This window comes from Pantoea sp. MT58 (assembly GCF_014495885.1).
Classification (GTDB): Bacteria; Pseudomonadota; Gammaproteobacteria; order Enterobacterales; family Enterobacteriaceae; genus Pantoea; species Pantoea eucalypti.
The window spans coordinates 170956-228626 of the sequence record NZ_CP061084.1 but is presented as its reverse complement, the minus strand read 5'-3'; the positions used below and the strand labels follow the sequence as shown (position 1 = coordinate 228626).

Sequence of the window (57671 nt, the reverse complement as noted above, 5' to 3'; positions counted from 1 at the left end):
TTTACGACCTGATGTATGTGAAGCAGCTCGACGGCGATCTCAACGTCAATCTCTTTACTCACTCGGCGCTTACCGCTATGCGCTGGCTGCCACAGGGCGAATTCGAACTGACGCTGCATCAGGAAGAGCAGGATTGCACCTTCACCCGTCGCACCGAAGGACTGGTGATGGCGACCGGTTATCACTACCAGCCACCGATGTTTTTAGAGGGTATCCACGCCCGCCTGCGCTGGGATGACAAAGGCCGCTATGACGTTCAGCGCAACTACAGCATCGATCATCACAATCAGATCTTCGTGCAGAACGCCGAACTGCATACCCACGGTTTTGTCACGCCGGATCTCGGCATGGCCTGCTACCGCAACTCAGTCCTGCTGCGTGAACTGACCGGACGCGAGGTGTATCCCATCGAGCGTCAGATCGCCTTCCAGACTTTCCCGGCTAAATCGGAGCATTGAGATGAGTTCACCAATACTGTTCAGGGCCGATCGTCCCGCAGGCCAGTTTACCCTGAGACCGATGCTTGAGAGCGATGCGTCACTCATCCACAGCTGGGTCACCCGTGATTACGCGCGCTTCTGGGGCATGCAGCAGCAGAGTCTGGAACAGGTCGCGGCGTTTTATCAGACGCTGACCGCATCCGATCCTCATGCCGCGCTGATTGGCTGCTGCAATGACAAGCCCATCTGCCTGATTGAGTGTTATCGCGCCCGCGACGACGAGGTCGGCACGTTTTATCCGGCCGCGCCTGATGATTACGGCATGCACATTCTGATTGCTCCGGCCAGCCAGCCAATCAAAGCCTTTAGCTGGCAGGTCTTCACGCTGGTGATGGACTACATGTTCAGCCGCCCTGAGGTAAACCGTGTCGTGGTAGAGCCGGACGTGCGCAATGAAAAAATCCACGTGCTGAATAAACGCGCCGGATTCCGCTATCAGCACACCATCGACATGGGCCATAAAACCGCCTGGCTGGCCTTTTGCCAGCGTGACGATTATCAACACGCGTTACTGCAGGAGTCGCAGACTATGAATACCTCCGCTTCACTGACCGACGGCACACATCTGACGGGCGACAACTGGACACAGGCCAACCGCATGCTGATCCGCAAAGCGATTGCCGAGTTCACGCATGAAAAAATCATCACGCCGCAGGCATCGCAGGATGGCAGCTATCAACTGGCGGTGCCGGGCGGTGAAGCAACGTACCATTTCCAGGCGGCGCGGCTGGCGCTGGATCACTGGGAAATCGACGCGAAGTCACTACGCAAGCAGGAGAATGGTCGCGATCTGCCGCTGGATGCGCTGAAGTTTATTGTGGAATTCAATGGCGAGATTGGCATTCCGCAGGCGTTGCTGGCGACCTATATGGAGGAGATCAGCAGCACACTGTGCAGCAGCGTGTATAAACTTCAGAAGAATAATCCCGACAGCCAAGCGCTGGTCACAGCCGATTTCCAGACCGTGGAAGCGGCAATGACCGAAGGCCATCCCTGCTTCGTCGCTAACAACGGACGTATCGGTTTCGATGCGCAGGATTATCTGGCCTATGCGCCGGAAGCCGCCGCGCCCGTACACCTTATCTGGGTCGCTGTTCACCGCCGCAATGCCCATTTCTCCAGCCTTAGCGGGCTGAGCTATGAACAGCTGATGCGTGATGAGCTGGGCGACACCACCGTGGAACACTTCAATACGCAGCTGGTGAATAAAGGGCTGGCGGTTGAGGACTATATCCTGATGCCTGTGCATCCGTGGCAGTGGCAGAACAAACTGCTGACCGTGTTTGCGGCGGACATCGCTAATCACGATATTGTTTATCTTGGCAGCGGCGACGATGCTTATCAGGCGCAGCAGTCCATCCGCACCTTCTTTAATCGCAGCCAGCCTTCTAAGCGTTATGTGAAAACCGCACTGTCGGTGCTGAACATGGGCTTTATGCGCGGTCTGTCACCCTACTATATGGCGACAACCCCTGCCATTAACGGCTGGCTGGAACAGCTGGTGGCGGGGGATGCGTGGCTTCAACGCTGTGATTTCCGTATCCTGCGCGAAGTCGCTTCCGTCGGCTATCACAACCGCTATTACGAGCAGGCGATCAAAGGCGATTCCGCCTACAAAAAGATGTTTGCAGCGCTGTGGCGGGATAATCCCGCGGCCAGCCTGCAACCTGGCCAGCGTCTGATGACCATGGCCTCATTCCTGCACGTTGATCACCATCAGCAGGCTCTGCTGCCTGCACTGATTGCCGACTCCGGTTTGCCGGCGAAGCAGTGGATTGATCGCTATCTCACCTGCTACCTCAGCCCGCTGCTGCACTGCTTCTATCAGCATGACCTGGTGTTTATGCCGCATGGTGAAAACCTGATCATGCTGCTGGAGAACAACGTGCCAGTCAGTGCTTACATGAAGGATATCGGCGAAGAGATTGCCGTGATGAACCCGGATGCCGTGCTGCCGGAGGGTGTTCAGCGCCTGGCGGTGGATGTGCCGGAGAACCTCAAATTACTGTCGATCTTTACCGATGTATTTGACTGCATCTTCCGCTTTATCAGCGCGATTCTGCATCAGTCAGGAACGCTGCCGGAAGAGGATTTCTGGCAGGCGGTGGCGCAATGCGTGAAGGATTATCAGCAGGCGCATCCCGAGCATGCCACTAAGTTCGCCCGTTATGACATGTTTGCGCCGGAGTTTACCCGCTCCTGTCTGAACCGCCTGCAGCTGGCGAATAATCAGCAGATGATCAACCTTGCCGACCCCGCCGAGAATCTTAAATTCGCGGGTACGCTTGTCAACCCGATTGCCCGCTGGCGCTAAACGTTACACTGTCACTCCGGTTTAATGCGGTCACTTCGGTGGCCGCTTTTTAATGGTTATATTGCAGGTATTCATCATGGCTTCTTTTCTCCCGGTGGCGCAACTGACCCGCCGACATCTCATCTTTCCGCTGTCGCTGGTCTTATTCGAGTTTGCCACCTATATCGCCCATGACATGATCCAGCCCGGCATGCTGCTGGTGACACAGGAATTTAAGGTCGGGCCTGAATGGGTTTCTACCTCGCTGACCGCCTATCTGGCGGGTGGCATTCTGCTGCAGTGGCTGCTTGGACCGCTCTCGGATCGGATCGGGCGGCGTCCGGTGCTGCTCAGCGGCGTGGCGTTTTTTATGCTCTCCTGCATCGCGACCCACTGGGTACAGAGTATTGAACAGTTCATCCTGCTGCGGTTTCTTCAGGGCATGAGCCTCTGCTTTATCGGGGCGGTAGGTTACGCAGCGATACAGGAGGCGTTCACAGAGTCGCTCAGTATTAAAATGATGGCGCTGATGGCCAACGTCGCCCTGCTGGCCCCACTGGCCGGGCCGCTGGCGGGCGCAGCTTTTCTTACCGTGGGAGAATGGCGCACCCTGTTCTGGTTGATTGGGGCTGTCGCGGCGCTGGCGCTGGCCGGGCTATGGTATGCCATGCCTGAAACGGCGGGCGATCGTCAGAAACCGCTGTCGCTGCGTTCGATTATTGGCGGTTATGCCTTATTGCTAAAAGAACCTCAGGTGATGCGCGGCTCGCTGGCGATCGGGCTGGTCACCGTGCCCTGCATTGCCTGGGTAGCATTGTCGCCCGTGATTTTGATCCACGGTGCGCAACTGAGCCGCATCGACTATGCGCTGTTACAGCTGCCGGTTTTTGCCGCCATGATTGCAGGTAATCTGACTCTGGGTCGATTATCCAGCCGTCTGCCCATTGAACAGCCTGTAAGACTCGGTGCATGGCCTGTGGTCTGCGGACTGACCATTGCAGCGATCGCCACCATGATTAACCCAGACAGCTATCTGTGGCTGACTGCCGGAATGAGTCTCTACGGTTTTGGCACCGGACTGGTCAACGCCGGGCTCTATCGCATGACGCTTTTTTCCAGCAACGCAGGCAAAGGCAGTGTGGCGGCGATGCTTGGGATGGTGAGCATTCTGATCATTGCACTCGGCATTGAAGCCGCCAAAACTGCGTATTTCAGCTTCGGCAACGGTGGTTTTAGCATAGTGAATCTGATCTGCGGTCTGCTTTGGCTGGGTCTGGTCAGCGCATTCCTGCGTGCAGGACAGCGAAAATTATGCGTGGAGTAGTCATTACCCTGCTGTAAAAAAATTGCGGGATGGCAAAACAGTGTTTGTCATTCCGCACGCTCAGAACACTGATTAAATCTCCTTCACTTCCGCATTGATTTTATTCAGATAAGCTTCGACCAAATCGTTACTTTATCTGCGTGTTGCGTCATTCGATGATGATTCCGCCTGCTGAGGCAATGGATAAATCTTTTATGCCGGAAACACAGGGATACCATGACTTTGCCTTTAACTGAACAACTGGTGCAGTGGCGTCGCGAACTGCACCAGCATCCTGAACTTTCGAATCATGAATATGCCACTACGGAACGGATTACACGCTGGCTGGAACAGGCAGGAATCCGGCTGAAGCCGCTGGGGCTGAAAACCGGCGTCGTGGCAGAAATCGGTCATGGCGAACCGCTGATCGCCCTGCGCGCGGATATTGATGCGTTACCGATTGAAGAAACCACCGAGCGACCGTGGCGATCACAGCAGCCGGGCGTGATGCACGCCTGTGGTCACGACGTTCACAGCGCCGTGATGCTCGGTGTGGCGTTGCAACTGAAACAGCAGGAAGAGACGCTGCCTGGTCGGGTGCGGATTCTGTTTCAGCCCGCCGAAGAGGCTTTCAATGGCGCGCGTCAGCTGATTGAAGCCGGTGCGCTGGAAGGCGTTCAGGCGATATTCGGCCTGCACAATGCGCCTGACCTGCCGCTGGGCATGCTTCAAAGCCGGGCGGGTGCGTTTTATGCCAACGTCGACCGCTTTGTGATCCGCATTGAGGGCAAAGGCGCGCATGCCGCACGACCGCAGGAGGGGATCGATTCGATCGTGATTGCCAGTCATATCGTGACGGCACTGCAGACCCTGCCGAGCCGGGTATTCAGCTCGCTGGAAACGGTGGTGCTGAGCGTAACGCGCTTTACCGCCGGTAATACCTGGAACGTGCTGCCGCAAAGCGTTGAGCTGGAGGGCACCGTACGCACTCACAACGGCGAGATTCGGGCGCAGATCCCGCACCGCATGCGGTCGCTGATTCAGGGTATCGCCGCCGGGTTTGGTGCGACCGCAGAACTGGAGTGGACCGAGGGACCGCCGGCCCTGATTAATACGCCAGGCTGGGTGGATGTTGCTCTGGACGTTGCAGAACAGAGTGGCTATCTCGCGGAGCATGCGGAGTCGCCACAGATGGGCGGAGAAGATTTTGCCTTCTATCTGCAACAGGTGCCGGGCGCGTTTGTCAGCATCGGCAGTGCCAGCCAGTTTGGGCTGCATCATGCCGCTTTCGATCCGGATGAAGCGCTGATTGGTCCGGCGGTGGCGTACTTCACCCAGCTGGTGCCGCGCGCGTTGCAGATTGTGGCGGCGCAATGACGAAAAAAGGAATGCCGGTGACGGGTGACATCGCATTTCAGGAGCAGCCTGAGGCGATTGTGGTGGAGTCCACTGAAGGTTTTAACCTGGCACTACGTTTTACCTGAGTGCAGACCTGTTATGTTGTGAAAAACGCCTCAAATGAGGCGTTTTTCACAGGCGTTACAACGATACAAATCAGAAGGTGTAGCTGGCGGTCACTGAAAAATTACGCGGTTCGCCGTAGACCACAGAGCTGGCCACGTTGGTGTCATACTCTTTGTCGAACAGATTATTGAGATTGCCCTGCAGTGACAGGTTTTTGTTCACCTGATAGCGGGCGAATAGATCAACCAGTGCATAGCTGCCCTGCCGCGCGCGCCAGGTGCCATTACCTTCCGGGCCGCCGACATCGTTCCAGACGTGCGTCTGCCAGTTCACGCCGCCACCCAGCGTCAGCTGCTGCAGTGTCGGCAGACGATAGCTACTGAACAGGTTAAAACTGGTCTGCGGCAGTTGCGGGTTAAACGTGCTGCCATCGCGGTTTTCCGCGATGTAACGCGACCCGCCAAAAGTCATCTGCCAGTTGTCGGTTAATGCACCGTTCACTTCGAACTCCACACCACGACTCACAACACCTTTGCGGCCAACGTAGGCAACATCTCCTGAGCCCTGAATGGTCTGCGTCGTCGCTTCACCTGCGTTATCCAGCTCCGTGCGGAAAACTGAAACGGAGGTGGTCAGGCGACTGTCCAGCCAGTCAGATTTCACGCCTGCCTCGTAATTTTTACCGATAACCGGCGACAGGTAAGCACCGCTGGCATCGCGGTAATCCTGGGGCTGGAACACCGAGGTATAGCTGGCGTAAGCCGACCAGTTTTCGGCGAAGTCATAAATCAGCCCGCCATACGGCGTAATGTTGTTTTCTTCCGCTTCGCCACTTAAGGTTTCGCGATTCCAGTTGGTGTAACGGGCGCCGAGAATCAGGTGCAGCGGATCAGCAAGTGACAGGCGGGTTGCCATGTAAGTTGATTTCTGGCGAACCAGTTGGGTATCGCTGGCAGGCAGACGCGGTGTCCAGTTGGATTCCGGATACTGGCCGTTGAAGTCGTTATAGTTACCTAACGACGCCGACGAGATATTCTCAAAGGTGCTGAAGTACTTATTATCCTGGCGGGTGTAGTTGACGCCCACCATCAGCTCATGCTGGCGCCCCAGCAGTTCATACGGGCCGCTGGCAAAAGCATCCACTGCATCCACTTTCCGTTTGCCGGTGTTATAACCGGTTCCGCCCACCACCGGATAGTCAGCATAGGAAGAGACACCCGCGCCGGTATTGCGATCGAAATAGCCATCAAGATAGATCTGCTTACTGTCCAGACGCATCTCGTTGTGCGCCCCGTTCAGGGTGATGTTCCAGCCGTTATCGAAATCCTGCTTCAGGTTTACAAAGAGTTTGCGATTCTCTTTGTCGTTATAGGCCCAGTCAGGCGCGGTGTTGTAGCCGCGACGGGTATGAATCTGTGTGCCGTCCGTGTACCAGCGTGGTGCGCCGCCCCACATGGTGGAGTCGGTATTGATCTGACTGAACTCATAACCGACAGAGAGCGTGGCAGAATCCGTCAGATCGGCGTCAACTACGCCATAGATGAACTGTTTTTTAGCGCCGTAGCGTTCGATGAAGCTGTTGTTATCCTGCCAGCCTGCAACCAGTCGGCCACGCACATTACCTGACTCACTGAGCGGCGCCGAAAGATCGGCAACATAACGCTGTTTGTTCCAGCTGCCGTAGCTGGCAGAGACGGTGCCGCCGAATTCTTTGCTGTCCGCATGTTTGCGTACCATATTGATGGCTGCTGAAGGATTGCCTGGCCCGGTCATCAGCCCCGTTGCGCCGCGAACCACTTCAACGCGCTCATACAGGGCCATATCGGTCTGTGCATCGCCCAGGTTCCAGCGTTCGGCAAAAGCAGTGGGAATGCCATCGACCATATAGTTGTCGATCATAAAGCCGCGCGCATAGTAGTTAGTGCGGTCCATATCCCCACTGATGCCGCGGATTCCAGTGGTATTTGCCAGCACATCATTCAGCGACTGAAGTTGCTGATCTGCCATTCGCTGCTTGCTGACAATGCTGACTGACTGCGGCACATCACGCGCAGTGCCCAGCATTTTTGTGCCTGCACGGGTAACCGGGACGCTGTAATCGGTTTCGGGCGAAGAGACCGCAGCAGCATTATCGGCAGCGGTAACGGTCAGAGTCTGGTCAGTGCTGGCAGCGGGTGACTGAGTCTCTGCGGCATGCGCAATGTTATGTGCCAGTGATGAGGCGACAATCACGGCCAGCAACGAGAAGCGAAATGGACGTTGCAGAGCAATCACGTTCTTAATCCTGGGATGCTGAAGATCGAAGGCGTTCATTAATTCCTCAATTATCTTTATGTTTTTATGCTGCCATTATCACGGCCCTGCATCCTGCGGGCATCGCCTGACTGCTTATGCTCAGAGAAATCAAAAACCCTCTCGTAAGCGTTTACGCGCAAGTGTGAAAAAACTTTAAAGCAAATGAGAAATATACGCATTGCGATTATCAATGCAAGATTTGGTTAACAAACAATGCTGATTCTTTCAAAAAAGTATTTATCGGGTTCTGACTGCTGGAGAGGATCGCCAGCAAGGAAGGGATTTTCACATCAGCGTAAAAGCGAATTTAACCTCGGTAAGCAAATGCTGCTTCATTTTAAATAATTATAAAATCCTGTAATGCCCGTTCATTGAGCTGAAGTTTCCCTTTCTCATGCAACAATCCCCGTCTTGATTCATTTTTTTCCTTATTTAACACCAGATATTGCAGGAATTCGTCAATGCGCAAAATTTTACCTCTTAAAGCGCTGATCATTACGTCCGTTTTCAGTGTATTTTCAGCCTCCGCCGCCACACTTATGCAGAATGTGAGTTCAGGCTGGGAAAATTTCAGCAATAACGTCGCCACCACCTGGCAGCAACCTGAGGGAATCGACTTTTACCTTCCCGCTATTACCTGGCACAACCGTGCAACCTACGATCGGGAACATATTAATAAATATAATGAAAGACCCTGGGGCGCAGGTGGAGGGATTTCCCGTTACGACGAAAAAGGCAACTGGAACGGCATCTATTTAATGGCGTTTAAGGACTCCTTTAATAAATGGGAACCCTTCAGTGGCTATGGCTGGGTGGCAACCTGGCGCCCGCTTGCTGATCAGAATTTTCACTGGGGCGCAGGTTACACTGTTGGCGTCACCGCACGACACAACTGGGACTATATTCCAGTGCCAGCCGTCCTGCCACTGGCCTCAATCGGCTATGGCGATCTCGATTTCCAGATGACCTATATTCCCGGTACGCATAACAACGGGAACGTCTATTTTGCCTGGCTGCGCTACCACTTCTGATTACCCTGAATGAAAGCGTTAGCGTGACATCGCCATGATAGAGAGATCGTTCAGGGAAAGCGTCTCGCCATCATAGCGATGTCGCAGCAGATAATAACTTTCGCAGTGAATAATCTGCTCAACTGCATCCGAGAAGGTGTTCATCGCGCTGCGCATCTGGCTCAGATAGTCATGAGTGTCATACACCCGGTCGATACCCTCCAGCGCATGATTCATGATTTTGCGGGCCACATCATTAGGCGTGTCGAGCGCGGAAAGTTTAGATCGTGCGGTCCGGCGCAAATCGCGCGGCGTAAAGGCTTCCAGCCCGAGTCCGCGTGGAGCGCGAATCATCCGGCGCAATGCCTGGTTCAGTGCGCCTTTTGACAGTGGCTGTTGCGGATCACGTGGCGCGGGCACCAGCCAGGGGGAATCGGGATCCGCATCGCGCAGCAATGCTTCGATGCATTGCTTCATCAGGGGTGAAATGGGTAACACATGTTCCCGCTGTGATTTATTGCGTGTGCCCTGCATCCACAATCCTAACTGCAGATCGAACTCTGTTTTTTGCGCCTGTACGATTTCATCAGGCCGTCGGGCACTGACAAGACACAAACGCAGCGCCCAGCGGACTTGTTCTGATAATGCCCAGTTGTCCAGCCCATGCCAGAAAACCCAGATTTCCGCATCAGTGAGTTGCCGACTGCGCGGCGGCGTTGAGCGACCTGCGACATCCCGTTTCTTCATTGAGGCAATGGGTGAATGATCGAGATAACCCTGCATCTCAGCCCAGGCAAGGAATTGTTTAGTCAGCGCAAAGACCCTTCGCGCCTCCTCTTTTTTACCGTCGGCAATCAGAATGTTGTAGAGCCGGTTGAGCCGTAAACGGTTCAGTGCTTTGAGGGGCAGCAACCCGATGTTGGGCAGAACATGTTTCAGCAGCGATGAGATCGCAATCTCGGGACGCCGCCGGCTACTTAGCAATGACAGTTTGACCCAGACTTTCATCACCTGCTCAACCGTGCCTTCATCGCCAAAATTATCCAGCTCACTAAGCGTGGCAGTTTTTACCTGCTCCAGCCAGACCAGTACATGACGGCCCACATACGCTGAACGGTCCATGGTCTGAGTCAGATTTGTTGTCACATCGCTACCTGTAGCTAACTTCAAAGCGGGCCATTCTAGTCACAATTTATCTGTGACTCCAGACCTAATAAGTCTGGAGTCACAATGACGCGTTTTGAGTAAAATTGAAGACGTTGATGGGGTGTTATTGCTGATGCAGAAAAGGGCTTTTTGACTGGATAAAAATGCGATAAAGAAGTGCTTCAGGAGTGAAACATCAACGTAATGATCTTGTGACTCACTTATGTTCCTCAATGCCATCCATGGCGTATAAATTCCAGTCTCAATCGGGCAGCAAGTGATACCAGCCCGGGATGAACGCTGTGCGTCATCAGCTGCCAGCCTGACAGGATAATGATTTACACAGCCCGCTCTTCACCAAAACAGCATGTGCTTTACTGGCAGGCTCACCGTATCCACTATTTGAAATCAACCTGCATCAACTCGGCGATGGTGGAGTCGCGGGTTGTTACTACGCAGCGATCCAGGTAATCGGTAAATCTTGAGGGTTTGTTCATACCCAGTTGCAGCAGTTTGGAATTATCGAATACCACATTCAGGTTTGAGAAATGACCATACAAATTCATGGCGCGCAGCATGATGCGTTCGTTGCAGGGCCCGAACAGATCCTTAAAGGTTCTTCTGCTGTCTGAGAGCTGTTTATAGGACACCTTCTGATAATCAACGCCGAGTGCCCTGCTCCCTGATGCTTTAGCCATCGCTTCGTCAATTTCAGCGAAGGTCACACTGCTCTGTGTGCCAGCAGAGATATGAATCACCTCATTAATGACGTCTTCTGCATCAAGCAGCATCACCAGGGCATCCGCGCAGTAATCAACCGGAACGACATCAATACGATCGTCCAGGTCGCAGGTGAATTTCCCTAATGCCAGCGCCATACGGAATACCCAGAAAATACTGGCTGACGGCAGACAACCCTGATCGGAATGGCCCACGACGATTGATGGCCGGGCAATGACCAGAGGCAGTTCCGGCAGCTTTTCGGTCATCATTTTTTCAATTGAGGCCTTACTCCAGGTGTACTCGACAACATGCTGATCGCGGCTGGAATCGAGTCCGCCTTCAGTCACCAGCGAGCCACGCTCCGGTGCACAAGACATCGCCGTACCCACGTGGATAAATTTCTCAAGTCCCGCGACACGGCTCATGCGTTCAGCGAACTGGAATGTGCCTTCAACATTCACTTTCCAGATAGTGGGATTGTTACCAAAAGAGGCAACGGCAGCACAGTTAATAACGTGGGTGACGTCATTAATCCGAGAGTCATTGATAAAGTTTTCCGTTAATGCCAGATCACCTAAAATGATATTTTCAGGTGTTATCGTGTGAATAACTGACTCACTTAAGCCAAAGTTTTTAAGGTTAGCTTTAAGCCTTTTTAGCCCTTCTTCAACCGTCTCGCCTCTGACCAGCAGCAGCAGCCTATCCTTGACCTTGTTCTGTAATAAATTTGCTACAACAGCCCCGCCTAAAAAACCTGTAGAACCAGTAATAAGGATTTTTTTCATGATAGTGCCATTTAATCTGATTGATCAAAGGAAGCATTACTAAACCGCTTCCCAAACAGGAAACAATTAAAAAATAAATTGTTCAGGTAAATCATTTCTGATGTATGCGCTGGTCAGTTCAGGTTTACTGCTGAGTCCGACGTCAATGCCTTCCAAACCTGTCACTTCGTAAACCCGACCAGTATAAGGCCAGTTTCTATCGCCAGGCTCAACAACACTGCAGATATTTTACGAAACACGTTCGTTGAAGATTTATTTATATTCTACACAGGAGTAATAACTGCTGACCTCCCCACTCTGCGGCTAAGCTGTCGCTTTAATTTGAACCATTTTCCTCAGTCGGGATCAAGCTATATTAGATTTATATTTTGTGAACTTTACAGGTTAGTTATAAATTAAGTTTATTAAGAATCCATTAGAACCGAATTATTTTTCAAAGATTGTCTGCAGGTTAAACAAAAACAATTTTAATTATTCATTAAGCAAGCCGTTTAAACAGCGTTTAATTATCATCGTTTTGTCTCTGCCAATCATAATAGTCTTTTTAAAACGCAGGCGCTCTGAGACGTTTCAGTGCCGCGTCAGACAGAAACGGTTTCCCGGCGAGGTTAACGCAAGAACGACACCCGCTCAAAGCATGACCAGTTCTCAACAGGATGCCATGGGTATTTTGTATGAATACGATCAATCCCTGACAACCCAGCCAGCCAAAGGCTCTCTTACTCGCATGAATGGCGTGAAAAGGGTCGAAACAGGCCGATGGGAAAGCGCGCGTCATTGCACGGTTTAAAAGTAACTGGCCAAAAGAGCAATCTCTGCGACAGCCGGTTATTCTTCTGGTTCACAGTGACTACATGCCCTCTCACTTTATAAAGGAAAAGAATTCCTGCACGAAATATTATCTGTAAACAGATGCAGATTACTATTCTGAATAAAAACTCGCCATTTTTTCGCCTCACTGGCTGAAAAGCGTAACCACAGGTAACTATCTTCGTGATATCTGTATCCTGACGAGAGAAAAGAGCCAAAGAGGAGCTAAGCTCTGATGAGTTCAACGTGCAACTATGACTACCAGGATATTGAGTAATGAAAAAATTATCAGTTATCGTTATTGCTACCGGCTTGTTTTTGTCAGTAAATTTACAGGCTAATGCTGAGGGATGTCTTAAAGGAGCCGCAGTCGGAGGCGTGGCAGGTCATGTTGCTCATCATGGTGTCGCCGGAGCTGCAGCAGGCTGCGCAGTCGGTCACCATATGGCAAAGAAAAAGCAGAAAGAAGCTGAGAAAAATCAGCAGGCACAGCAGGCTCAGAAATAAGCTGAACTTTGGTGTTGACCTAAACCCGCCAATGGCCGGATAACACTTTATCCGGCTATTGTTGATTTTTATTGTTAACTACCCAGAATAAATACAGGTGTAGCTGTGCATGAACAGCAGGAATTCGCAGTTTATGTTTTACGCTGGCTCAAAAAATTATCACCTACCCCTCCCGCAGTTATTTAAGCATCATGATTTTGACGCCATTCATCAACCATCTGTTTAGAGACTTCTTTTTTATAACAGGTCGGTGCATAACCACCCTGCTTGCTCCATGCGCTTCGTCCGCCACAGCTACTGCCATTTCGCGCAGCACTAAATGGGCATGCACATACACCTGAATATGAGACGATTGAATCCTCGATAATGCGCTGGCGAATGTGATCATCGTTTTGCTTTGATGTCTTCGCTTGAGACGCACCAACCCAAAATATTGTCAGGACGATAACCAGACTAAAAACGATTCTGTTGTTATTCACGATTTCCTCCAGAAGTGAGGACGATAATTTAACGCAGTCCAATTCATCTCAATCCTGTGAACAACAGACTATTGTGTGCCTAATCCTGGAAATGTAACCCTCCAGTTATTAAATGAATATCAGTACTATCATCTAAATTATATCTAAATATTAGAATAAAAACCTATATACTTCTTCTTTATACATATAGATTGTCGCAAACCTTCATCGATGTACAATTCTCAAACCCAGAGCACAGTGAGTTTGTCATCTCAGATAATGACATCACGTTTTATAGCGTTGCTTGCCTGAGGTTGGTTTTAGGATTCACGCTAAGCTTTATTCATTATGGGAGAAGGTCGTGGAACAAAAAAGAAAAGATAAAGTTATTGAGAAGTAATTTAAACAATGAATATGGCCAGCTGTAGTTGTTGATCGTACAACTCTATACGTAATGAACCTTAATTCTGGCTTGATATTTATAATTGCAATGCTGGATAGCAACCCCTTAATCATGGAATAAATTCAGGAATGCTGGCTTTTTCATTCTATCAGCCAGTACAGGCAAAACGGGTGAAACAGTATTGTGACATTTACTCATGGCCTTCGATCAGGGCTGAGTAATTCTATAAAGTTGGTTTTTTATGATAGTAAAATATACTAATCGGATAATTTCCTGCGTGAGTGCAGCCCTTGTTTTTTTGTTATTTTCGCCATCAACTTTCGCTACACCGGTTATTGGCATCGGCAGTATGTATGATGTCCTGACGCCAGGAATGCAAAGTATGACTAAAAGAATATATAACACAGGTGACTCCACCGCATTTGTTCGGGTTGAGATTCTTGAAATACATCCTGAGCGACAGGATAAAAATAATGAGTTACCACAAAAAGAGGTATCCGGAAAAACACTGGAACGTGAGAGACTTATTGTGACACCACAGCGCCTTATTATTCCCCCATCAGGATTTCAGAGTGTCCGTATGCTCTGGCCTGGTGAGCGTAACAGTGAGCGATATTTTCGCATCAGATTCATCCCTGTTATGCCAGAGAGCGACGATGGCTTTGGACTTGATAAGAAAGCAGTGAGTGAATACCGTAAAGAAAACCTGCAGGCAGGACTTAATGTCCTCACCGGGTACGGAACTATTCTAATCGTCCAACCGGAAAAGCCTTTATTTAATACCGTGATACACGATGCGGCGCCAGACTCTTTATCAGTGCGAAATAACGGCAACGCTACGGTGTCACTGGATGCAATACGCCAATGTAAATTTGCGAATACGGATTGTGGTTCCGTAACACGAGAATTCATTCTTCCTGGCCGAACACACGATGTGAAACGGAAGGCAGGATATAAAACGAATTTCACTCTTATTGAGGGAAGCAACAAACGGAATTTGAGTTATTAATTCCGTAAATATCTTCAGGCGAAAGTTTGCCTGTAATTAAAGACCACTTAAAACATTAGGATATTATTAAACATGAAACGCAACCTTTCTATTCTTAAAAAATCCTTTTCTACCGCACTAATTTCCTGTGCAATTTTAGGCGGCGCAGTTGCGCATGCAGCTGACAGCCAAAGCTATACCATCAATTTATCTGCAACTGTTCCTTCAGATACTTTTCAGGTGATCCCTGTTGATTCTGGCTGGATTAACCAGACACAGGATATGGCTTACGACATTTCTACCAGCAAACTTAAAGTCTTTGAGAAAGAGTTTCAGTATAAAAATACCAATGGTGGTATTCAGGCAACACTGACCGGAAACCTCAACTCTGATGGTAAACCGCAGCTATCTAATGGAACAGATGTTATTCCTCTGGCTGTGACATTTAATGGTGTAACCCTTAGCAAAACAGCTACAACTGTTGTTACCAATGAAGATGCCAAAGCCGGTGGTCGAACAATGTTAAAAATCTCTCAGGCTGATGAGAAGGCTCTTGATATGAGTGGTTCGTTCACTGGTTCAGTTGCAATGGTCTTTGAACCTGCTGTCGTTACGCCAGAGTCCTGATAAATATGAGTTAAATATTTCATTGAGCACACCAGATGAGGGCCGCCACAGGATTGTGGCGGTTTTTTATGAAAAAGACTCTTTTTGCACTTATTTTACTTCCGCTTATATCCCATGCTGATGATATGATGCTGGCCGCAAATATGCGGAAATTACCTGAAGATTTCCGCCGGTACTTCTACAACTCTGAGATTATTGTTCAGGTCTATCTGAATGACAGCCGGTTATTTGATGCGGCGGTTGCCTTAAAAGAAAATGGAAATATTCGTCTGCTGCGTATAATCGATGACGCTCAGGATACTGACCCGGAAATTCAGACGCTATGGCGTGATTTACTTGCAAAAGGCGTATCGATTGGTAAATGCGAGAAAAACTGTCCATCCGGCCTGATGGCGGTGCAGTACAAACTTGATAATTCTGTGCTGAAACTTTATACCCAGAATTATGAGACAGCCCGTGCCAGAAGCACATACATTTCCATGCCGGAAGAAACACCCGGTGGAATAATTATGTATAACGATGCATCGGTTACAACCTCGGAGGCATCACGAAGCTGGGGCATAAATTCATCGCTCACTTCATCTCTTGCTAACTGGAGCCAGAAAGCATCCTTTCAGTCATCCGGAACGAACGGTAAATATAACTATAGTAGTTCTAGTCTTTATGAACTCTACACGCAAAAAGAACTTCAGGGCAGTTTTATTCGCCTGGGCTTTTTTACTCCAGACAATGATACCGGTAATGTACAGACATCCGGATTCGGTTACGACACCGTAGTCGGTGCAATGTGGGGAACTTCAGATACACTCCTGGTCAGTACGGACAGTGTCAGCGCCTGGCCTGTTTATGTGACTGGACGTAATCGATCCATCGCAGAAGTCTGGCGTGATAATCGCCTGATTCATACCCAGGAATTACAGGCTGGTGTGCAGGCGCTGGACACCCGTCAGTTGCCTGGTGGCATTTACGATATAACCATTAAAATCATTGAAAATGGGCAAACCGTCGATACTCAGCAGGCGCAGATCTACAAACCTCAGGGATGGAGCGACCCAAACCGACGCTGGCGTATGAATCTCTGGAGTGGCCAGCACAGAACCCTGGCTTCTGGAAAGGGTCGCGTACGAGACGATAACCCTTATGCCGTTGGGGGTGGCATTGATGTGCTGGCACACCCCCGTGCTGTTCTGGGCATTAGCGGAGCGGCGACAGATAAGGAAAATCAGGTCAGAACACGGGCGAATATAACGCTATCCCCTGATGACACTCTTTTTGCCCAATACACGCTGGGAAACACAGAATATCAAACGAACCAAAATACCGACATTCGCTATTATCGCAATATCTCCGGTGGCAGTTCTGCCAGCATATTCTGGCGCTCAACAACGTCAGATATCTATGGGCACAGAACGTCATCACGCCAGCAGGGCGATACATGGGGAAGCACCCTTTCGCTCCGGCTTCCCTGGTCAACATCCGTCATTGTTAACGGGCAATATATGGATACTGTCTGGCGCCGCGGATTGGGTGCCGATATATCACTGACCACGCTGGCCTCTCTGTCCGGACATGACATAAATTATCGGGTCAGCGCATACGACCGCCCCGGCTTTAATGACAATCGTCGCGACCATGGTATTTCATTTGGTGTCAGCATCTCACTGGCACCGGCGGCACGGCACATCCTGTCAACTGAAACAGGCATGAACCAGAACCATGGGTATTCCAGTCTGAACTATCAGTGGCAGCCCGGAGAGGACAGTAGCATCCGCACTCTCGGAGGCGGCGTCTCATACAGTCAGCTAAATACCGTCATCAGCGGCAATGCCTCAGTTGATACGCCGTACGTTAGCGGAGATGGTTACGTTCAACATAATACTCAGGGTAATACCAACGTAGCGGGCGGTAATCTGAGCCAGGTTCTGGTTATTGGCGGAGGCAAAATGGCGTCTGTCAACGGAAGTAAAAGTCGTAGCATGGAGTCCGCCCTGATTGTCGACGTGGACTCAGATGATGACACGACGAATATCCTGGCTTCAGGCCGGATGGCTGAGACGCGGTTGAAAGTGGGTCGTAATATTGTACCGGCAGAGTTGTGGAAAAAAGATAACGTCCAGTTTACTGCCAGTGGCGGTGATGCTGTACAGGTCTCACCAGCCTTCGACAGTGTGCAGATGCAACGTGGCAGCGTGAAATACATAAAAGTAAAGGCAGTGAAGACCTTCACTCTCGTAGGGATGCTGCAGGACGAAAATGGCAATGTCCTGAGAAACCGCTATGTGAACACTGATGTAGCCAGTGGCGTGATAAACGCTGAGGGAGTACTGACACTGGACTCCGGAACAGAGAACAGAAAACTTAAGATCAGGGCCGAAGAAGGTTTACCCGCAATGCAGTGTGACCTCCCGACCGGAATCGACACAAATAAAAAAGTGCAATTCATCAGCGCAATAAAATGCCGGGCTATCGACACGGGAGACAAAAAATGAAGAGCGTAATATTACGGTTTTTGATGAGCACCCTGCTGCTTGCCGGCTGTGCATCGGCCAACGCCGCAACAATGGATATCTCAGCATCGTTTTCACCTTCAATGGATAATCCGGAAAATAATGCGTTCACGAATACCACACCGCAAAGTGGATATTGTGTCACAGTGCCAGAAAGCTGTGTCGACGGGACAAAAAGTCTGGTGACTGGACTGACACTTACCCCATCCAGAGGGCTGACACCACAGGATGACAAAAGAGAGAGTCTTTTTTTTAAATGGCCCTCGGCTACCCGGAAGATAATGGTTACAAATATAGAAACGGGAAACACGCAGGAGGTGAATTTCAGGGTATCGTCGTTTAGTGGTCGTTATACTGCCAATAGTGACTCAGGAGTATACAATTGGGGTCGGGGAGACGCTGCTTTCAGTCGATATCCTGATGGCGGTTGCAGTAGTTTACATCCAGGTTGGGCCGGTAATCTTACGCTGGCATGGTTATGGAGCGTCCCAGAAGGAAATTCCGGGTGTTATAAAATAAGCAGTGTTGAACGCCCGGTTGGCGATAGTAAATTCATAAATAAAGTCGATGAGCTAAGTTTTGGATATGACCTCAAAGCCCCAGATCCATTGAAAATGGAATCCGGAATTTATACTGGAAGGCTAGCCCTACGTGTCGGACCTGGAGGCGATATCGATTTCGGTGACAACTTTCAGGCATCAGACAACGAACTCGATATCAATTTTACACTGACCGTGAATCATGAACTCAAACTGACAACGACACCCGAAAACCGGGCAGTGTCCCTGCAGCCCTGTGCGCCCGGCCGCATCTGTAGTGAAGAGGAAGGTTCTGCAAACTGGGAGCGCTGGATGGTGAACCGTATCACTCCTGAACTGACCGGAAAAAGTAACTTTAATCTTTCAAGCTCTGGCGAATTTACGGTTTATCTCCAATGCGAGCAGCAGAGCGGTTCAGACTGCGCCCTTAAAAGCGACAACACGCCTTCGCAGACCGTGCCCGTCCGGACCCTTCTGACCCTGCCGGAGAATATTATTGATCGTTCAACAGGCTCAACCGTGTCAAAACGGCGACTGACCGCAGGGAAAGATTTAACAAAAAACGTATTCACAACAAAAAGCTTTGGTGAGAACAGAGCTGGAAGCATCGAATTTCTGGTAGGGCAAAAAGACGTTGATACCATGCTAAAAACCCGCCCGGATACGTATCGTGGTGCTGTAACAGTCATCTTTGATCCGGATATTTATTAAAATCAATCTGGCAATGCCGCTGTTTTTATCATGTTGATGGATTAAAAGGCGCTGAAACAGAACGTTTCCGTTGCGGGCAATCAGTTCGCAACGGGAATAATCACGACATCAACGTTTTATCATGACTCTTCACCACAACGATAAAAATGCAGTTAGTAATTCACTTATGTATAGCGCAGTAACTGGCTGATACGCATTCAGAGTGAATGCAGTTCATCCTGTACGGGTTATTCAGTCATCAACAATGGGGCCTGCCCTGCTCCAGGGTTTAAGGGCATGCCTGTATAGGCCAGGTGTCTGTTTTCGGTTCATGGTCTGACTAAACGACATAAAAAATCCGGAAACGAAATGCTTCCGGATTTTTATACAGTTGCTGGATTGTTTAATCGCCAATTATCAAAACGGCATCAACCCGTTTAGTGACTTGCCGGTCAGGTAAAGCACGATACTGATTAAATCCGCACGCGCAGCGCTGCCTCAATCCTGTCAGCAATTCGGGTGACTAAGTAGGCAATTACCATGTAGAACACCACCGCAATCAGGAAAGCTTCGAGATAATAGAAGTTCAGTGCTGCCGTCAATTGTGCCTGAGCAAAGATATCGACTACTTCGATGGCAAATGCCAGCGACAGCGCTTTCATGATCACCATAAAAGCATTTGCCAGATCGGGAATCGCCGCGACGATAATCTGCGGGAACATCACCCGGCGAAACAGCTGTCCGCCGCTGTAACCGAGTGACAGGGCGGCATCCGACTGGCCGTTGTCAAACGAGTTCAGTGCCCCTTTCCACACTTCAGCCTGGAATGCTGCGACGCAGGCGCTTAACGCCACGATTATGATCACCCAGTTCGGCAGCGAGTGTGCATTGACTTCCACGCCCAGTAACGTGGCAACAAAGTGCAGCGCCGGAGGCAAGCCGTAATAGGCGAGGAAAATGACCACTACCATCGGCACACCTTTGAAGGCGATTTTGTAGATAATCACCAGCTGGCGCAGCACCGGCATGCGGCGATGCTCAATAAAGGCAAACAGCCCGCCCAGTAGTGTCGAACAGATAAAAACTGTAACAGCCATCAACAGCGTCACTGGCACCGCATCAAGAATGCTCCAGAAGTCCGGCAGCAAAACCTCAGCATCAAACATGGTTTTTCTTCCTCACTCAAACGCTGGTGGTGAACTTCACGCGCGCAGCAGACTTCGAGCTGTATTTCGCATGACGTTGTTCAAAGAAGCGGATAACCAGCCATGCGACGCCGCACAGCAGCGAATAAAGTACGGCCAGCACGAGATAGGTGCCGAACTGATACTGGTTGTAATCGCGTTCCATAATCAGGTGCGCGGTCGCCATCACATCTGCTGCACCGATGTACATCACCAGTGCCACGTTGTGAATCAGATAGATGATTGCATTACCGTAACCCGGCAGCGCAAAGTGCACCGCCTGCGGGCCAACGACACGCAGCATTTTCTGGCGGAAACTGTAACCAAGGCTGTCGGTGGCATCGTGCTGACCACGTTCAACCGCGAGGTAAGCCGGGCGCATCACTTCCGATAAATAACCGCCGTGATACAGGCTCAGACCAATCATTGCCGCCACGTTGGCCGTGAAGAAGTCGTTAAAGCCAAAGTTATCGGTGATCAGTGGCATGCCGTAGAAAGCCACAAACAGCTGCAATACAACGGGCACGCTGCGGGCATAAGAAACGTAGAGATCGGCCAGCTGGCTGAGCACGGGAATACGGCGCACGCGGAAAAAGGTCGCGATCAGCGCCAGAAAAAACCCGACAATCATCGCCACAAACATGATGCCGAGCGTTAAAGGCAGTGCCGACAGCAGTTCTGGAATCATGGAGGAAAGATTCACGGTTAAACACTCCTGCTAATAAGGACAGCATGCGCCCGGCTCATCGCCGGACGCAGTGAATCTATTACTTCATGTATTTGGAGACGTCTTCGCCAAACCACTTTTGCGCCAGCTTATCCAGCGTGCCGTCCGCCTTCAGCTCTTTCAGCGTTTTCGTGATGTCATCATTCAGTGCCTGATTCTGAGCAGAGCGGTGGATCAGAACATAGGTATTGTTAATGACCACCGGCTCACTGGCTTTGATTGCCAGCTTCTGGTTGTCGATTACTGTTTGCTCACCGAGGTTTGAAGGCAGGATGAGTGCGTCATATTTACCGTTCTGTACTTCTTTCAGACGATCCGGATAAGGCACCCCGGCGCTGGACGCTTTGATGGTGATCTTGTCGTTCGGGTTATCCTGCTGCCACTGGGTGACGAACTTATACACGCCCCCACCTGCGGTGACAGGCACGATCTTCTTGCCGACCAAATCTTTCATACCATTGATATTGCTATCGCTGCGGCTGTAGATCTTCATCAGGCTGGCACCGATTGGCGCATCAGGTATCAGGAACTGTTTGCTGCGCGCAGGCGCTTTATAGTATCCGCCGGTGGCCATGTCATATTTGCCGGTTACCAGGCCGGTTTCCTGTGCGATATCCGCCGCACCTTCCATCACAAATTTGTACTGTGGCAGTTTCGCGTTGATGGCTTTCAGCACGTCCGGCTCGTATCCCTCGGGTTCGTGACCAATTGCGCCCCATGACAGCGGCTTGGATTCTGCAGCGGTGGCGATTTTGATAGTACGAACGGCGTCAGCAAAGCTGTTACCGCTGATCAGGGCCAGTGCGATGATGCCAGGCGCGGCCAGGCGACGTAATGTGGTTTTGATTGCAGGCATGTTTTTGATTCCTTTAATTATTAGAATACTTTTTCTGAGTTGAGGAACTGGGCAAGGCGCGGCAGCGTTGGGTTATCAAACATCTCTGCTGGCGTCCCCTGCGCCGCCACCACACCCTGATCCATAAACACGATGCGATTCGAAATGCTTTTCGCAAACTGCATTTCGTGCGTCACCAGCAGCGAGGTAATGCCGGATGACGCCACATCTTTAATCACTTTAAGCACTTCACCCACCAGCTCAGGATCGAGCGATGAGGTCGGTTCATCAAACAGCATCACATCCGGACGCACCGCCAACGCACGGGCGATACCGGTCCGCTGTAACTGGCCGCCCGATAACTGCGATGGATAGTGATCGAGCCGGGTTCCCAGGCCTACGCGTTCCAGCTCCTGCACGGCGATGTCGCGCGCTTGCTGTTTGGTTTTACGCTGGATAACAATCAACGGATCCATCACATTTTCCAGCACCGTCATATTTTTAAACACGTTAAACTGCTGAAACACCATGGCAGTGCGCAGACGGATAGCCTGAATCGCTGCTTTGTCGGGTGACTGATAATCCATGCGGATCTGGTCGAGTTGAATCGTCCCCGCTGACGGCTTCGCCAGGTAGTTAATGCAGCGCAGCAGCGTAGTTTTCCCCGTACCACTTGGCCCAATGATCGAAACCACATCGCCGCGTTTTACTGACAGATCGACACCTTTCAGAATCGGGTTACTTCCGTACGCGAGCGTAATATTGTTGAGTTCTAACATCCGGTGCAGCCCTTATTTGTTCAGGTCAGCATGGCCAAGCACATGCATCAGACGGTTGGCCCAGCCAAAGATGGCGATAGCGTGGATCAGATCGATAATCTCCTGATCGTTCATGCCGACGGCGCGAAGTGCGGCAACATCTTCCGGCGTGGCTTCAGACGGTGTGACCGATAAACGACGCGCAAAGTGATAAATAGCCGCGTCGCGTTCACCCAGCACGTCCGCACGGTCGAAATAGATGGCACTGACCACGGCGTCGCTGTCGGCCAGCTGTGCATGACGGCGCGCATGCACCACCGCACAGTAGCGGCAACCGTTAACAATGGAAGCACCCAGTGCGCCAAGTTCACGATCCGCGCGGTTCAGACCACCGTCAACATACATAATGGCGTTGAATAAACCGGTACGCGCAGTGTAGCTCTCTGGATCGTGTACCAGCGTGCGCACATACTCTGAGATCTTCTTGTTGGACGGCGTCACTTTCATCGCATCAAGCTGTGCCGGCGTTGCCTGTTCAACCTCTACGGGTGTGATATAGGGATGCCAGTGCAGCGGCTTGAGATTAACCGACGGAATCATGCGGACCTCATCAGACGTAAGCCAGCCGCGACCCGCGTCTGGAAGTTAAGAAAGGCGATCAGTTCAGAGAGCGCGACAATTTGCGGGTTGCTCAAGCCGGCCTGCTCCAGCAGGCGAATGTGCTGTTCAGTCGCCTGAATCGGGTGCTGTGTCACCATGTCAGCATGGCGTGCAATCGATGCCAGCGGTTCCTCATGCACAGGATTACCGGCCGCGAGCGCCAGTAACGCGTCAGACGGGTTCAACACTGCCAGCTGTGCATGATAATCGCGTTGCAGCGGTTCATCCGCGTTCAAGACCGCCATACGTTGCGCCAGCGCCAGACGGAGAACCGCAGGCAAACCCTGTTCGTCTTCCGGCGTTAACACTGACAGACGGCACGCTTCTGCACCCTCAACAAATTCGGGACGCAGGCGGCGCGTCTGATACAACGCTTCTTCGGGTACTAATCCGGCTGCCTGATCAATAACGTCGCTCACAACGCGTTCTCCTGTTTTAGTCGCGGGGTTGAATCTACCCATTCATCGCCCAGTAATTCCGGGGTGTTAAAAGCCTGTAAGTTGGCATAGTGCTGCCCGACGTCATCGGCGAACAGTGAAGCAGCAATGCCGCGCACCAGGCGTTCCGCTCCCGCGCTCACTGCGGGAATATCGCCAGAAACTTTGCCGTGCGTCAGCATCGCAGCATCATTGAAACAGTGAATGTGTGCCAGTATCGGGCAGGCACCCGGCGTCAATTCGCGGAATTCAAACGAAGGACCGAGATCCGGCGCTTCCAGCAGGCTGTGTCGTGCAGTCCCCATTTCCGGCTGATAGCGACCGTCGGACCAGCTACGAATATGCGGCGCAATAGCAGCAAACTCCGGACGGCCGTGGAAATCGTTGGTGAAGCCGGTGGCGGCGATCAGGAAGTCGTAGCGCAATACGCCCTGGGTCGTTTCGATCAGCAAGCCATCGGCTTCCTGCTTAACGGCCTTGATGGCGCAGTCGAGGAAGAAACGTGCATTGTCATGACGGGATACACGCAGGGTTGAAGCACGTGGCGGCGGCGTTTGCGTCGCGGCGGTGTAATCGACAAACTTCCACTTCCAGACGTCGGGGAGTTGATACATGCCATGCACCACGCCCTGACTGCCAATGCCCGTCATCTTGTTAATGCGCGGCATTTCTTTACGTCGGATCAGCAGATCGACTGTGGCAGCGCCCTGCTCCAGAGCGGTGGCAGCGTTATCCATCGACGATGCGCCTGCGCCAATCACCGCGACGCGTTTGCCCTGTAATGCGGCAAAATTGATGTTATCGGCGGAGTGTGCCCAGAACTGGCGATCGATACCTTGCAGGAAATCTGGGACGGCAAAACCACCGAGTCCTGAACGCCCGGTAGCCAGCACCAATCGGCGTGTGTAGACGCGCCCGGTTTCGGCACCGTCCAGATCGAGCGCAATGAGATCCCCGGCCTGCGCGATATGGGTGACACGCACGTTGTTCTGCACCGGCAGATTCAATACCCTGCGGTACCAAATCAGGTAATCCATCCACTGCGCTTTAGGAATTTTGTCCAGTGCTTCCCATGCTTCATTCCCCCACTGTGCCGTGAACCATGCACGGAAGGTCAGCTGCGCGAGACCCAGAGCCGGACCGTGAAGCGTTTTCGGCGAGCGCAGCGTTTCCATGCGCGCAAAAGTAACCCAAGGCCCTTCCAGCCCTGCGGGCGCAGCGTCATAGGCCACCACATTGCTAATGCCGGTGAACTGTAATTTAGCGAGCGCTGCCAGACCGCACATGCCCGCACCAATCACCACTACATCGCGAACGGGTGCGCTCTGATAAGTCCGTTCCGGTACCCATGATTTGGCAGGCAGCTCCAGAAACTCCAGATCCTGCTGAAGCTGAGCTTCCAGCGCATCAAGACCTTTGGCGACAAATGTCATAAAGCAATCCCCTGGTGTCAGCGATCGCATGAGAGCGAGCGAAAACGGTCAATGTGCGTCAATGAGACGGCCTTTGATTATCTTCAAAACACATAATAGGCGGCTAACAATCATTAAAACGCATAGTAAGAACTAAGTTTTCGCATAATCCTCTTGCCCTAATTCAGAGTCAATAACTCCGCTCAGGATTCGACCAATGGATTTCTTATATCTTATGCTGAAAAAGCTATAAGCATTGAATATGAAGGGGTTTTTTATAAATGGGTGTCTGGTTCTGCCTTAATACCTGCAGTAAAAACGATCTCTATATCGCAGCCTTCCACTTGATAGTGACGTTAAAACGAAAACCGTTATTAATCCTGATTGATGATTCGCATAATGCGAGGGTGTTCACTGGCAGTCAGACGTTTAAATCCAGGCAGCAACTGCGCGGCGGCATCTGCCAGCGCCTCCACCAGCGCCTGCGCCGCGCTGGAAAGCTGGCGGCCCTGAGGCGTGATCACACCAAAAAAGTAAGGGATATCTTCCTGAAGCGGGCGGATCGCCACACCGGCCAGCGGCATGCCCCAGCCTGTAACCGGTTCGAGGATCGCTACACCTAATCCAGCCCGCACGCAGCCCAGAATATTCGCCGACGAATTGGTTTCGATAGTTTCCAGCAGCGGCGCTTTGACCTTCTTCAGCGCTTTATCATAGCGGCCACGCAAACGCTGCGGACTCCAGGGGGCAATTAAACGGCGGCCTGCTAACTGACTCAGCGATAGCGTACTGTTCAATGCCAGCTCATCTTTTTCCGGCAGCGCGACCACGCACTGCGACTGTCCAATCCAGTGCAACTCAACCGCGTGATGTTCTAGAGGCAAACTGCACAAACCGATGTCAGCCTCTGCGGTGATCACCGCATGCGCCGTCTGAACGGCGGATTCACTGATGATTTGCACTTTGTTTTGCAGATTCAGCGCAGCCAGTGCCTGTGGCAATAAGCCGGCAGCCAGCGCGGGCGTAGCCGCAATACTGAGCGGGCGATGCTGCTGATGCGCAATTTCCTGAGCACGCAAGCGTATCTGCTGTAATGACAGCAGCGCTTTTTGCACATACTGATGCAGCTGCAACGCCTCTTCTGAGGGATGAATGCGCGGACCATTACGAATAAACAGTGGGTAACCCAGCGACTGCTCCAGCTCCTGAATCAGACGGGAAACGGCGGGTTGTGAGCGGTTTAGCACTTTGGCTGCCGCGGTGACGCTGCCCGCAGAGATTACCGCCGAGAAGGCTTCCAGCTGACGCAGATCGAGGTCATTTAACAAAGTCATCGCGAGGATTCTTCCCTAAGTCATTGATCGTTCCCGATAAACACACGGGAAAAAATCCATCATAGAGAGAGTTTGTCAAATTAGCCATAACGACAAAAATCGTATGGCAGTTGCCGATTCGTCACGGCGTGTATCCGGCGACTAAATGCAGGGGCAAGCTCAGCGATTTCTTCCTGCACGCCTGGCGGCATCTCTTTGCAAATTGAACCGTCTTATATCTGACACCCCTACTCCTTGCGGCAGTCGTCTTTGAAATTGCGTCGGGTACCGGGTTATCGGCTTTAAACGTTGGCAGATCGTTTAATAACGGCAATGCGTTTTCAGGGTTCTGCTGGTTATTTATTTTAATGGGCACCATCTGATATTAATCATCACGACACTTTCAGGTCACAGGCCAGAAATTTGAATACGGTGTGCATATGTTCAATTCTGATAAGGTAAAAGATCTTTTAAAAAAACGTCCTTTATCGATCCAGCCGCAGACTACCCTCTCGTCGGTGCATTCAAGCACAATCATTTTTTTTCTTCTGTTTCGTCGACGAACAATGGTGCCAACCGCAATCATGCGGATGCCTTAACCGAGAGTTGCCCGGCTTTATTATAATTTTCCGCCAGTATCGTCCTGACAATAAAATCGTTAGTGCTTTGAAGTTCTTTTATCTCAGGCTGAAGTTTTCCATAAATCCTCATGCCCTCCAGCATCATAAAAATGCTTTGAGCCATGACCCTGGCATGTTCATCCTGCCGAAAGATACCCTCCTGCTGACCTCTTACTAATATCCATTCTAATTCATTGATAATATTATTGAATTTAGAAGATACTTTTGATTTTACCTCTTCGTCCCCAGGTAAAAGCTCACTGGCTGCTGCAATAGTAAAGCAGCCTTTCTCTCCCAAAGGAGCAGATGATAGCTGGGCCACAAATTCAAGCATTTCTCGCAGCGCTGCCTCAGGCGACATTTCTGCATTTCGCTTTGCCGTTCTTGAATTGCCATCCTCCATGTAGCGCTGTAATGCAGCAAGGTATATAGCGCGCTTATCCGGATAAAGCTTATAAATACTGGCACTCGCCAGGCCTGAGGCTTTCATGAGGTCAGCCATCGATGTCGCCTGGTATCCGTTTCGCCAGAAACATTCAAGTGCTGTATTGAGAAACACGTCTGGATCGAACTCTCTCGGTCTTCCCGCAGCTGCTTTCATAGGGCTCTCCTCTGTGAACAGGAGCATTGTAGATCGACCAATCTACAATTGAAAGGTTTTGAGTGGACTCTGCGTCCATCACTATGAATTTAAGCAATCGCGAGACCGCTATTATCACTGACAGAAGTAAACTCAATCACAGCGGTGCATGAGGCACAGGAATATGTAATCAATAAACATGAATCTGACCCTTACAATTCGCCTGATGCAAGGGCTGTTGAAGCGGTCCGCCATCAATCAGGCGCGTGCGCGTTAACTGATGGCAGACTGACTATAATCACTGGCTGTTATGCTCAGAGCACGCAGCCACGATCATTAATGAGAGTTGTTATCCGATATTTTCAGCTGCGACCTGGCATTATAAAAACGTCGGTAAGATAAGTAGACCGCAATGATTGTTGACAGGCTGGCGGTTCCAATCAGCATGAACGTCACCATAATCTGATACTTAATTGCTTTGAGCGGATCGATTCCTGCGAAGATCAATCCTGACATCATCCCAGGAAGGCTGACCAGTCCGACCGTTTTGGCCGCATCTACCGTGGGGATCAGAGCTGTACGAATGCTGTCAGCAATAATACGGCCCGACGACAACTTCACTGATGCGCCCAGGCTCAGCATCTCCATAATTTTCTGGTGATTATCGCTGAAACGCTGGTTCAGATTGCTGTAACAGAGCCCTACCGCGACCATGGCATTACCGGCAATCATGCCTGAGATGGGAATGACCTGCATCGGCACAAAGGCGATTGCGCCGCTAAGCACCAGAATCGTCAGTGTGATGACGGTGCCACTGAAAATAGCGACAAAAGATATCGCAAAGGCGTTATCGATATTCCGACCGCGCTTGCGTGCATTGATTGCGGCATTTACGCAGATAAACAACACCATCACTACCGTCAGCCAGCTGTTATTAACGTCGAAAATTGACTTCAGCACGAAGCCAACAATAATCAGCTGGATAATCGCCCGGCATACACTCCAGATAATATCTTTGCTCATGCCGAGCTTTTCTTTCTGACTGATTAGCAAAGCAATGACGACCAGCGTCAATGAGAGCAACAGTGAGGTGTCACTAATATTATGTTGATTCACGCTGATGCTCCTCTTCGGGCGCTGCCAGACGAAGCGCATTCCCGGCCTGCTGAATGTCATTTACATCGTGACTGATACGCACCACCGCCACCTTGTCTTCAACTGAAATTCTGTTAATCAATGAAAGCACCGCCAGCCTGTTTACGTCATCAAGGGCGCTGGTGACTTCATCCAGTAGCAAAATATCCGGCATAAACTGCAGATTACGAAGCAGCCCGATACGCTGCTTTTCCCCACCGGAGAGCTGTTCAACAGATTTATTCAGCATATCGGGTGAGAGATTGACACTCTCAAGGTGAGCAACAAGCCTTTCCCGATGCGGTTTCTGGCGCCGGATCTGCCAGGGAAGCGCGAGGTTGTCGTAAACCGTCTGACCAAACAGCTGCGGTGTCTGAAAACAGTACGAGACCTGCTGGCGATACGCCTCTGCGTCCAGGGTGGTGATGTCGTGGTTTTTGAAGAAGAGTTGCCCGGAATCTGGCGTAATGAGGGAAGCCATAATTTTTAAAAGTGTGCTTTTTCCACTGCCAGAAGGGCCGGTCAGTAATACGCAATCGCCCTGATGTAACTGCAGAGATACCGGTCGTAGTAGCTGACGATCTCCGACTGAAAAAGTGACCTCCTGCACATCGAGCAGGGGCAAAACTCTGTCCATATTTACGCCTCAGGACCTTAAGAGAAAGTGGCAGGATTTTTGCGTCAGACGGAATCAGACACTGCCTTTCATGGGCCGGATACACGTGGTGTGCTTTGCCGCCCATTTACAGCGCGAATGGCGGGTTAAGCGCATCGGACTGCGAGACATAAGAGTAGTCATTTCAGAACGGCTAATCATCTTCTGAGTTAAAAATGAGTGGATTGAAACAGCTGTGGGTCGTTCCTCCGCAAAAAGCACGAGGGTCAGACAAAGGTGGCTGACCCGCTGCGGCAATTATTTGTTTTCCCAGTGGGTAGAAACGGGGTTTGTGACCGTATTCATTTCCTGTGTATAGGTGCCGTTCTGCTGTGCGATGGCCTCGCCGGTGTCGACAATCGCGTTCTGAATGAAAACGTTCTGCTTTTCACTTTTGATAAAAGTTAACTGGTGAAAGGCCGTTTTATTCCCCCAGTCAGCAGAAGGCAGAGAGATAAAACGCACGGTGAACGTTTCATCATCAAACTTGCCCTGCATAACGTAAACGCCGTAGTGGTTTTCGCCCTGAGAAATGATCTTATAGGTGCCATTGTCGTAATAATAGATCTCAGCGTCCGGAAACGGCTTTTTGTCATACATTTTGCGGTAGTGCAGCACCTGTTTGATGGTGGGCTGCCCGAAACTGACAGTCAGGTTTTTACCATCCGCTGAGGTCGTCAGACCTTCAGCATGAACACTACTCATCAGCATTAACAGGCTGGTTGTAACCATTGCAGTTGCTTTCACTCTCTTTCTCCTGATCGGATCACGGGAACAACAAACGTATAACACGACAGAACTTACACGGCAGTGCGTGTCGGTTGAAGAGGCAGATAACACCTCATTACACATTGTTATAATCACTTAAGGTGACCAGGTTGTTACAGAATGACAGCTCCGCAAATGATGCCAGGCTGTCACTGGATTTAATTCAGTAAACCAGCCCCGACATTCACCGATAAACCCAGAATAGCCAGATTGAAAATAAAGGAGATAACAGATTGCAGTAATGCGAGTTTACGCATCTCTGTGGTTCCGGTGGCAACGTCCGCAGTTTGTGACGCAACCGCGATGGTGAATGAAAAGTAGAGGAAATCCCAGTAGCCCGGATCCGTCGTTTTATCGGGGAATATCAACGGACTCACATGTTCACTCCGGTTAAGGTAGTGCTGATGAGCATAGTGCATCGCAAATGAGCTGGGCAACATGGCCCAGGATGCGATCAATGTCATTGCTGTCAGCAACAAATGCAGGAGTCGTGGTGTGCCGGTCAATCCTTTCAGGGTAGGGAGTTCACTCAGAATAGCCACAATACTGACCATACACGCCACAATCACGATTCCCAGCACCAGCGCGGCACTCTGATCCTGCAGCTGAGCAATACGCTTAATTCCTGTTGCATCGGTTCGCAGCATGCGAACCCAGAGAATGCAGAGATAGAGCCAGGCCCACACATTCCAGCTAATCAACAAACGCTGCATCTGACCCAACTGAGCAGAGAGTAAAAAGTAGCACATTAAACCGGCAGCAACAGAGAGCACCAGACGCAAACGGGCATACAACGTGGAGGTTAAAGATGTCGGCATCGTAAAGCCATTATGGTTTAGTCAGAATGATATCCACTTTAGCTAAAACCGGGTAAAAATTATAAATAAAGAATCAATACTTACACTTTTTAAGTACCCGCCAGGTTCGATTCCAGAACGTGAAATGTGTAAAAAGCGCAGCGAATCACTTATGCAGTAAAGTCTGCGGGTATTGAGAGGATGAATAATCTAACGGTGTTTGTTCCATCAGGTATGGCTGCCGCTTTAGCAGTAGTTTTTTGGTGAATTATCTATTTCGCCTTTGCGATAAAAACAGATGTTAATAATTCTCAATTACGCCAACCTGAGGGCAGTGAAAATAAATCTCCACCCTCTTTATTTTTATGGCGATTTCCAGCTCAATCAGGGTAATAACCAGATCGCCAGGCAATATCTGGAAAAAGCACTCAAAGCAGCGCCGCGTCCAGGGCGGGAAATCGCTGACAATGGACGGCATGCCGATATTGAACGTGATCTCAGCAAGCTTGATTGAGGTTTTTTAACGATGGCCCGCCGGTTCCCTCGTTGACTTTCGCCCCGCGTCTATACTTTTTCGAGGGCGACTATTCGAGAGCCAATGACGTCATGATTTACAGATTGAGTGCCTGCTGCGGCCTGCTTTAAAACGTTAACGTCTGACACAAGAGGGATAAACGGTTGATACATGGAGAATCGCACAAAATTTCGCGATCTGGCTGGCTGCGAGCAGCCGTGCTGGGTGCCAATGATGGCATTGTTTCGACGGCAAGCCTTCTCACCGGTGTCGCTGCTGCTAACAGCGCTTTTAATAGTCTGCTTCTGACAGGCGTAGCCGGCGTGGTGGCCGGTGCCATGTCTATGGCGACAGGTGAGTACGTTTCTGTTTCCTCACAGGCTGACACCGAGCGCGCCGCTATTGCCGAAGAACAGGCCGAACTGGAAAGCAACTATCAGGCTGAAACACACGAGCTGGCAGCAATTTATACTCATCGCGGTTTGAATAAAGAATTAGCGCATGAGGTTGCCACCGCACTCATGAAACATGACGCTCTTGATGCGCATACGCGTGATGAACTTGGCATCTCTGATATCTCCAGCGCCCGGCCACTTCAGGCTGCACTGTTCTCTGCAGGCAGTTTTACGGTGGGGGCATTAATTCCGCTTATTGTCGCTCTGACTTATTCAGGTATTGCGGGTATTGTTATCTCGGCTCTGCTGGCGCTGATGATTTTAGGGGCTGTAGCCGCCAGAGCCGGCGGAGCACCAGTCATACGCAGCGTCATCCGTGTCAGTTTCTGGAGCAGTCTCGCAATGGCGCTGTCCGGCGTGACTGGCGCTTTGTTTGGCCATTTCGCAGGGTGAATGAAGGTGACGCTTAAGCGTCACCTTAACTACATAAGCTGAATACCAAAGCGCTTTAAAAACAGCGCCCAGAGAACAAAGAGGATGACAGTGATTACGCAGGATATCAGTAGCGTCAGCCAGAAGCCGGTTCGCTGATAGAGGTAAGGAAAAAGAACGAACATCGGCAGTGTCGGCACCACATACCAGAAAGTGTACCAGGCATGAGCGCTGATTTTTTCCTGTGTCTGCCCTTCCAGCTTCATCCAGATCAGCACCAGAAGAGTGACCAGCGGTAAGGCGGCAAGCAGGCCGCCCAGTCGATCGCTGCGCTTCGCCGCTTCTGATATCAGTACGACCATAAACGCCGTAATGGCATATTTCGCTATTAACCAGAGCATGATTCTCCTCAAAATTCCTGTACATCTCACCGACGAGTGCAGGATCGTGAACGATCAACACGCTCTGATTATCAGGCCACGCGCTTACGGCATCATCCTGCGCAACGTGTCATCTTTCAGAAAATAGTGATGGAACAACGCCGCCACCGCATGCAGACCAATTAACCAGTATCCCAGTGGCGCCAGGGTTTCGTGCCAGTCAATTAACATACTGGCAGTGGCAGGGTCCGGAATCGTCGCGACAGGCATGTTAAGCCCAAACAGGGACCACTCTTTTCCGCGCAGGTAACGTGAACTCAGCCCCAGGATCGGTAATACAACAAAAAGTGCATACAGCAAGGTGTGCACCAGATGCGAAATACCCGTCTGCCATGGCGCAACAGGTGGCGTGATCGGCGGGGTTTTCGTGCGGGTGCGCAAAAAAAGACGGGCTATCATCAGGAGCAATATGCAGAAACCTGCTGAAAAGTGAGTAATCATAACCACATTTCGCTGCCAGGTGCCCTTGTCTGCCATCCAGCGCAGCTCAATCGTAGCGTAAGCCACGATGATCAACAGAACCGTAAGCCAGTGAAAAAGAATTTGCGAACCTTTGTATTTGCTCAACATCGATAAACTCCAGTGACTATTTTTTTATGTCACTATACCAGCAAATAATTAGATGTTTATTAGCAATTTACCTGTGATTTTAAAGCTTAATAACTCAGCTACAGAGCAGCCATCCGATGCTTCACAGCATCTGGCTATGGCCTGATTGCACGCTTCGTTAGTTTCACGCTGTAATGCATCCCCTTCACCTTCTCAGACGCATTTGTGGCTGAAAAAACCCTCTATTAACAATCTGATTACATTCATCTACTGCCCAGATGTTTTGCATCTCAGGTTCAGTTTGCATGACGGTAGCGCGTTGTGGCTCTATACACGCTTAACAGGTTAAACAGCTGCTTTGATTGTGTTACGCAGTAAGTAACAATTTTCACGCAATTTACGACAATTTAACACCATGGGGTTCAGGCAATGCGAATTGCGATACTGGCTATTGAGGGCAGCGTTCTCTCAGCCATTTCAGGAATAGCAGACATGTTCTGGATAGCGAATTATGCCGTTGCTTCCAGTCCACAACATGCAGCCCGGTTTGAAAACGACCCTTTCCAGACCGTTATCGTCAGTCCGGATGGTGGCCCCGTATGGGACGTTCAGGGCCGTCTCATTCACATTGACAGCTCCTTTCAGTCAGTTGGTCAACCTGATGTCATTATTGCCCCCGGCATGGTGCTGGGAAACAACCGGGAGCCCGTGAATATGCTGGGCGTAAAAGAGGCCGCCGTCTGGTTAAGGAAGCAATATGACGCCGGTTCTATCGTCGCCTCAACAGGTACAGGTGGGTTCATACTGGGCGAAGCAGGTTTGCTTGACGGAAAGTCTTTTTCAACAACGTGGTGGTTTTATCACACCATGCGGGAACGCTACCCACTTGCTCAGTCTCAATGGGGTAAGGTGCTTGAGGAAGATGGACGGGTATTGACCACCGGCGGATGTTTCTCATGGATTTCGCTGGTTCTGCATATTATTCAGAAAGGCGCTGGAGCCGATGTGGCAAAACTTGCCGCAGGCATGTCGCTAACGGACAACGACTCTTTATGCCAGCACCTTTATGTCCCTCCCGGGCTGGCAGATAATGGCCACCCGCTTTTATTACGTGCTCAGGACATCATACGGTTTAAAAATCCCTCTATCAGCGCGGCTCAACTGGCTGAAGCACTTAATACCACTGAACGCACGCTGCAACGAAAACTTAAAGCGCTCACGCAGGAAAAGCCTAAAGAATTCATCACCCGCATAAGAATAGAATCTGCCTGTGTCATGCTCGCGAATCCTACGATTAGCATACGACAGGTGGTGACAGAGTGTGGCTATTCAGAAGAGACAGCCTTCAGAAAAGCATTCACACAGATAATGGGAATGGCGCCAGCACGTTACCGCCAATGGCTTGCCGACAAAGCCTCACCACAGGGCTAAAACATACCGGCATTTACAGATGGGATACTGGATGAACTGGCAGCAGGTTATTATGAGGTGATGATCACTTAGCGTTATCAATATAAACTCTGGATTTAAGCCCCTTTCTGCAGGCTGTAATCAGTTAAACTGATTACAGCTCCTGCACTCGTTCACTTTATTTGAACTATATTTTCCTGTTACATTGCCGATATAACGACATGTTTATTTTTCCGAGCATTAACGTTTACCGTTATTACCTGGCGTCACACTGATAATTTACGCCAACCCAATCATCTTGACATAAAATTGATGATTAGATTACAGTGTATTAGCTGTTGCGCTACACAATCTATTTTAGAAAAAAAGGTGATATTACGTCATTCATTATTTATATGAGTGACCGAAATCCTTCAGACAAAAATTTAGCCATTGACCCAGTGTTTTTTGGGAAAAATTAATTTCTTTTAAACCACATAACACCAGGGGAGAAATGATGAAGGCAAGGCACGCAACTATAATTTCAGAAGCTTTTCAAAACCCTGAGCGTGCGGATAAAAAGAAATTATGGGCGTCATTGATCATTTCATCAATTCTGGTCGCTTTGTCAGCGATCTTTTTTTACTGCATTAATTCATCCTCTGACGACAAACAAAGAACCCGGACACTGGAGAACCTGGTAATAAAAATCGACGGAATTCTGGCGGACGCGATCGAAAGTGCCACCGCACTAATAAAAACGGGGACAGACTGCACAAGCCAGCAACTGCAGTCAATAAAAAAAAACCGTTCAGACAAACGGCTATATTCGATCGCTGACTCTGTTTGATGCCTCCGGGAATATTTACTGCTCCTCATCGACAGGTCAGACCTTCATTCCAAACGAAAGGGTTAACCTGAACATCAGGCACGATATCAGAAAACGCATCGAAAAAAATGAAAAAGGAATTTCAATAAAACTCATATCCGGCTCCAATCGCGTGCCAGATAAAAATGCAATGGTGATTTTAATACCTTTCAATAATGGCATAATGACACTTGCAATAGATGCCGGATATTTTACGACACCACTCAGCACAATCCATCTGGTAAGCAACAAAATTTATACACTTGAAGCAGATGGAATGCGACTCTCCTGGCATGGTTTAACAGCATCTTCTTCGGTGGAAGAAAATGGTTATTTAAAAAAATCCACCCTGTTTCCGTACAAAATAATAGAGACCTCATCAGAAAATACCGATGGCATTGACCATACTATAATCTCTGCTGGTTTTTTTTCTTCCCTGTTTCTGGCATTTTTCCTTACCTCACGCTGGACACTCAACCGATTCTACTCCAGAAAGCGTTACATCATTAACGCCCTTAGAGACAAGGCTTTCTCTTTTGACATACAACCGGTATTCAGCCTGAACGAAAAACGCCTTATGGGAGGCGAGGTTTTGATACGCTGGAGAGTGAGCCCGTCCATAATGATATCGCCCCACCTTTTTATTCCTGTTGCTGAAAAACATAATATCGTGAACAAACTGGCAGAGTTTCTTTTAACCGATATTGCTGACAGAATCTTAGCAGGAAGTCTGATACTTCCGCCTTCGTTCAGGCTTAACTTTAATGTTCATTCCTCTCACTTTGAACAGGAATCTCTTATCATTGCCTGTCAGTACTTTCTGAATGCCACGGCAGCCTGCAAAATAAAACTGGTGCTGGAATTAACTGAACGCCAGGAACTGGCGCAGCAGATGAGCGTAAAGACAACTCTCAGCGTTTTAATCGCAGCGGGTGTTGAGATGGCCGTGGATGATTTCGGAACCGGCAGTTCAGGGCTTCGCTATCTTTACAACAGCAACTTCAGGTGCATAAAAATTGATAAAAGCCTGACTGAAGAAGCCATTTCTAACCCACTTGCCTGCACAGTAATGGAGTCCAGTATTCAACTGGCCCAGAAACTGGGTAAAGTCATTGTCGTAGAGGGAATTGAAACACAACAGCAGTTAGAACTTATCAGCCGAATGGATCTGAAAAATGAAGTTCTGATACAGGGATATCTGTGGTCGCGCCCACTCTGCCCACAACAATTTGGTTATTTCATAAATCATAATGCATGAATGAACACATTAATGCTTAGGGTAACCATTGCGGCATTACCCCCCTTTTCATTTTCACCACACACTCACCAGGAACGTTAATAATGAACAGAGTTAAGCAGGTTTTTGAAAATCTAAAGATCAGATCAAAGCTTGGAATTTCTTATTTCGCACTGATTTCTTTTCTGCTTGTCAGCGTCCTTATCGGACTCAACGCGCTGGGAATGGCCAGAACAAGTATCACCGGTATGATTAACGACGACTATCCAACGATATCTTTAGGCAATGACCTTATTCAGAATATAAATCAGGGTGTCCAGCTACAGCTGATGCTGATAAATGCCGAAGATCCCGTTTCCAAAGTGACCATTGAGCGTGAGATGCTGGAAAAAACAAAGAATATCAGCACCACGTTTGGCGAACTGCGGCGTCTTGCAGACGACAGTGACTCACAGAGGATCCTTGATGATATTGAGGTCAAACGCCGCGAATTTCTGAGTTCGCGCCAGGATTTCCTGTCGCGCCTGGCCGTAAATAAAGCGGAGGCAAACTCGTTTTATCTCAACTCAACAGTGAAACTACAGGATGCGTATGTTAAGCAAGTATCGAATTTCATCGGGTTACAGGAAGCCCAGATGAAAAGCTCCTATGAAAGTTTCACTACGCGATATAACAGCGTACGCAAGGAGATTATTTTCATCTCTCTGTTCAGCATCCTGACAGCCATTACGCTGGCACTGTTTATTACCCGATCGATTACTGCCCCGCTTTATGACGTTATCGCCCGGGTACAGCGAGTCGCTGAAGGGCACCTCACTAACAGTATCAGCACGCAACGTCGGGATGAGACAGGACTTCTCATGAACGCCATTGGCGCCATGCAAACTAATCTCAGTGTGATGGTCCGTCAGATACGCGAAGGTGCAGAAAATATCGCTACCGGGGCCCATCAGATACTCGCCGGCACCCGTAATTTATCGGAACGAACGGAAGAGCAGGCCAGCTCGGTAGAGGAAACGGCTGCCTCTGTTGAGCAGTTTACCGCCACCATTGCCCACACCCGCAGCAATACGCGCTTTGCCTCCACGCTCTCAGCGCAGGCTGAGAATGCCGTCAGTCAAAACGGTGAAATGATGCAGGCCGTGACGGTTAAGATGAATGAAATCGAAGCCTCCTCACGTCAGATGGCGGAAATACTGACCTTGATTGACTCGATTGCGTTCCAGACCAATATTCTGGCGCTCAATGCGGCGGTTGAAGCAGCGCGTGCCGGTGAGCATGGCCGGGGATTTGCGGTAGTGGCGCAGGAGGTTCGTTCCCTGTCACAGAAGACGGCCACTTCATCCAGCGAGATAAAAGCGTTGATTGAAAAGTCTTCATCCCAGACACGAGACGGACAAAGAATGGCAACGGACGCAAACCAGTTGATGGGCGGCATGATCAGCAACGTTTCTGAGATGAAAACAATCCTGAGCCAAATCGATCAGGCTGCCGTCGAACAGGCGGACGGTATTGCTCAGATTAATATTGCCATTACGCAGATCGACACCACCACCCAGCAGAACGCTGCTCTTGTAGAGGAATCGCTTGCTGCTTCCGCCATGCTGAATGATCAGGCCGTTATCATGATGCGTACGGTAAGCGCATTCAGGACTGAGGACGCCCCGTCAGAGAATGTTCAGGGATTGAGCAATCACAAAGAAATAACTTACGCCACGGCGTGATGAACCTGATTAACTCAGGTTTCAGGTAGCCATGCTCTCACGCCACACGCAGATTATCGTGCAGGCAAAGCCATCCTCTGTGGTGGCTTTTCTCGCTTTCGTATTTTGAAATTTGGTTGATCAGGCAGTAACCGCCAGCGTGTCGCCCGCATATGTGAACAAACCTGCATAATTCCGGGACGTCTTATCCGCCGCCAAATCCGCTTCACGCCGTACTACTCACCTGAGTTGCGAAACCCCATCAGGATGTTGACCCACCAGAATATCCCGCTGAACCGCAGAAACAAATCAGACTGAGTGTTGAGCCAGGTTAAGTCATTACTCCAGTCAGCCTGGGGAATTTGAGATTTAAGAGAGCGATAAATCTTAAACTTAACCTGAGGTTCATTGTGTAAAATAGCGAAAACCTGTAGCTGAATGCGCTACTTACATCTGTAAATACACTGCTCACTGGAACGATTAGCATGCCCGATGTGAGTCCTTCTTTAAGTCAAATCCGCCTCCCATCGCCAGAATCTGTTAACGTCTCGCTTATTATTAGTGCCAGTCTAAATAATAGTTAAAATGACACACGTTATCGTCACCTTTTGACTCTATATTTTTCATTCAAAAACAGTAACTTCTACTCTGATTGTAGTTCGCCTATGCTGGCTGCTTACTACGTTTTACGTCAGAGGGATTTGCTATGTTTAATGTGTCCGCAACCTACAGTGCAGAGGCTGTTGAATGCCTTTATGAAGTCATCGACATTCTTAACCTCAAGGGGGCACGCTGCCACGTGATCTTTGATAGTCAGGCATCCCGTGCCGCGGTCATTGAAGCCGATACAATAGAAGAACTCGGCGAAATGCGTCACCCTGTACTGGCCGTTCTGGAACTGGAGCGCGTGACCAGCATCAACACCATTTTGCGGATTAAATCGTTCTGGACTGATCCGGAGGGCGTCAGGCCTGACGTTGAGCCTGGCAGCCTGGCTAAAGCACTCTATAAAGCGCTGACCATCAAGAAACAGATTACGCTGGTCGGTTTGTAAGAGAGACGGCTGAAAATCATTCACTGGCAATTTGCGCGCGTGTTCAATTCCCCATTTCACCGTTCACGGTCCAGAATACGCGCGCATATTCATCATTGTTCAGGTACCGCGGTTGATCATTTTCACCTGAAAGAGATGTTCGTAAATAACCCTGAACGTGGGACTACTTTGAATTCTCAGCAACAAAGTTCAGATAATTTTCAGGTGTAATCAGCTTGTAAGGCACCCAGTTAAGCGTCTCAACCTTTTGTTTGTTCAGCAGGGCTTTGGTCACCTGAACTGCGCCGGTAGCCTGTCCTTTTGCATCCTGAAAAATAGTGAGCACCATCCTGCCGTTTTTAATGAACTGCTGACCATCGGGTGTTCCATCAATTCCCGCCACAAGGATTTTATCGTTCTTCGCCTGGTTTAAAGCCATAATCGCGCCAATCGCCATCTCATCGTTGTTTGCAGCAATGGCGTCAATGGGACGCTGATTTAGCAGCCAGCCAGAAACCACATCAACCGCTTCATTGCGTTGCCATTTCGCTGTCTGCTTCTCAATAACTTTCATGTCTTTATATTTACTGATAACCGCTTCCACAGCACGGGTACGCTCACGGGCCTCTTCATTCGACAGCGCGCCCATCAGTATCGCTACATTACCTTTGTAGTTCATTTTCTTTGCCAGCGCCTCCATCTGCATTTCACCACCCAGCGCCGAATCAGAACCAACATATGCCATATCTGCTGGCAGTTTCACTTCCGGTTTACGATTTACGAAAACCAGCGGAATACCGGCATTTTTGGCGGCCGTGATCATCGGTAAAACACCCTGAGTATCAACCGGATTGAGAATAATGGCGTCAACGCCCTGGTTGATAAAGTCATCAACCTGCTGCACCTGCAGCGCGACATCGCCTTTGGCATCAACAAACTGGCTCTTGAGTTCACTGGCGTTAAGCTCTTTCTGCATCTGAGTGCGAAGGATGGAGACAAAGTTAAGGTCGAAGTTAGCCAGCGCGACGCCAACGGTAAACGTTTTGGCGCTGATTCCCACACTAAACAGCAAGGAGCAAAGACAAAGCAGAAGGTTTCTGATGTTCATAGTCAATTCCTGTAGGTTGAGGTTGTTATTGTTTTCATTAACATTATTGTGCGTCGGGTAACAGGCAAATACCCGACGCATGCTGCTTACAACGTAAAGTGATCACGGAACTGCTGGACAGCCGCTGTGCTATCACCGCTGGCCCAGCCCTCCATGGCGACGGTGCCGCTGTAAACTATCTCCTGCAGCGTCCGGGCAATAGCCCGGTAATTGATCTCGCCGGTGCCCGGCTGCTGGCGGCCGGGTACATCGGCAACCTGGATTTCCCCTATCGCTGAACCGCAGCGCCGTACCAGTTCAATCAGATTGCCTTCGCCAATTTGTGCATGGTAGAGATCCAGATTCATCTTCAGCGCCGGGCTGTTGACCGCCTCGACCAGCGCCAGCGTTTCAGAGGCCAGGGCGAAGGGTGTGCCCGGATGATCGACCGGCAGATTAAGGTTTTCGAGGGTGAAAACGCGTCCGGCTCGTTCACCAAGTTGTGCAACCTGGCGCAGCGTATCGGCGGCCTTGAGCCACATAGCGCCCGTTACCGTTGTCACGGGTTTTACCGGCAGTCCGCGGTCGTCAAGTCCGGTGCCATGCAGATTCAGTACAGGACAACTGAGACGTTCGGCCACAGCCAGTGAGGCTTCAGCACTCTGCAGTAACTGCGCTATCTCTGTTTCATCGGTAAGATTACCGCTCAGATAACCGGTCATAGAGGTAAAGCGCGCACCGGTCGCCACCAGCGCATCAATATCCTTGTTGGCCCATCCCCAGATTTCGACGCCGAAACCCAGCTCATGAATGCGTTTTACGCGCTCTGTAAATGGCAGCTCCAGAAATACCATTTCAGCGCAGACGGAAAGTTGATAATCAGCCATCAGCGCGCCCCCAGCTTAACCGGCAGGTTGCTCTGTACAGATTCGATACAGGCCAGCGCAATTTCCAGCGCGTTGCGCGCATCTTCGCCCGTGGCGCGAGGCGTTTCACCACTTCGGATACAGCGGGCAAACTCGGTCATTTCTGCCACATAGGCCTCTCGCAGCAGATCTGAATCCAGTCGCGACGTATCGACGGCTATTCCGCTGGCGGTGTAACGCACGCAGTGGTTGGCATTGATGTGGCCCGCCTGCAGCATGCCTTTACTGCCAAAAACCTCACCGCGCACGTCATAGCCATAGACCGCCTGAAAGTTTGCCTCAGCTATAGCAATAGCGCCGTTGTCGAAGCGAATAGTCACAACCGAGGTATCCAGCAGCCCTTTATCCTTAAAATCTGGCCGCACCAGCGCATCGGCCAGCGCATAGACTTCTACCGGCTTTGCGCCATGATTGAAGTGCAGTAGCGTGTCAAAATCGTGAATCAGCGTTTCAAGGAAGATGGTCCATTGCGGAATCGGCGCTGGATCGTTCAGGCCTGGGTCACGGGTCACAGAGCGACTAAGCTGAGTCGTGCCATTCTCACCGTTTTTTACCGCTGCAATTGCTGCCGCAAAACCGGAATCAAAGCGGCGATTAAAGCCCACCTGTAACACGACGCCTGCCTCTTTTGCCGCCGCGATGGCGCGATCGGCCTCATCCAGCGTGACAGCCATAGGCTTTTCGCAAAACACATGTTTGCCGGCTCTGGCCGCGGCAATCACCCACTCCGCATGCGTCCGTGCTGGCGCGGCAATCGCAACGGCGTCGATTTCATCATCCTGAAGCAGCGCATGCAGATCGCTATACGATTTGCTCACCCCAAGCCGGCTGGCGAGCTTCTCTGCTGCGCCAGGGAACGGATCCGCCACTGCCGCAAGGGTGGCACCAGGCACACGCCAGGCCAGATTTTCCGCATGGAAGCTGCCCATGCGGCCTGCGCCGATTAAACCCACGCGTACTGTTTGATGGTTCATAAAAACTCCTTATTATTTTGCTTTTGCCCAGGCGGGCGATGAAGGGTGTTGTTCAGATCGCTTCACCTCAGCAGCGAAACGACGGGATTTGGAGAGCATCAGCGGTTCAATGTGCTCCAGCGACACGCCCCGGGTTTCCGGTAAAAAACGACGGACAAACCAGAACGCGATGAGCGATCCCACCGCGCATAACATCAGTGGGAAGGCACCATGAAAGTGTTCCATCAGCACCTGGCTGCGGTTCATCATCGGGAAGCTTTGGGTAACGATAAAATTAGCGACGTACATCGAGGCGAACGCAAAGCCCATCGCCACGGCGCGAATCCGATTAGGAAAGATTTCTGAGATCAGCAGCCAGGCACCCAGGCTCCATGAGAGGCCAAATATCAGCACGAAGGCCAGCAGTCCAATCACCGGCAGCAGGCCACCTGCATCGGCGATAAATGCCAGGGCGGTGAAGATCATAGAGAGCGCGCATCCCAGTGCCCCCCAGCGCAGCAGCACTGTCCGGCCCAGACGATCAATGGTACTCAGACAAACGGCCACGCCAGCCAGCAGCGCAAGACCAATGAAAATGCTGTGAAACAGGGAAGACTGGGTACTGCCGGTGATGTTTTGTAAGAGTGACGGCGCGTAATAGAGCAGGATGTTGATACCGGAGATCTGCTGCAAAATAGCAATGGCACAACCCACCAGCAGGATATAGCGTGCCCGCGCATCCCGCAGGATGCCGCGCTGACGGGTCTGAATGTTGTCATCCCGATTTGACGTCAGGATTTCCTGTAACAGTCGCTCGGCGTGTCGGGCATTTGAAAGACGCGTCAGCACCTCAAGGGCGCGCTCTTTTTTGCCGTTCAGCGCCAGCCAGCGCGGTGATTCTGGCATAAACGGCACCAGCAGCAGGAATAGCACGCAAGGCACCACGCCCGAGGCGAGCATCCAGCGCCAGCCTTCACTGACAATCCACTGATGCGGCATGCCGCGTGCAATCAGGTAATTCACGATATAGACGGTAACCTGTCCGCCCACCATCAGCATCTGCTGCAGGCCGAGCATCCGTCCGCGCCAGTCTTTGGGTGAAACTTCAGCGATGTAAAGCGGCGTAATCGCAGAGGCCATCCCGACCGCCAGCCCGCCAGTCAGTCGCCAGATAACGAAATCGGTCAGCGATCCCGCCAGCGCAGCGCCCACTGCGGAGAGCAAAAAGAGTAGAGCGGTAACGATTAGGGTCGTTTTGCGACCGATACGATCAGAAATGAAGCCAACACTCCATGCGCCGCCGATGCAGCCGAGAATGACGTTGGACACCGCCCAGCCACTTTCCCATGGCGTTAAATTCAGATGTTCTGTCAGCGGGTCGATAACGCCAGAGATTACAGAAGCGTCATAACCGAGAATCACGCCACTTAGTGAAGCAATGGCACAGATAAACAGAATCAGCCGTAAATTGTGTTTGCGCATAACAACTTATTTCCCTTCGCATGATTGATTCAGGTGATTGCATCAACCTTTGCAAAGGTGGTGCCAACCAAAATCCGGGAAATTTTGTGAGCGCTGACACAACGTCACACCTCAAACTGGCAACAAAGTTTACATGTCAACTTAACATGTCCATAAAATGGACATTTAATCCCACTGGAGTGGCGTGTGAATCAGCAATTGTTATTACGAGATGAGAGCGAGGCGATCTTCAGCCTGCCCGACAGGGAGGCCGCCGACAGTTGGGACGCGCTGTTATGGCGAAGCTGGGAGAGCTTTACCCAGGGCGAACCGCCGCCAGCGCTTCGTGAAACTATTCTGCACTCCTGGCAACGCTCGCAGCAGTACGCTATCGATCCAGATCGATTTACCTATACCGCGCCCCCAGCCAGCGAACTGACTGCGATTCTTGAAAACAATGCAGAACTCATTCTTGTTGCACGCAGCATTATGGAAAATTTGCTCGCCTATAATCCGGACGGGCACATTAACCTCACCGATGCGCAGGGTGTAACGCTCCATTTTTGCGGTGCCGACCTGACACCGATCGGCAGTATTCTGCGTGAAGAGGTATTGGGTACTAACTGTACCGCGCGCTGCCTGATTGAACAGCGACTGGTCTATGTGTTGAGCGGTGAAAACTGGAAGTTTGATTTGCGAAAACGCCGCCGGCAGTGCGCTGCGGCCCCCGTACGTAATGAAAACGGACAATTGATAGGTGTGCTCACACTGACCGCCACGCCTGATAATTTCAACGTCCACACACTTGGCACGGTCCAGGCGGCGGCAGAAGCAGTCGGACAGCAACTGATGCTACGACGCCTGCTGGCTGAACAGCAGTCCATTCTTGAGACGCTGAATGAAGGTGTGATTGTCTGTGATAAACAGGGACGCATTAAAACCCTTAACCGCTATGCGCGCCAGATTTTCAGCGGGCTGAATCCAGGCAATATCCCGATTGATGAACTGCTACAGCCACAAGGCGGATCGCTGCTGACCATGCCTTTTTGTAATGACATCGAGTTGCAGTTCAGGCCAGCCGGCCTGGCCCCCCTCTCCTGCCTGATATCATTGATGCCCGCGCCGGATGGCGGACGCGTGCTGTCGCTGCGTGAAAATCAGCGTATCCGTGCCATTACACGACGTGTCATGGGCGTGAATGCCAGTTACACCTTTGACATGATTCGCGGCCGCTCGTCGCGTCTGCAGCAGGCAATTCATAAGGCCCGGGTCAGCAGCCGAACCGACAGCACAGTGCTGCTCAGCGGTGAAAGTGGCACCGGCAAAGAGTTGTTTGCGCAGGCCATTCATAATGCCAGCCCACGTCAGCAGGAAGCGTTTATCGCTCTTAACTGCGGCGCACTGCCACGCGATCTGGTGCAAAGCGAGCTGTTTGGCTATGCGGATGGCGCCTTCACCGGTTCACGGCGTGGTGGTTCGGCGGGCAAGTTTGAACTGGCTGACGGCGGAACCCTTTTCCTGGATGAGATTGGTGAGATGCCGCTCGAAGCGCAAACCAGCTTGCTACGCGTGCTGCAGGAGAGTGAAGTGCTGCGTATCGGCGCGGCTCAGCCCGTGAAAGTGAATGTCCGCATTATCGTGGCAACGCACTGCAACCTGCTGGATGCCGTGGAGAAAAATGCCTTTCGGCGCGATCTCTATTATCGTCTGAATGTAATTTCATTAGAAATTCCTCCGCTGCGTGACCGTCGTGAAGACATACCGGAGTTGGTGAATATTTTCATTCAGGCGCTCTGCACACGTCTGAAGCGTATTCCGCCTGTGGTCGCGCCGGACGCAATGACCTGTCTGCAAGCCTGGGATTGGCCGGGAAACGTACGTGAACTGGAAAATGTGATTGAGCGTGTCGTCAACCTGAGTGAAGGGTTAGAAATAACCCGCGCCGATTTGCCCGAATCCCTGCAGCAAGTCTCAGCCAGTGATGCGCCCGGAGAGATTCAACCCTCACTGCAAAATCTGGAGCGGATGCATATTTTACAGGTTGTCAGTGAACAACAGGGGAATCTGCGTCAGTCGGCGCAACTGCTGGGGATCTCACGAACGGCGTTATATAACAAGCTCAATGCATGGAAAATCGACTACCGTGCTTTCAGGAAAAATGATGCCTGAACGCTGCGACGATTTGGCTGAACAGCACAGTGGCACCAACAATCCATATCGCGATAACGATCCCTGCCGTTACGCGACTGACAGGACGTTTACTGGCTTGCGCTGCAGTTTCACGATGTTCGCGCATCACCTCGGGGGGAATAAGACGCACCACCAGCATGATCCCCAGCGGTACAATGATCAGGTCGTCGAGATAGCCGATAACGGGAATGAAGTCGGGGATCAGATCGATGGGTGAAACCGCATAGGCCGCGACAATCATCGCCATCACTTTAGCCACTAACGGTGTACGGGGATCGCGGGCGGCGAGCCATACCGCATGCACATCCCGTTTGATGTTTCGTGCCCACGTTTTGATGTCAGTCATAAGCTTACTTTTCACGAAACGTCTTTTCCTTATTGAGGACAACGGTTATTCCGCTTTCGTACAACGCTCCTCACAAAGACTCACCCGCCGTGTTGAGTCCGGGCGCCATTTCAGTCAATCAACACTACGACAATAGGCATCCCAGGTCTTCATGGCAGTTGATACCGCCGCATCAAGTTCTTTACCGGTTGCGCCATCGCGGGCTTCGGTCGACAGGCCGATTTCAAAACTGTGAAAAAACCTGGCCAGTGCCTGCACATCTGTACCGGAAACCAGAAGCCCCGCCTCTTTCGCTCTGGTGACACATCGCAAAAATCCCGCTCTGGTCCTATCACGTTGCGCTGCCAGAAGCTCACGAATGTGCGCGTTTGCAGGTGAACAGGTATTAACGGATAGCGCGATCAGGCAACCGCTGGGATGTCCCTGATCTGTCTGCATCTTTGCGGAGCGACGCAAGGCGAGTTCGATAGCCTGTCGGGGTTCAAGCGAATCGTCCCATAGACAATCGTTCACCTGACCATAAGTCGTCATATAGCATTCGACAACCTCTTCGAACAGCGCCTCTTTAGAACCAAATGCGGCGTAAAAACTGGGGGCAGTGATACCGTTACCGAGATTCGACTTGAGCATGGCAAGCGAAGTGGACTCGTAACCGTGTTGCCAGAAAAGTGTCATCGCCTGACGAATTGCTTCGTCACGGTCAAATGTTCGTGGACGTCCCATCTGAGCCATATCCGTTCCTTTTTGACTTGCCAGACATAAATACTAATCGATACATATATTCTTGACAAGTTGCGCGGGGGCTTATAGTTTCGAATATATATACCGATCGATATTTATATCAGCCAGCCTGTTATCACGCGGGTTTTCGCAATATTTAAGCGTTACAAACTTAAAAAAGGACTCAACGTGCACGTCAATACCGCATTCAGTGAAACCACAACACAACGAGGCCTGCCTCTGGCTTCCCTGCTGGCATTTGCCATGACTGGCTTTATCGCCATTCTGACCGAGACCCTTCCGGCGGGTCTGCTTCCGGAGATCGGAAAAGGTCTGGGTGTTTCTCAGGTAATGGCAGGCCAGCTGGTCAGTATCTATGCGCTGGGATCGCTGCTGGCGGCGATTCCTTTAACGGTTCTGACCAGTGGATGGCGACGTAAAAAAGTGCTGCTGCTTGCCGTCGGGACTTTCCTGATTTTCAACACCGTTACCACCCTTTCATCCAGCTACTGGCTGACGATGGGGGCTCGCTTCATGTCCGGTGTGGCTGCCGGACTTGCATGGGGAATCCTGGCGGGCTATGCGCGCCGCCTCGTTCCTGCTGAATTACAGGGCCGCGCGCTGGCTATTGCGATGGTTGGAATACCGGTTGCCCTGTCGCTGGGAACCCCGGCAGGCGCATGGCTGGGCAGTATGATGGGATGGAGAATCCCCTTTGGGATCATGGCAGCACTGGCCATTATTCTCTTTATCTGGACATGGGTGGCGATTCCTGACCTGCCGGGCCAGCAGGCTGACCGTCGACTGCCGGTATGGCAGGTTTTCCGTATGCCCGGCGTCAGGCCCGTTCTGGCGGTTATCTTTCTGTGGATGACGGCTCACAACATTCTTTATACGTTCATCGGACCATTCCTGCAGTTGTCGGGACTGACCGGAAACGTCGGACTTATCCTGCTGATTTTTGGCATCGCGGCATTGGTCGGCATCTGGATCACCGGAATGTTGGTAGATCGTCATTTGCGACATCTGGTTCTGCTCAGCCTTGCAGCACTGGCGGCGGTTTCTGTGGTGCTGGTCGCAGGCATGCGGGAACAGATTGTGGTCTATGTGGCTGTCATCGTATGGGGTTGGTCGTTTGGTGGTGCATCAACCCAGATGCAAACGGCCGCCGCTGATTCGGCTGGCAATCATGTCGACGTTGTTCAGGCGATGGTGACAACCGCATGGAATCTGGCTATCGCCAGCGGCGGCGTTACTGGAGGACTGCTTCTCAATAATGCCGGTGCGGTATCTTTCCCCTGGGCGCTACTCACCTTTATGGCGGTTGCGTTGATCATCGCCTGGCGGGCGAAAAAGCATGCTTTCAGGCCGGGTGCCAGAGGAGGCCCAGTGAAATAGTGATGTTGAAAGGCGTCCGCAATGGACGCCCGATAAATATCCAATCTGCTTTGCTTTGAGCTTGTGACCGGTAAATCTGTCTGAACGCGTTTTGCCAAACCCATTATGTGTTAATTGTTGGCCTCGTCAGAAACTGACTGCCCGAGCTGGGTGGTGTAATTAGCGGGCACCCAGCGATAAGCATTACCCTCGTGCTGAACATGACCCAGACCCGGGAAAGCGATATGCGCCGCAGCCACCCAGTAGCCCTGATCGGCAGCCTGTTTCAGTACCCTTTCACGTGTATTAATAGCCTGTTTCTGATCGACATCAAAATGGATGGCCACTTCGGGGTCTGGCATTTGCACCGCTTTGGCATGGATGATGTCTCCCCATAACATCAGCGTCTGCCCCTGGCTTTCCACGCGATAAAGTACGCTGCCCGGCGTATGGCCAGCGGTCGACTCAGCACGGATTCCTCCCGGTAATGTAGCGGGTGCCATAAATGTTTTAAGCAGGCCAGCATTCATGACCGGGCGAAGCGTTCGTTCAGAATCCGCAAAGGTGTGAGCCTGACTGGCTTCCACTTTGCTTGCGTTGGCCGGATTAAGCCAGAAATCGACATCCCGTTTATCCACATACACTTCAGCTTCAGGAAAAGCCGGCTTGCCTGCACGCGAGACACCGCCTGAATGATCGGCATGAACATGAGTCAGAAGCACAGCATCGATCGATTCAGCCGGATAGCCAGCAGCGGCCAGGTTGGTCAGCAGATGTCCGCCATCGTGGCCAAAAAGCTCACCGGCGCCAGTATCGACTAAGATGCGCTTTTTGCCATCATCGATAACAAAGGCGTTAATCGACGTTTCAGCCTGCGGCGTCATCGCCTCTCTGGCCATTCCCTTGCTGAGTTTATCCGGTGAAATGTTTGTCAGTAATGTATTAAGGGGAATGGTCACCGTGCCGTCGGAAACGGCGGTAATGCGCAATTTACCTAACATCATCCGGTAATAACCCGGAGCCTGTTGATCCCGTGCAGACGGCTGTTCGGCTGCATAGGCCGGACTGAATGCCATAAGTGACGCCACCAGCATCAGTAAAATTTTCATCAATTATTCTCCAGAATGTTTCATCACAACGTGGTGGGCAGTATCCTCAGACAATCCATATCACTCAAATTGATTAAACTGATGCTCACTATCAGAGAAAATGATTTTCATCGTATCGACCTGAATTTACTGACGGTGCTATTAGTTCTGAAGCGGGAAGGCAGCGTCTCTCGTGCAGCAGAAAAGCTGCATCTGGGTCAGCCTGCGGTCAGTAATGCACTGGCCCGGTTGCGGGTGATGTTCAGCGATCCGCTCTTTGTGCGGACAGCGAGAGGAATGGAGCCTACCCCGCGAGCCGAGGCGCTGATCGCTGAGCTGGGACCTCTGATGGCGCAGATGCAGAATGTCCTTTTTCAGCCAGCATCCTTCACGCCTTCTGAGGCGACGCATGTTTTTCGGCTGGGGATGAGCGACTGGGTTGAGCGCTCAATCATGCCGGCACTGTATGCGCGCATCACGCGCACCGCGCCGGGCGTGACGCTTCAGGTCACGGCCAGCGATCCCTTCAGGGATGTGGAACTGGTCGCACGTGGCGAGATCGATCTTGCCATATCGGTGGGCGATAACACGCCCGCCACGCTGCAGCGCGAGAAGATCGTTTCACATAGCTTTTGTACGTTGTGGCATCCGGAGCAGCTTTCGTTATCTGCGCCGCTGACGCTGGAGGATTACGTGGCGCATGATCATCTGCTGGTTTCCTATCGTGGATCAACCTGGAGCGCCATTGATGACCAGCTTACGACCCTTGGAAAGGCACGTTCGATTCGCTACGTGACGCCGCATTTTTCCTCTCTGCCGCCGCTACTGGTGCGCACGCCCGCGTTAGCTACCGTCCCCGCCGGTCTGGCGGATGACTGGATAACCCATTACGGTTTATGCTCCAGCCCTGTACCGGTGGCGACTCCCGAAATCGCTCTTTCGCTGCTCTGGCATAAACGCTGTGATAACGATATGCCGCTGAGCTGGCTCAGGGAGGAACTGCGTAGTGTGATGACAGAGCGAATCTGAGTAGCTGCTCTTATGGGATGCTAAAACCTGCTTTGCAGTTCAACCGCCCTGAACAACGTCGAAAACCAGACTTTGCAGAAAATGGATGCTGAGAAGAGGATAAAAATTTGTCTGACTACCAGCTTGCTGGAACTGTTCGGTCTGTAGAGAATTTTTGCCGCTTACGTATTATCTCGGGACTGACGCCACGTCCCGCCGAAGCTGCCCGCCAGGGACTTCCTGACAGCTGTTATGGTATTCATATCCTTTATAGGGAAATCGTCATCGGAATAGGACGTATCGTAGGCGACGGCGCGCTGAATATGGATATTGTCGATGTCGCTGTAGATCCCGCGCATCATGGAAAAGGTCTGGGCCGCATGATAATGGAAACGCTGACAAAGTGGCTCGATCAAAATGCCTGTGATAGCGCTTATGTCACATTGATGGCAGATGTTCCGGCGCTGTACGAAAAATTTGGTTTTACGCGCGTCAGCCCTGTAAGTGAAGGTATGGCAAGGATCTGGAAAAATACCAAAAAGTCATGAAATAGTGATGCTCCCGTTTAATGCAGACCGTAACATCACATCATTAAGCACTGATCCAAATAAAACATTGATGAGCAGGTAGATAAAACGTTATCTGCTCTGCTCTCTATCAGCGTGAACCCGTTAACTTCCACACCTTCACTTTATAAAGCACCGTTTACGTTCTGAATCTCAGTATCTCGCCCGGCTACTGCTTAATCGCGGAAAAAATGCCGGTGGCGGCAGAGCCTGAGGCGCCGCCGGCTCAGCGTTCAGCATGCTTAAGAACGCCCCGGCCCAGTGATGATTGTTGTGCATATGCAGGCCTTTCATCAGACGTGCATGCAGACTTCGCCGTTCGTGTAACGGCATCTGCAGGGCGCGATGCACCGCACTGGCCATGGCGTCAGGATCATAAGGATTGACGATGATGGCTCCCTCCATCTGCTCGGCTGCACCGGCAAACTGCGAGAGGATAAGCACACCGGGATTTTTCGGGTCCTGCAGGGCGACATACATTTTTGCCATCAGACTCATACCCGCCATTAATGGCGTTACCAGCGCAACGCGTGAGGCACGATAGATACCAGCCTGCTCTTCCCGGCTATAAGCATGGGTGAGATAGTTCACCGGATACCAGTTCATTGTGCCATGTACGCCATTCAGCTCGCCGCACAGTGCTTCCAGCGCATGACCGAGTTCAGACGCATCATGCGCGTGTCCGGCTGCCGGAGGTGCCAGCTGCAATAGCGTGATATTTTTCTGATAGCAATCATGTCTTCTTAACAGTACCTCCAGGGTACTGATGCGGTAAGGCAGCCCCGAACTCTCATCAAGATGGCCGCCGCTAAGCACGGTATTTTCTGGCAGACTTTCGCGGCACTGCATTTCCATGTAAGCACAGCTGTTGCTCTCGCGCAGACATTGCACATCATCAAGATCAATCCCGACCGGAAATACACCCACTCTTATTATCCGGCCATTAATTCGAAAACGTTGTGCCTCCAGTCGTTCCAGTCTGAATTCGCTCTCCAGCCAGACCAGGAAGTTATTCATATCCTGTACCGTCTGGAAGCCAATCAGGTCACAACAGAGTAATGAGTCAGTGAACCAGCGCCATTCGGGAATCGTTTCAAACATCCTGCCAGCCGGGAAAGGCTGATGCAGAAAAATACCCACTGAGTTGGTCAGCCCTTCTTCACGAATATAGGAAGCACAGCCAAGCAGATGATAATCCTGAATCCAGATAACATCGTCGGGTGTGGCATTTTCGCAAATGGCGCGCGCATAGGCTTTATTAATATTTTTATATTCCTGATAGCCATTGGTGGAAAATCGGGCCATGTCAGGGCGCTGGTGAAAAACAGGCCAGAGTCCTTTGTGAATATAGTTGTGGTAACCCTCATTAAGCTCGCCCGGCGTATAGGAGAAGGTCACGGTTTCATACTGGCCAGTCTGCTGCACTAAGTAGGATCTTGACGCGTCGCTGGGTATCACTTTGCTCTCACCATCCCAGCTAATCCACAGCCCTCCCTGACGGGAAAGTATGCCTTCATAAACGGCAGTAAGCGTCGAACGTTGACATTGATTATGAGAAACAAGGATAAGGCCTGACATGGTGTGTTCCTTAAGAACCCGCTGCGAGAAAGCAACATTGCCTGGCAGTGAGCCGCTATTAATCGGAGGTCGGATAATAAACTGGAGAAAACCGCTCATTTGCGTGCGCCCGGGCTTAGTGCCCGCTGGCGCTTTTGGCGCAAATCGGGTCGTATCCCCCTTCGTGCAGCGTCGTCACGTAGACACCGGGCAGCGAGGGAAAAGAGATAAATCCGTTACGCTCGAAGAAATCCGGTACAGGCTCACCCATTGCAATGATGCTCCGGCAGCCCCTGGCGCCAGGATGAGACAGACAGCAGTGCAGCAGCCATGAGCCGAGCCCGATAAAACGATATTCCGGCGAGATGAACAGGTTCCGGATTACCCAGGTCTCCGCCATATCGGTCACGACGCGGGCAAAACCGATTTGTCGGCCATTGCGGTAAAGTCCAAAACAGAGGCTATTGTTCAGCGCCAGAGTCAGAGAGCGGGTGTCCGGTATCGATTCACCCAGCCACTGAGAGATCAGGCGATAGTTCAGCAGTGCCGGATCGGTACTGGCCTCGATGGCATCTCTGAACCATTTGCGGGGCGAAACAAGGCGAAGGCGCTGTTGCTCAGCAAGTTCAGCGACAGCAGCATCGCTGCACCCCGGTATGGACCAGGGTTTGTTAATGCATTTCATCCACGGCTTCCTTGAACATAGGCGCATCAGCGCCCGGTGCCGTTAATTAAACCGATCGGCCTGTAAAAAAGGCGTAAAAAGAGGCAGATGAAACGTAAAAACGCTGCAAAACATCCGCCGCCCTGGCATCGCCGGACGGGGAAGGTGCAATAAGTCAGCGAGTTGAATACAGAGAATGTACGCAGTGATAAGTCAAGAAGAGTGGCCTGCCCGGGTCCACTCGCTCCCAAAGCGGGTTTACTAAACGCGTGGCAGGGCCATATTTACTGCAGAAATGAAGAAATCTCTTTTAAATCAGAACCGAGCCATCATTGTCTGGAATGATACGCCGTTGAAAAACTTAACCTCTCCCACTCTCTTAAATCCCAGTTTTTCATAGAAGGGAACGGCGAAGAGTGAGGACCGTACACTGATTTCTGATCGCAGCATGGGCGCTACCTGCTGCCAGAGTGCCCTTGCCACCCCTTGACGGTGAAACTTTGGATGCACAAAAAAGTATTTCACTAGATTGCCTTCGAAAAGGGTGAGTACGCCTGTTACCTCACCTCTTTCCACGGCAATCAGCCAGAGATAGTCATCTGCAACGATCAACGGTTTAAGCACATCGGGTTTTATGCTCTCGATAAACCAGTGCGGACAGGGCTCTACCTCTGAAAAGTTACACTTTATCGACACACTGTGTATCAGCTCACTGATGCCTGTCGCATCAGACTCAATGGCCGCTCTGATTTCCATTCTTTTGTCCTCCCCCTGATGTTGTGAATGTAAAGAAATGGCGGTTTGCCATTCGGATTGCCACCCACTCACCCTATCTCCTGAATTCCGGCTGAACCTGCACCATTAACTATCAGAGCAACGTCACTTTGCCCTGGAAAATCACCGGCCCGGACGGCCCGCTGAGTTTAGAACCCCCAACAGGCTCCAGACTCACCGCCAGCACTGTCTGATTGTTTAACTCGCCTGGTGCTAATCGGAAAGCGTTACTGTCGGTGTGATTGATCAGTCCCAACGATTGTGGCGCAGCACTGCCCCTGATCAGCCAGAGTTGCAGGGCTTTATTCTCTGGCAGCGTGATGTTTAGCGCCGAGACCTGAATGCGTGACGCTGACTTATCCAGACTCACTACAAACTGTGCGTTGGGCTGCGCGCCACTGAGTACCGCAATGGGCTGCAGGGAATGCGGGGTATCCGGCTTAATCACCTGGGTGTAAATGAGGAGGCCCGCCATTGCCGCCGCCAGACTCCAGCCGAGCCAGAAGCCAGGTTGCCTGCGGACTGATTTCGTGCCAGAGGCGCCAGCGTTCCGGTTAAGGTCCTGCCTGATCAGCGGCCAGACCGTAGCGGGAGGAATAACGTCGTGGGTGAGCAAATCGATGCCGCTAAAGGCTTTCTGCCAGCGCAGCACTTCTGCAGCAAAGAGTGAATCGTCATTGAGACGTTTATCAAGCCGATGGCGTGTCACATCGTCGGTAAGACCCAGCACATATTCCGCCGCAGTGAGATCATTGTGTTCCTGAGCAGTCATAGGCCTATGCACTCCCGAAGATGGATTAACGCGCGACGGATCCAGCTTTTAACCGTACCCTCAGGCTGACTCATGGAGAGCGCAATCTCACTCTGCGACAGGCCACGATAATAAGCGAGCGAAATACTTTGTCGCTGTTCTGAAGGTAAGTGCGCCATACAATGTTGAAGACGACGCGCCTCTGCAGGACTGTCATCCGCGGGAAGTAACGCCTGAAAACCCGCTTCCGCTTCACTGATTTCTTCCAGTGAACAGCATCCGTTCTCATGTTTTCGCAGGAAATCAATCGCCCGATTTCTGGCTATGTGGCTGAGCCAGATGTGCGGCTCACTGCGCGCATCATCGTAATAGTTTGCCGACTGCCAGATATGGATAAACGTGTCGTGCAGGATCTCTTCTGCCCAGTCCCGGCGCCTGACCATCCGCAGGATGATCCCATAAAGTCGGGGCGACAGGACGCGGTAAAGCTGCTCAAGAGCAGCTTTATCACCGCCGGCTATCTGGTTCATTAAGTCGGCCTGAATGTGGGGCACATTTTTTGTCATCGGCTTCCCTGTAAAAGGTGTGGCCACGCAATCAGTGGCCACACACAGTATAGGTAACGCTTTATGGCATCAGTACAGTATCGATAACGTCGATGACACCGTTACTCTGGTTCACATCATAGGTGGTGATATTAGCAATATTGCCCTGAGCATCTTTAAGCTGAATGTTATGTGGGCCGTTGGACATCACCCAGAGTGATTCGCCATTGACTGTTTTCAGCTCGGCTTTACCGCCACCGGCTTTGATTTTTTTCTCCAGCGCTTTCATGTCCATTTTTCCTGCGACCACGTGATAGGTCAGCACGCTGGTCAGTTTTTGTTTATTTTCGGGCTTCAGCAGGGAGTCGACGGTACCCTTCGGCAATTTTTCAAACGCCGCATTAGTCGGTGCAAATACGGTAAAAGGCCCCTTGCCTTCAAGCGTCGGAACCAGCCCGGCGGCTTTGACGGCGGCCACCAGCGTGGTGTGATCTTTGGAGTTAATTGCGTTCTCAACAATATTTTTTGACGGGTACATGGCCGCTCCACCGACCATCACCGTGTCGCTGTCCATACTCGCCGCGAAAGTGGCGCCGCTGAAGACTAATGCAGATAAAAGCAGAGTTGGCAGGAATGGCTTCATTTTCACTTCCCTCATTCAGTTTGCGGACAGGGCTGAAGTGCCCTTATCTGTTAATACGAATGAGGGAGGGAAACGGATGCAAAAAATTTTATTTTTTTTGAGCTGCCTGTTCAGGCCCCGCTACCGGGGCCTGAACAGATGTCACTCACTGTTTGTCATAAGTCCATTCGGACCTGAGTAGTTAGCTGTCTGCTCAGATACGGAAGGCGTTAACGGCTTCACGTAAAGAGTGCGCCTGAACTGAGAGAGACTGCGATGCAGAAGAGGATTCTTCCACCAGAGCCGCATTATTCTGCGTCACACCATCCATCTGGTTTACCGCAATGCTGACCTGAGAAATACCCTGCATCTGTTCAGCCGAGGCGAGCGAGATGTTATCCATTGCCACAGCCAGTTTTCCGACCATAGCGTTGATATCCAGAATACTCTTGCCGGTTCCGGTTGCAACGACAACACCACTTTCGACCTGCGCCACAGCCTCTTCAATCAGATGTTTAATATCCCGGGCAGCCGTCGCGCTGCGCTGCGCCAGCGTCCTGACTTCACCGGCGACCTTTTCTGTTTGATGAAATGCCGGAATATCGCGCGAGTACAGCAATTCGTTCATTGTCAGGCACCGATGCACAGTGTGTTATTAATCTGACCACGCAGGCTGGCATTCTCATCGTCAGTAAAATCTCCCAGCAGGTTAATGCTATTAACAAAGCATTTATCTATGGTGAAAAAGGCTACATTGAAATACCCGACTACTGGAAAGCCAGACGGGCGACCGTGCATTATTCCATCGGCGAAACAGAAGAGCTGCATTTTCCCTGCGATTTTGAGCTTGTTTATGAAGTTCAGCATATACATGCGTGCCTGGACAGTAACAGGCTGACCAGTCCGGTCATGCGTGCTGACATCACTATAGACACAGTCTCTATGCTGGAATCGATACATAAAGAGTGGTCTTAATGACATAAAATATCGCTGTAGTTTATACGATGAAAACAGTGCGCATCTGCCTACAATTGATGAAAGCTGAGAATTAAGATGCGTCCTGGAATCTATTTCGCCGTTCTGTTCCAGGGCATTTTTTGCAACAACGTTGCCATCCCGCAAAAACCCGTCACGCCAGAGAAAATTAAACCGGCACCTATCACTCCTGAGAGCAAAAATAATCGGCTATCGAGGGTATATCCAGATACAACACCCAACAGAACCAGTGAACCCGCCGTAATATGAACCTGTCTTATGACAGGCAACGGTTGTTTTTTATCTTCGACTGTCGGGAACGTGGCACTTTTCCACGCATTAATGCCTCCGGACATCAGGAAGACGTTTTCAGAGGTTGCCGCTTTTATAAGTGCATCAGCGTTACTGGTGGTTCTCATCCCTGCCTGACAGTGAAAAATCACAGGACGGGAGCCTGCGTTATCGACGCATTTACCCGCGGTGATGTCGGAAAGTGGCAGTGAGACCGCCTCCGGAATGTGTTCTCTGAGATAATCTGCACGTTCACGGATATCAATCAGCACGGCTCCTTGC

Annotated in this window: 55 protein-coding genes and 1 pseudogene (2 of these 56 only partly in view); 22 read left to right on the top strand and 34 right to left on the bottom strand. The window is 51.0% G+C overall.

All coding sequences use genetic code 11. From position 1 onward, the window contains the following. The 4 genes from IAI47_RS19985 to IAI47_RS19970 form a co-directional block, all read left to right on the top strand. Positions 1-458, top strand: the final stretch of a protein-coding gene (locus tag IAI47_RS19985) for a lysine N(6)-hydroxylase/L-ornithine N(5)-oxygenase family protein (protein WP_008924643.1). The gene continues 835 nt to the left of window position 1, outside the view; 458 of the gene's 1293 nt are visible here — the last part of the coding sequence; the start codon falls outside the window, past its left edge; its stop codon occupies positions 456-458. 1 nt (position 459) lies between these two features. Next, entirely contained in the window at positions 460-2814 is a 2355-nt protein-coding gene (locus IAI47_RS19980; RefSeq protein ID WP_008924642.1) for a GNAT family N-acetyltransferase, read from the top strand. 76 nt (positions 2815-2890) lie between these two features. Next, entirely contained in the window at positions 2891-4117 is a 1227-nt protein-coding gene (locus tag IAI47_RS19975; protein WP_008924641.1) for an MFS transporter, read from the top strand. Between the two features lie 216 nt (positions 4118-4333). After that, positions 4334-5473, top strand: a complete 1140-nt coding sequence (locus IAI47_RS19970; RefSeq protein WP_008924640.1) for an amidohydrolase — start codon at positions 4334-4336, stop codon at positions 5471-5473. A gap of 177 nt (positions 5474-5650) precedes the next feature. Here IAI47_RS19970 and fhuE read toward each other — a convergent pair whose 3' ends face one another. Beyond that, on the bottom strand, positions 5651-7873 hold the full coding sequence (fhuE, locus tag IAI47_RS19965; protein ID WP_187961296.1) for a ferric-rhodotorulic acid/ferric-coprogen receptor FhuE: 2223 nt from the start codon (positions 7871-7873) through the stop codon (positions 5651-5653). A gap of 443 nt (positions 7874-8316) precedes the next feature. Between fhuE and pagP the strand changes: the two genes are divergently transcribed. Next, positions 8317-8886, top strand: a complete 570-nt coding sequence (gene pagP, locus IAI47_RS19960) for a lipid IV(A) palmitoyltransferase PagP (RefSeq protein WP_008924637.1) — start codon at positions 8317-8319, stop codon at positions 8884-8886. 18 nt (positions 8887-8904) lie between these two features. Here the strand turns inward: pagP and IAI47_RS19955 are convergent, their stop codons facing one another. Together IAI47_RS19955 and IAI47_RS19950 are read right to left on the bottom strand one after the other, a co-directional pair. Beyond that, positions 8905-9987: a site-specific integrase gene (locus IAI47_RS19955; protein ID WP_181405302.1), complete on the bottom strand. Its 1083-nt coding sequence runs from the start codon at positions 9985-9987 to the stop codon at positions 8905-8907. Positions 9988-10409: 422 nt separating this feature from the next. Then, positions 10410-11519 (bottom strand): SDR family oxidoreductase, encoded by a 1110-nt coding sequence (locus tag IAI47_RS19950; RefSeq protein WP_003855059.1) that lies wholly within the window; start codon positions 11517-11519, stop codon positions 10410-10412. Between the two features lie 1086 nt (positions 11520-12605). On the opposite strand from IAI47_RS19950, the gene IAI47_RS19945 reads away from it, so the two are divergent. Then, positions 12606-12836, top strand: a complete 231-nt coding sequence (locus IAI47_RS19945) for a hypothetical protein (protein ID WP_003855058.1) — start codon at positions 12606-12608, stop codon at positions 12834-12836. 182 nt (positions 12837-13018) lie between these two features. On the opposite strand, the gene IAI47_RS19940 is transcribed toward IAI47_RS19945, so the two are convergent. Further along, complete coding sequence (locus IAI47_RS19940; protein WP_369700109.1) at positions 13019-13276, bottom strand: hypothetical protein; 258 nt, start codon at positions 13274-13276, stop codon at positions 13019-13021. Positions 13277-14079: 803 nt separating this feature from the next. Here IAI47_RS19940 and IAI47_RS19935 point away from each other — a divergent pair. The 4 genes from IAI47_RS19935 (at position 14080) to IAI47_RS19920 (ending at position 19069) form a co-directional block, all read left to right on the top strand. Next, positions 14080-14706 (top strand): hypothetical protein, encoded by a 627-nt coding sequence (locus IAI47_RS19935; protein WP_008924635.1) that lies wholly within the window; start codon positions 14080-14082, stop codon positions 14704-14706. A gap of 72 nt (positions 14707-14778) precedes the next feature. Next, the gene (locus IAI47_RS19930) at positions 14779-15312 is read left to right on the top strand and encodes a CS1 type fimbrial major subunit (protein ID WP_008924634.1); all 534 of its coding nucleotides are present in this window, start codon (positions 14779-14781) and stop codon (positions 15310-15312) included. A 68-nt stretch (positions 15313-15380) separates the two neighbouring features. Next, on the top strand, positions 15381-17801 hold the full coding sequence (locus IAI47_RS19925; RefSeq protein WP_033742854.1) for a TcfC E-set like domain-containing protein: 2421 nt from the start codon (positions 15381-15383) through the stop codon (positions 17799-17801). Continuing rightward, positions 17798-19069: a hypothetical protein gene (locus IAI47_RS19920; RefSeq protein WP_008924632.1), complete on the top strand. Its 1272-nt coding sequence runs from the start codon at positions 17798-17800 to the stop codon at positions 19067-19069. The genes IAI47_RS19925 and IAI47_RS19920 overlap by 4 nt, the downstream gene beginning before the upstream one ends. A gap of 452 nt (positions 19070-19521) precedes the next feature. On the opposite strand, the gene IAI47_RS19915 is transcribed toward IAI47_RS19920, so the two are convergent. From IAI47_RS19915 to IAI47_RS19855, 13 genes are all read right to left on the bottom strand, one after another. Beyond that, on the bottom strand, positions 19522-20214 hold the full coding sequence (locus IAI47_RS19915; RefSeq protein WP_008924631.1) for an amino acid ABC transporter permease: 693 nt from the start codon (positions 20212-20214) through the stop codon (positions 19522-19524). A gap of 16 nt (positions 20215-20230) precedes the next feature. Continuing rightward, positions 20231-20935, bottom strand: a complete 705-nt coding sequence (locus tag IAI47_RS19910; protein ID WP_003855049.1) for an amino acid ABC transporter permease — start codon at positions 20933-20935, stop codon at positions 20231-20233. A gap of 64 nt (positions 20936-20999) precedes the next feature. Beyond that, the gene (locus tag IAI47_RS19905) at positions 21000-21815 is read right to left on the bottom strand and encodes a transporter substrate-binding domain-containing protein (RefSeq protein WP_003855047.1); all 816 of its coding nucleotides are present in this window, start codon (positions 21813-21815) and stop codon (positions 21000-21002) included. Positions 21816-21835: 20 nt separating this feature from the next. Beyond that, entirely contained in the window at positions 21836-22573 is a 738-nt protein-coding gene (locus tag IAI47_RS19900) for an amino acid ABC transporter ATP-binding protein (RefSeq protein WP_003855046.1), read from the bottom strand. A gap of 12 nt (positions 22574-22585) precedes the next feature. After that, positions 22586-23152, bottom strand: a complete 567-nt coding sequence (locus IAI47_RS19895) for a peroxidase-related enzyme (protein ID WP_008924630.1) — start codon at positions 23150-23152, stop codon at positions 22586-22588. Further along, positions 23149-23631, bottom strand: a complete 483-nt coding sequence (locus IAI47_RS19890) for a CMD domain-containing protein (RefSeq protein ID WP_003855044.1) — start codon at positions 23629-23631, stop codon at positions 23149-23151. The genes IAI47_RS19895 and IAI47_RS19890 overlap by 4 nt, the downstream gene beginning before the upstream one ends. After that, a complete protein-coding gene (locus IAI47_RS19885) occupies positions 23628-25082 on the bottom strand; it encodes an NAD(P)-binding domain-containing protein (RefSeq protein ID WP_008924629.1) in 1455 nt (484 codons plus the stop codon). The genes IAI47_RS19890 and IAI47_RS19885 overlap by 4 nt, the downstream gene beginning before the upstream one ends. Positions 25083-25435: 353 nt before the next feature. Further along, positions 25436-26395 (bottom strand): LysR family transcriptional regulator, encoded by a 960-nt coding sequence (locus IAI47_RS19880; protein WP_003855042.1) that lies wholly within the window; start codon positions 26393-26395, stop codon positions 25436-25438. A 561-nt stretch (positions 26396-26956) separates the two neighbouring features. Beyond that, positions 26957-27595, bottom strand: a complete 639-nt coding sequence (locus IAI47_RS19875) for a TetR/AcrR family transcriptional regulator (RefSeq protein WP_008924628.1) — start codon at positions 27593-27595, stop codon at positions 26957-26959. 315 nt (positions 27596-27910) lie between these two features. Further along, positions 27911-28690 carry an iron export ABC transporter permease subunit FetB gene (gene fetB, locus IAI47_RS19870; protein WP_003855040.1) on the bottom strand — a complete coding sequence of 260 codons (780 nt, stop codon included), beginning with the start codon at positions 28688-28690 and terminating at the stop codon, positions 27911-27913. Next, positions 28677-29345, bottom strand: coding sequence for an ATP-binding cassette domain-containing protein (locus IAI47_RS19865; RefSeq protein ID WP_008924626.1), 669 nt, complete (start codon positions 29343-29345; stop codon positions 28677-28679). The genes fetB and IAI47_RS19865 overlap by 14 nt, the downstream gene beginning before the upstream one ends. A gap of 276 nt (positions 29346-29621) precedes the next feature. Further along, positions 29622-30110 (bottom strand): hypothetical protein, encoded by a 489-nt coding sequence (locus tag IAI47_RS19860; RefSeq protein WP_003855038.1) that lies wholly within the window; start codon positions 30108-30110, stop codon positions 29622-29624. A 179-nt stretch (positions 30111-30289) separates the two neighbouring features. Then, complete coding sequence (locus tag IAI47_RS19855) at positions 30290-30949, bottom strand: DUF1345 domain-containing protein (protein WP_003855037.1); 660 nt, start codon at positions 30947-30949, stop codon at positions 30290-30292. 313 nt (positions 30950-31262) lie between these two features. Here IAI47_RS19855 and IAI47_RS19850 point away from each other — a divergent pair, with 313 nt between their 5' ends. Both IAI47_RS19850 and IAI47_RS19845 read left to right on the top strand, forming a co-directional pair. Further along, complete coding sequence (locus IAI47_RS19850; RefSeq protein ID WP_143756052.1) at positions 31263-31442, top strand: hypothetical protein; 180 nt, start codon at positions 31263-31265, stop codon at positions 31440-31442. A gap of 167 nt (positions 31443-31609) precedes the next feature. Beyond that, a complete protein-coding gene (locus IAI47_RS19845) occupies positions 31610-32290 on the top strand; it encodes a VIT family protein (RefSeq protein WP_033742906.1) in 681 nt (226 codons plus the stop codon). A 29-nt stretch (positions 32291-32319) separates the two neighbouring features. Here IAI47_RS19845 and IAI47_RS19840 read toward each other — a convergent pair whose 3' ends face one another. Together IAI47_RS19840 and cybB are read right to left on the bottom strand one after the other, a co-directional pair. Beyond that, positions 32320-32670, bottom strand: coding sequence for a DUF3147 family protein (locus tag IAI47_RS19840; protein WP_008924623.1), 351 nt, complete (start codon positions 32668-32670; stop codon positions 32320-32322). An 84-nt stretch (positions 32671-32754) separates the two neighbouring features. Continuing rightward, positions 32755-33279 carry a cytochrome b561 gene (cybB, locus tag IAI47_RS19835; protein ID WP_003855033.1) on the bottom strand — a complete coding sequence of 175 codons (525 nt, stop codon included), beginning with the start codon at positions 33277-33279 and terminating at the stop codon, positions 32755-32757. 471 nt (positions 33280-33750) lie between these two features. Here cybB and IAI47_RS19830 point away from each other — a divergent pair, with 471 nt between their 5' ends. The 5 genes from IAI47_RS19830 (at position 33751) to IAI47_RS19815 (ending at position 39509) form a co-directional block, all read left to right on the top strand. After that, positions 33751-34689 (top strand): GlxA family transcriptional regulator, encoded by a 939-nt coding sequence (locus IAI47_RS19830; RefSeq protein ID WP_003855032.1) that lies wholly within the window; start codon positions 33751-33753, stop codon positions 34687-34689. 472 nt (positions 34690-35161) lie between these two features. Next, positions 35162-35497, top strand: a complete 336-nt coding sequence (locus IAI47_RS22110; RefSeq protein WP_255527188.1) for a hypothetical protein — start codon at positions 35162-35164, stop codon at positions 35495-35497. Between the two features lie 151 nt (positions 35498-35648). Next, a complete protein-coding gene (locus IAI47_RS19825) occupies positions 35649-36773 on the top strand; it encodes an EAL domain-containing protein (RefSeq protein ID WP_370581753.1) in 1125 nt (374 codons plus the stop codon). A gap of 83 nt (positions 36774-36856) precedes the next feature. Next, complete coding sequence (locus tag IAI47_RS19820; protein ID WP_008924621.1) at positions 36857-38476, top strand: methyl-accepting chemotaxis protein; 1620 nt, start codon at positions 36857-36859, stop codon at positions 38474-38476. 685 nt (positions 38477-39161) lie between these two features. Then, a complete protein-coding gene (locus IAI47_RS19815; protein ID WP_003855026.1) occupies positions 39162-39509 on the top strand; it encodes a hypothetical protein in 348 nt (115 codons plus the stop codon). Positions 39510-39672: 163 nt separating this feature from the next. On the opposite strand, the gene IAI47_RS19810 is transcribed toward IAI47_RS19815, so the two are convergent. From IAI47_RS19810 to IAI47_RS19795, 4 genes are all read right to left on the bottom strand, one after another. Next, positions 39673-40596: a substrate-binding domain-containing protein gene (locus IAI47_RS19810; RefSeq protein WP_008924620.1), complete on the bottom strand. Its 924-nt coding sequence runs from the start codon at positions 40594-40596 to the stop codon at positions 39673-39675. An 86-nt stretch (positions 40597-40682) separates the two neighbouring features. Then, positions 40683-41462: a TIM barrel protein gene (locus IAI47_RS19805; protein WP_008924619.1), complete on the bottom strand. Its 780-nt coding sequence runs from the start codon at positions 41460-41462 to the stop codon at positions 40683-40685. Continuing rightward, on the bottom strand, positions 41462-42475 hold the full coding sequence (locus IAI47_RS19800; protein WP_003855019.1) for a Gfo/Idh/MocA family oxidoreductase: 1014 nt from the start codon (positions 42473-42475) through the stop codon (positions 41462-41464). The genes IAI47_RS19805 and IAI47_RS19800 overlap by 1 nt, the downstream gene beginning before the upstream one ends. A 12-nt stretch (positions 42476-42487) precedes the next feature. Further along, positions 42488-43936 carry a sugar porter family MFS transporter gene (locus IAI47_RS19795; protein ID WP_008924618.1) on the bottom strand — a complete coding sequence of 483 codons (1449 nt, stop codon included), beginning with the start codon at positions 43934-43936 and terminating at the stop codon, positions 42488-42490. 186 nt (positions 43937-44122) lie between these two features. Here IAI47_RS19795 and IAI47_RS19790 point away from each other — a divergent pair, with 186 nt between their 5' ends. Beyond that, positions 44123-46084 carry a sigma-54-dependent Fis family transcriptional regulator gene (locus IAI47_RS19790; protein ID WP_008924617.1) on the top strand — a complete coding sequence of 654 codons (1962 nt, stop codon included), beginning with the start codon at positions 44123-44125 and terminating at the stop codon, positions 46082-46084. On the opposite strand, the gene IAI47_RS19785 is transcribed toward IAI47_RS19790, so the two are convergent. Together IAI47_RS19785 and IAI47_RS19780 are read right to left on the bottom strand one after the other, a co-directional pair. Continuing rightward, positions 46065-46451: a YkvA family protein gene (locus IAI47_RS19785; RefSeq protein ID WP_008924616.1), complete on the bottom strand. Its 387-nt coding sequence runs from the start codon at positions 46449-46451 to the stop codon at positions 46065-46067. The two genes, IAI47_RS19790 and IAI47_RS19785, sit on opposite strands and share 20 nt — an antisense overlap. A 114-nt stretch (positions 46452-46565) precedes the next feature. After that, the gene (locus tag IAI47_RS19780; protein WP_008924615.1) at positions 46566-47183 is read right to left on the bottom strand and encodes a TetR/AcrR family transcriptional regulator; all 618 of its coding nucleotides are present in this window, start codon (positions 47181-47183) and stop codon (positions 46566-46568) included. 177 nt (positions 47184-47360) lie between these two features. Here IAI47_RS19780 and IAI47_RS19775 point away from each other — a divergent pair, with 177 nt between their 5' ends. After that, positions 47361-48569, top strand: a complete 1209-nt coding sequence (locus tag IAI47_RS19775) for an MFS transporter (protein ID WP_008924614.1) — start codon at positions 47361-47363, stop codon at positions 48567-48569. A gap of 110 nt (positions 48570-48679) precedes the next feature. Here the strand turns inward: IAI47_RS19775 and IAI47_RS19770 are convergent, their stop codons facing one another. Further along, on the bottom strand, positions 48680-49657 hold the full coding sequence (locus IAI47_RS19770) for an MBL fold metallo-hydrolase (RefSeq protein WP_008924613.1): 978 nt from the start codon (positions 49655-49657) through the stop codon (positions 48680-48682). Positions 49658-49738: 81 nt separating this feature from the next. Here IAI47_RS19770 and IAI47_RS19765 point away from each other — a divergent pair, with 81 nt between their 5' ends. Both IAI47_RS19765 and IAI47_RS19760 read left to right on the top strand, forming a co-directional pair. Next, the gene (locus IAI47_RS19765; RefSeq protein ID WP_033742905.1) at positions 49739-50665 is read left to right on the top strand and encodes a LysR family transcriptional regulator; all 927 of its coding nucleotides are present in this window, start codon (positions 49739-49741) and stop codon (positions 50663-50665) included. A 107-nt stretch (positions 50666-50772) separates the two neighbouring features. Beyond that, the gene (locus IAI47_RS19760; RefSeq protein ID WP_008924611.1) at positions 50773-51192 is read left to right on the top strand and encodes a GNAT family N-acetyltransferase; all 420 of its coding nucleotides are present in this window, start codon (positions 50773-50775) and stop codon (positions 51190-51192) included. Positions 51193-51363: 171 nt separating this feature from the next. Here IAI47_RS19760 and IAI47_RS19755 read toward each other — a convergent pair whose 3' ends face one another. The 7 genes and pseudogenes from IAI47_RS19755 to IAI47_RS19725 form a co-directional block, all read right to left on the bottom strand. After that, positions 51364-52788 (bottom strand): trehalose-6-phosphate synthase, encoded by a 1425-nt coding sequence (locus tag IAI47_RS19755; RefSeq protein ID WP_008924610.1) that lies wholly within the window; start codon positions 52786-52788, stop codon positions 51364-51366. 115 nt (positions 52789-52903) lie between these two features. Beyond that, positions 52904-53452 (bottom strand): GNAT family N-acetyltransferase, encoded by a 549-nt coding sequence (locus tag IAI47_RS19750; protein ID WP_008924609.1) that lies wholly within the window; start codon positions 53450-53452, stop codon positions 52904-52906. Positions 53453-53746: 294 nt separating this feature from the next. Next, positions 53747-54187, bottom strand: coding sequence for a GNAT family N-acetyltransferase (locus IAI47_RS19745; protein ID WP_039661830.1), 441 nt, complete (start codon positions 54185-54187; stop codon positions 53747-53749). Positions 54188-54299: 112 nt separating this feature from the next. Continuing rightward, positions 54300-54977: an anti-sigma factor domain-containing protein gene (locus tag IAI47_RS19740; RefSeq protein ID WP_008924607.1), complete on the bottom strand. Its 678-nt coding sequence runs from the start codon at positions 54975-54977 to the stop codon at positions 54300-54302. Next, positions 54974-55522, bottom strand: a complete 549-nt coding sequence (locus IAI47_RS19735) for a sigma-70 family RNA polymerase sigma factor (protein ID WP_008924606.1) — start codon at positions 55520-55522, stop codon at positions 54974-54976. Before IAI47_RS19735 ends, IAI47_RS19740 begins: the two co-directional genes overlap by 4 nt. A 61-nt stretch (positions 55523-55583) precedes the next feature. Next, complete coding sequence (locus IAI47_RS19730) at positions 55584-56144, bottom strand: fasciclin domain-containing protein (RefSeq protein WP_003854991.1); 561 nt, start codon at positions 56142-56144, stop codon at positions 55584-55586. Between the two features lie 193 nt (positions 56145-56337). Next, a pseudogene (locus IAI47_RS19725) lies at positions 56338-56697 on the bottom strand (methyl-accepting chemotaxis protein); the annotation flags it as partial. A gap of 53 nt (positions 56698-56750) precedes the next feature. Here IAI47_RS19725 and IAI47_RS19720 point away from each other — a divergent pair. Then, positions 56751-57098, top strand: a complete 348-nt coding sequence (locus tag IAI47_RS19720) for a hypothetical protein (RefSeq protein ID WP_033742849.1) — start codon at positions 56751-56753, stop codon at positions 57096-57098. A 92-nt stretch (positions 57099-57190) separates the two neighbouring features. On the opposite strand, the gene IAI47_RS19715 is transcribed toward IAI47_RS19720, so the two are convergent. Beyond that, positions 57191-57671 carry the 3' portion of a rhodanese family protein gene (locus IAI47_RS19715; RefSeq protein ID WP_008924603.1) on the bottom strand. It continues 47 nt past the right edge of the window, so only the last 481 of its 528 coding nucleotides appear in the window; its start codon lies beyond the right edge, outside the window; it ends in the stop codon at positions 57191-57193.

Coding starts and splice junctions, on each gene's coding strand:
- IAI47_RS19980 (WP_008924642.1), top strand. CDS start 460: ATGAGTTCACCAATACTGTTCAGGGCCGATCGTCCCGCAGGCCAGTTT.
- IAI47_RS19975 (WP_008924641.1), top strand. CDS start 2,891: ATGGCTTCTTTTCTCCCGGTGGCGCAACTGACCCGCCGACATCTCATC.
- IAI47_RS19970 (WP_008924640.1), top strand. CDS start 4,334: ATGACTTTGCCTTTAACTGAACAACTGGTGCAGTGGCGTCGCGAACTG.
- fhuE (WP_187961296.1), bottom strand. CDS start 7,873: ATGAACGCCTTCGATCTTCAGCATCCCAGGATTAAGAACGTGATTGCT.
- pagP (WP_008924637.1), top strand. CDS start 8,317: ATGCGCAAAATTTTACCTCTTAAAGCGCTGATCATTACGTCCGTTTTC.
- IAI47_RS19955 (WP_181405302.1), bottom strand. CDS start 9,987: ATGGACCGTTCAGCGTATGTGGGCCGTCATGTACTGGTCTGGCTGGAG.
- IAI47_RS19950 (WP_003855059.1), bottom strand. CDS start 11,519: ATGAAAAAAATCCTTATTACTGGTTCTACAGGTTTTTTAGGCGGGGCT.
- IAI47_RS19945 (WP_003855058.1), top strand. CDS start 12,606: ATGAAAAAATTATCAGTTATCGTTATTGCTACCGGCTTGTTTTTGTCA.
- IAI47_RS19935 (WP_008924635.1), top strand. CDS start 14,080: ATGACTAAAAGAATATATAACACAGGTGACTCCACCGCATTTGTTCGG.
- IAI47_RS19930 (WP_008924634.1), top strand. CDS start 14,779: ATGAAACGCAACCTTTCTATTCTTAAAAAATCCTTTTCTACCGCACTA.
- IAI47_RS19925 (WP_033742854.1), top strand. CDS start 15,381: ATGAAAAAGACTCTTTTTGCACTTATTTTACTTCCGCTTATATCCCAT.
- IAI47_RS19920 (WP_008924632.1), top strand. CDS start 17,798: ATGAAGAGCGTAATATTACGGTTTTTGATGAGCACCCTGCTGCTTGCC.
- IAI47_RS19915 (WP_008924631.1), bottom strand. CDS start 20,214: ATGTTTGATGCTGAGGTTTTGCTGCCGGACTTCTGGAGCATTCTTGAT.
- IAI47_RS19905 (WP_003855047.1), bottom strand. CDS start 21,815: ATGCCTGCAATCAAAACCACATTACGTCGCCTGGCCGCGCCTGGCATC.
- IAI47_RS19900 (WP_003855046.1), bottom strand. CDS start 22,573: ATGTTAGAACTCAACAATATTACGCTCGCGTACGGAAGTAACCCGATT.
- IAI47_RS19895 (WP_008924630.1), bottom strand. CDS start 23,152: ATGATTCCGTCGGTTAATCTCAAGCCGCTGCACTGGCATCCCTATATC.
- IAI47_RS19885 (WP_008924629.1), bottom strand. CDS start 25,082: ATGACATTTGTCGCCAAAGGTCTTGATGCGCTGGAAGCTCAGCTTCAG.
- IAI47_RS19880 (WP_003855042.1), bottom strand. CDS start 26,395: ATGACTTTGTTAAATGACCTCGATCTGCGTCAGCTGGAAGCCTTCTCG.
- IAI47_RS19875 (WP_008924628.1), bottom strand. CDS start 27,595: ATGAAAGCAGCTGCGGGAAGACCGAGAGAGTTCGATCCAGACGTGTTT.
- IAI47_RS19865 (WP_008924626.1), bottom strand. CDS start 29,345: ATGGACAGAGTTTTGCCCCTGCTCGATGTGCAGGAGGTCACTTTTTCA.
- IAI47_RS19855 (WP_003855037.1), bottom strand. CDS start 30,949: ATGCCGACATCTTTAACCTCCACGTTGTATGCCCGTTTGCGTCTGGTG.
- IAI47_RS19840 (WP_008924623.1), bottom strand. CDS start 32,670: ATGCTCTGGTTAATAGCGAAATATGCCATTACGGCGTTTATGGTCGTA.
- cybB (WP_003855033.1), bottom strand. CDS start 33,279: ATGTTGAGCAAATACAAAGGTTCGCAAATTCTTTTTCACTGGCTTACG.
- IAI47_RS19830 (WP_003855032.1), top strand. CDS start 33,751: ATGTTCTGGATAGCGAATTATGCCGTTGCTTCCAGTCCACAACATGCA.
- IAI47_RS22110 (WP_255527188.1), top strand. CDS start 35,162: ATGATGAAGGCAAGGCACGCAACTATAATTTCAGAAGCTTTTCAAAAC.
- IAI47_RS19820 (WP_008924621.1), top strand. CDS start 36,857: ATGAACAGAGTTAAGCAGGTTTTTGAAAATCTAAAGATCAGATCAAAG.
- IAI47_RS19815 (WP_003855026.1), top strand. CDS start 39,162: ATGTTTAATGTGTCCGCAACCTACAGTGCAGAGGCTGTTGAATGCCTT.
- IAI47_RS19810 (WP_008924620.1), bottom strand. CDS start 40,596: ATGAACATCAGAAACCTTCTGCTTTGTCTTTGCTCCTTGCTGTTTAGT.
- IAI47_RS19805 (WP_008924619.1), bottom strand. CDS start 41,462: ATGGCTGATTATCAACTTTCCGTCTGCGCTGAAATGGTATTTCTGGAG.
- IAI47_RS19800 (WP_003855019.1), bottom strand. CDS start 42,475: ATGAACCATCAAACAGTACGCGTGGGTTTAATCGGCGCAGGCCGCATG.
- IAI47_RS19795 (WP_008924618.1), bottom strand. CDS start 43,936: ATGCGCAAACACAATTTACGGCTGATTCTGTTTATCTGTGCCATTGCT.
- IAI47_RS19785 (WP_008924616.1), bottom strand. CDS start 46,451: ATGACTGACATCAAAACGTGGGCACGAAACATCAAACGGGATGTGCAT.
- IAI47_RS19780 (WP_008924615.1), bottom strand. CDS start 47,183: ATGGCTCAGATGGGACGTCCACGAACATTTGACCGTGACGAAGCAATT.
- IAI47_RS19770 (WP_008924613.1), bottom strand. CDS start 49,657: ATGAAAATTTTACTGATGCTGGTGGCGTCACTTATGGCATTCAGTCCG.
- IAI47_RS19765 (WP_033742905.1), top strand. CDS start 49,739: ATGCTCACTATCAGAGAAAATGATTTTCATCGTATCGACCTGAATTTA.
- IAI47_RS19755 (WP_008924610.1), bottom strand. CDS start 52,788: ATGTCAGGCCTTATCCTTGTTTCTCATAATCAATGTCAACGTTCGACG.
- IAI47_RS19750 (WP_008924609.1), bottom strand. CDS start 53,452: ATGAAATGCATTAACAAACCCTGGTCCATACCGGGGTGCAGCGATGCT.
- IAI47_RS19745 (WP_039661830.1), bottom strand. CDS start 54,187: ATGGAAATCAGAGCGGCCATTGAGTCTGATGCGACAGGCATCAGTGAG.
- IAI47_RS19740 (WP_008924607.1), bottom strand. CDS start 54,977: ATGACTGCTCAGGAACACAATGATCTCACTGCGGCGGAATATGTGCTG.
- IAI47_RS19735 (WP_008924606.1), bottom strand. CDS start 55,522: ATGACAAAAAATGTGCCCCACATTCAGGCCGACTTAATGAACCAGATA.
- IAI47_RS19730 (WP_003854991.1), bottom strand. CDS start 56,144: ATGAAGCCATTCCTGCCAACTCTGCTTTTATCTGCATTAGTCTTCAGC.